General features: G+C 30.4%; 52 protein-coding genes, 2 riboswitches and 1 other annotated feature (2 of these 55 running past the window's edge). Of the genes, 35 read left to right on the top strand and 17 right to left on the bottom strand.

The features are described 5' to 3' along the window. A protein-coding gene (locus B5S50_RS04630; RefSeq protein ID WP_217303236.1) for an SEC-C metal-binding domain-containing protein crosses the window boundary here: on the top strand, nt 1-112 show its 3' end. Its footprint begins 1,100 nt before the window's first position; the window shows 112 of its 1,212 coding nt (coding positions 1,101-1,212); the start codon falls outside the window, past its left edge; it ends in the stop codon at nt 110-112. 52 nt (nt 113-164) lie between these two features. Here B5S50_RS04630 and B5S50_RS04625 read toward each other — a convergent pair whose 3' ends face one another. Then, entirely contained in the window at nt 165-803 is a 639-nt protein-coding gene (locus tag B5S50_RS04625) for a TetR/AcrR family transcriptional regulator (protein WP_217303235.1), read from the bottom strand. 166 nt (nt 804-969) lie between these two features. On the opposite strand from B5S50_RS04625, the gene B5S50_RS04620 reads away from it, so the two are divergent. Further along, a complete protein-coding gene (locus tag B5S50_RS04620) occupies nt 970-2,418 on the top strand; it encodes an MFS transporter (protein ID WP_217303234.1) in 1,449 nt (482 codons plus the stop codon). 74 nt (nt 2,419-2,492) lie between these two features. On the opposite strand, the gene ablB is transcribed toward B5S50_RS04620, so the two are convergent. Both ablB and ablA read right to left on the bottom strand, forming a co-directional pair. Continuing rightward, a complete protein-coding gene (gene ablB, locus B5S50_RS04615; protein WP_217303233.1) occupies nt 2,493-3,347 on the bottom strand; it encodes a putative beta-lysine N-acetyltransferase in 855 nt (284 codons plus the stop codon). After that, nucleotides 3,334-4,605, bottom strand: a complete 1,272-nt coding sequence (gene ablA / locus B5S50_RS04610) for a lysine 2,3-aminomutase (protein ID WP_217303232.1) — start codon at nt 4,603-4,605, stop codon at nt 3,334-3,336. Before ablA ends, ablB begins: the two co-directional genes overlap by 14 nt. A gap of 149 nt (nt 4,606-4,754) precedes the next feature. After that, nucleotides 4,755-4,886: riboswitch (cyclic di-AMP (ydaO/yuaA leader) on the bottom strand. A gap of 244 nt (nt 4,887-5,130) precedes the next feature. On the opposite strand from ablA, the gene B5S50_RS04605 reads away from it, so the two are divergent. Further along, a complete protein-coding gene (locus B5S50_RS04605; RefSeq protein ID WP_217303231.1) occupies nt 5,131-5,751 on the top strand; it encodes a GGDEF domain-containing protein in 621 nt (206 codons plus the stop codon). Between the two features lie 145 nt (nt 5,752-5,896). Here B5S50_RS04605 and B5S50_RS04600 read toward each other — a convergent pair whose 3' ends face one another. Continuing rightward, a complete protein-coding gene (locus B5S50_RS04600) occupies nt 5,897-6,589 on the bottom strand; it encodes an aspartate/glutamate racemase family protein (protein ID WP_217303230.1) in 693 nt (230 codons plus the stop codon). Nucleotides 6,590-6,603: 14 nt separating this feature from the next. Continuing rightward, nucleotides 6,604-8,058, bottom strand: a complete 1,455-nt coding sequence (locus B5S50_RS04595; RefSeq protein ID WP_217303229.1) for a PLP-dependent aminotransferase family protein — start codon at nt 8,056-8,058, stop codon at nt 6,604-6,606. A gap of 169 nt (nt 8,059-8,227) precedes the next feature. On the opposite strand from B5S50_RS04595, the gene B5S50_RS04590 reads away from it, so the two are divergent. Together B5S50_RS04590 and B5S50_RS04585 are read left to right on the top strand one after the other, a co-directional pair. After that, on the top strand, nt 8,228-8,851 hold the full coding sequence (locus B5S50_RS04590; protein WP_217303228.1) for a TetR/AcrR family transcriptional regulator: 624 nt from the start codon (nt 8,228-8,230) through the stop codon (nt 8,849-8,851). A gap of 52 nt (nt 8,852-8,903) precedes the next feature. Continuing rightward, nucleotides 8,904-9,722 (top strand): nitroreductase family protein, encoded by an 819-nt coding sequence (locus B5S50_RS04585; RefSeq protein WP_217303227.1) that lies wholly within the window; start codon nt 8,904-8,906, stop codon nt 9,720-9,722. Between the two features lie 51 nt (nt 9,723-9,773). Here the strand turns inward: B5S50_RS04585 and B5S50_RS04580 are convergent, their stop codons facing one another. Continuing rightward, nucleotides 9,774-10,955, bottom strand: a complete 1,182-nt coding sequence (locus B5S50_RS04580) for a pyridoxal phosphate-dependent aminotransferase (protein WP_217303226.1) — start codon at nt 10,953-10,955, stop codon at nt 9,774-9,776. 182 nt (nt 10,956-11,137) lie between these two features. Here B5S50_RS04580 and B5S50_RS04575 point away from each other — a divergent pair, with 182 nt between their 5' ends. Both B5S50_RS04575 and B5S50_RS04570 read left to right on the top strand, forming a co-directional pair. Beyond that, complete coding sequence (locus tag B5S50_RS04575) at nt 11,138-11,923, top strand: IclR family transcriptional regulator (RefSeq protein WP_217303225.1); 786 nt, start codon at nt 11,138-11,140, stop codon at nt 11,921-11,923. Between the two features lie 18 nt (nt 11,924-11,941). Then, nucleotides 11,942-12,691 carry an AAA family ATPase gene (locus B5S50_RS04570; protein WP_217303224.1) on the top strand — a complete coding sequence of 250 codons (750 nt, stop codon included), beginning with the start codon at nt 11,942-11,944 and terminating at the stop codon, nt 12,689-12,691. Nucleotides 12,692-12,785: 94 nt separating this feature from the next. Here the strand turns inward: B5S50_RS04570 and B5S50_RS04565 are convergent, their stop codons facing one another. Next, entirely contained in the window at nt 12,786-14,564 is a 1,779-nt protein-coding gene (locus B5S50_RS04565; protein WP_217303223.1) for a glycosyl hydrolase family 28 protein, read from the bottom strand. Nucleotides 14,565-14,794: 230 nt separating this feature from the next. Between B5S50_RS04565 and B5S50_RS04560 the strand changes: the two genes are divergently transcribed. After that, entirely contained in the window at nt 14,795-14,932 is a 138-nt protein-coding gene (locus B5S50_RS04560; protein ID WP_254306751.1) for a DUF3787 domain-containing protein, read from the top strand. 239 nt (nt 14,933-15,171) lie between these two features. Here B5S50_RS04560 and nifJ read toward each other — a convergent pair whose 3' ends face one another. Continuing rightward, nucleotides 15,172-18,696 (bottom strand): pyruvate:ferredoxin (flavodoxin) oxidoreductase, encoded by a 3,525-nt coding sequence (gene nifJ, locus B5S50_RS04555; RefSeq protein ID WP_217303221.1) that lies wholly within the window; start codon nt 18,694-18,696, stop codon nt 15,172-15,174. An 865-nt stretch (nt 18,697-19,561) separates the two neighbouring features. On the opposite strand from nifJ, the gene B5S50_RS04550 reads away from it, so the two are divergent. Beyond that, nucleotides 19,562-20,353: an AraC family transcriptional regulator gene (locus tag B5S50_RS04550; RefSeq protein ID WP_217303220.1), complete on the top strand. Its 792-nt coding sequence runs from the start codon at nt 19,562-19,564 to the stop codon at nt 20,351-20,353. A 45-nt stretch (nt 20,354-20,398) separates the two neighbouring features. On the opposite strand, the gene B5S50_RS04545 is transcribed toward B5S50_RS04550, so the two are convergent. Next, nucleotides 20,399-20,821 carry a DUF2000 domain-containing protein gene (locus B5S50_RS04545; RefSeq protein ID WP_217303219.1) on the bottom strand — a complete coding sequence of 141 codons (423 nt, stop codon included), beginning with the start codon at nt 20,819-20,821 and terminating at the stop codon, nt 20,399-20,401. A gap of 136 nt (nt 20,822-20,957) precedes the next feature. On the opposite strand from B5S50_RS04545, the gene B5S50_RS04540 reads away from it, so the two are divergent. From B5S50_RS04540 to B5S50_RS04530, 3 genes are all read left to right on the top strand, one after another. Beyond that, nucleotides 20,958-22,286 carry a nucleotide disphospho-sugar-binding domain-containing protein gene (locus tag B5S50_RS04540; protein ID WP_217303218.1) on the top strand — a complete coding sequence of 443 codons (1,329 nt, stop codon included), beginning with the start codon at nt 20,958-20,960 and terminating at the stop codon, nt 22,284-22,286. Nucleotides 22,287-22,390: 104 nt separating this feature from the next. Then, a complete protein-coding gene (locus B5S50_RS04535; protein ID WP_217303217.1) occupies nt 22,391-23,191 on the top strand; it encodes a hypothetical protein in 801 nt (266 codons plus the stop codon). An 81-nt stretch (nt 23,192-23,272) separates the two neighbouring features. Then, nucleotides 23,273-23,800, top strand: a complete 528-nt coding sequence (locus B5S50_RS04530; RefSeq protein WP_065079586.1) for a 2'-5' RNA ligase family protein — start codon at nt 23,273-23,275, stop codon at nt 23,798-23,800. Between the two features lie 214 nt (nt 23,801-24,014). Here the strand turns inward: B5S50_RS04530 and B5S50_RS04525 are convergent, their stop codons facing one another. The 4 genes from B5S50_RS04525 to B5S50_RS04510 form a co-directional block, all read right to left on the bottom strand. Beyond that, on the bottom strand, nt 24,015-25,058 hold the full coding sequence (locus B5S50_RS04525; RefSeq protein ID WP_217303216.1) for a PocR ligand-binding domain-containing protein: 1,044 nt from the start codon (nt 25,056-25,058) through the stop codon (nt 24,015-24,017). Between the two features lie 191 nt (nt 25,059-25,249). Continuing rightward, a complete protein-coding gene (locus tag B5S50_RS04520) occupies nt 25,250-26,308 on the bottom strand; it encodes an HD-GYP domain-containing protein (protein ID WP_217303215.1) in 1,059 nt (352 codons plus the stop codon). A gap of 172 nt (nt 26,309-26,480) precedes the next feature. Beyond that, a complete protein-coding gene (locus B5S50_RS04515; protein WP_217303214.1) occupies nt 26,481-27,839 on the bottom strand; it encodes a PFL family protein in 1,359 nt (452 codons plus the stop codon). An 18-nt stretch (nt 27,840-27,857) separates the two neighbouring features. Beyond that, nucleotides 27,858-28,127 carry an ACT domain-containing protein gene (locus B5S50_RS04510; protein WP_063600686.1) on the bottom strand — a complete coding sequence of 90 codons (270 nt, stop codon included), beginning with the start codon at nt 28,125-28,127 and terminating at the stop codon, nt 27,858-27,860. Between the two features lie 271 nt (nt 28,128-28,398). Next, nucleotides 28,399-28,488, bottom strand: a riboswitch (glycine riboswitch). Nucleotides 28,489-28,724: 236 nt separating this feature from the next. Here B5S50_RS04510 and B5S50_RS04505 point away from each other — a divergent pair. The 3 genes from B5S50_RS04505 (at nt 28,725) to B5S50_RS04495 (ending at nt 32,550) form a co-directional block, all read left to right on the top strand. Continuing rightward, a complete protein-coding gene (locus tag B5S50_RS04505) occupies nt 28,725-30,791 on the top strand; it encodes a methyl-accepting chemotaxis protein (protein WP_217303213.1) in 2,067 nt (688 codons plus the stop codon). 50 nt (nt 30,792-30,841) lie between these two features. Beyond that, nucleotides 30,842-31,585: an SDR family oxidoreductase gene (locus tag B5S50_RS04500; protein ID WP_217303212.1), complete on the top strand. Its 744-nt coding sequence runs from the start codon at nt 30,842-30,844 to the stop codon at nt 31,583-31,585. Between the two features lie 125 nt (nt 31,586-31,710). Beyond that, nucleotides 31,711-32,550: a response regulator transcription factor gene (locus B5S50_RS04495; RefSeq protein WP_065079580.1), complete on the top strand. Its 840-nt coding sequence runs from the start codon at nt 31,711-31,713 to the stop codon at nt 32,548-32,550. A 256-nt stretch (nt 32,551-32,806) separates the two neighbouring features. On the opposite strand, the gene B5S50_RS04490 is transcribed toward B5S50_RS04495, so the two are convergent. After that, the gene (locus B5S50_RS04490) at nt 32,807-34,081 is read right to left on the bottom strand and encodes an SH3 domain-containing protein (protein WP_217303211.1); all 1,275 of its coding nucleotides are present in this window, start codon (nt 34,079-34,081) and stop codon (nt 32,807-32,809) included. A 609-nt stretch (nt 34,082-34,690) separates the two neighbouring features. Here B5S50_RS04490 and aroF point away from each other — a divergent pair. The 14 genes from aroF (at nt 34,691) to B5S50_RS04420 (ending at nt 51,477) form a co-directional block, all read left to right on the top strand. Further along, a complete protein-coding gene (aroF, locus tag B5S50_RS04485; protein WP_065079578.1) occupies nt 34,691-35,725 on the top strand; it encodes a 3-deoxy-7-phosphoheptulonate synthase in 1,035 nt (344 codons plus the stop codon). 26 nt (nt 35,726-35,751) lie between these two features. Next, a complete protein-coding gene (locus B5S50_RS04480) occupies nt 35,752-36,618 on the top strand; it encodes a prephenate dehydrogenase (protein ID WP_065079577.1) in 867 nt (288 codons plus the stop codon). Nucleotides 36,619-36,632: 14 nt separating this feature from the next. Further along, entirely contained in the window at nt 36,633-37,724 is a 1,092-nt protein-coding gene (aroB, locus tag B5S50_RS04475; protein ID WP_065079576.1) for a 3-dehydroquinate synthase, read from the top strand. A gap of 18 nt (nt 37,725-37,742) precedes the next feature. Continuing rightward, entirely contained in the window at nt 37,743-39,023 is a 1,281-nt protein-coding gene (gene aroA, locus B5S50_RS04470; protein WP_217303210.1) for a 3-phosphoshikimate 1-carboxyvinyltransferase, read from the top strand. Further along, nucleotides 39,001-40,083, top strand: a complete 1,083-nt coding sequence (gene aroC, locus B5S50_RS04465) for a chorismate synthase (protein WP_065079574.1) — start codon at nt 39,001-39,003, stop codon at nt 40,081-40,083. The genes aroA and aroC overlap by 23 nt, the downstream gene beginning before the upstream one ends. Nucleotides 40,084-40,104: 21 nt before the next feature. Beyond that, a complete protein-coding gene (pheA, locus tag B5S50_RS04460) occupies nt 40,105-41,241 on the top strand; it encodes a prephenate dehydratase (protein WP_217303209.1) in 1,137 nt (378 codons plus the stop codon). Between the two features lie 27 nt (nt 41,242-41,268). After that, nucleotides 41,269-42,084: a shikimate dehydrogenase gene (gene aroE / locus B5S50_RS04455; protein WP_217303208.1), complete on the top strand. Its 816-nt coding sequence runs from the start codon at nt 41,269-41,271 to the stop codon at nt 42,082-42,084. Between the two features lie 14 nt (nt 42,085-42,098). Continuing rightward, nucleotides 42,099-42,608 carry a shikimate kinase gene (locus B5S50_RS04450; RefSeq protein ID WP_065079571.1) on the top strand — a complete coding sequence of 170 codons (510 nt, stop codon included), beginning with the start codon at nt 42,099-42,101 and terminating at the stop codon, nt 42,606-42,608. Nucleotides 42,609-42,790: 182 nt separating this feature from the next. Then, nucleotides 42,791-43,240: a hypothetical protein gene (locus B5S50_RS04445; protein WP_065079570.1), complete on the top strand. Its 450-nt coding sequence runs from the start codon at nt 42,791-42,793 to the stop codon at nt 43,238-43,240. A gap of 50 nt (nt 43,241-43,290) precedes the next feature. Then, on the top strand, nt 43,291-43,953 hold the full coding sequence (locus tag B5S50_RS04440; RefSeq protein WP_217303207.1) for a murein L,D-transpeptidase family protein: 663 nt from the start codon (nt 43,291-43,293) through the stop codon (nt 43,951-43,953). A 94-nt stretch (nt 43,954-44,047) separates the two neighbouring features. Continuing rightward, complete coding sequence (locus B5S50_RS04435; protein ID WP_065079569.1) at nt 44,048-44,806, top strand: YncE family protein; 759 nt, start codon at nt 44,048-44,050, stop codon at nt 44,804-44,806. Between the two features lie 211 nt (nt 44,807-45,017). After that, complete coding sequence (locus tag B5S50_RS04430; RefSeq protein ID WP_217303206.1) at nt 45,018-47,189, top strand: heavy metal translocating P-type ATPase; 2,172 nt, start codon at nt 45,018-45,020, stop codon at nt 47,187-47,189. Between the two features lie 613 nt (nt 47,190-47,802). Beyond that, nucleotides 47,803-49,317, top strand: a complete 1,515-nt coding sequence (locus B5S50_RS04425; protein ID WP_065079567.1) for a phosphoglucomutase — start codon at nt 47,803-47,805, stop codon at nt 49,315-49,317. A gap of 159 nt (nt 49,318-49,476) precedes the next feature. Beyond that, the gene (locus B5S50_RS04420) at nt 49,477-51,477 is read left to right on the top strand and encodes a fructose-bisphosphatase class III (RefSeq protein WP_065079566.1); all 2,001 of its coding nucleotides are present in this window, start codon (nt 49,477-49,479) and stop codon (nt 51,475-51,477) included. Nucleotides 51,478-51,558: 81 nt separating this feature from the next. Here B5S50_RS04420 and cls read toward each other — a convergent pair whose 3' ends face one another. Beyond that, nucleotides 51,559-52,989 (bottom strand): cardiolipin synthase, encoded by a 1,431-nt coding sequence (gene cls / locus B5S50_RS04415; protein ID WP_065079565.1) that lies wholly within the window; start codon nt 52,987-52,989, stop codon nt 51,559-51,561. Between the two features lie 208 nt (nt 52,990-53,197). Here cls and B5S50_RS04410 point away from each other — a divergent pair, with 208 nt between their 5' ends. From B5S50_RS04410 to B5S50_RS04395, 4 genes are all read left to right on the top strand, one after another. Then, nucleotides 53,198-53,593, top strand: a complete 396-nt coding sequence (locus B5S50_RS04410; RefSeq protein WP_063554014.1) for an HNH endonuclease — start codon at nt 53,198-53,200, stop codon at nt 53,591-53,593. Nucleotides 53,594-53,815: 222 nt separating this feature from the next. Further along, a complete protein-coding gene (locus tag B5S50_RS04405; RefSeq protein WP_013239540.1) occupies nt 53,816-53,995 on the top strand; it encodes a hypothetical protein in 180 nt (59 codons plus the stop codon). Nucleotides 53,996-54,131: 136 nt separating this feature from the next. Continuing rightward, nucleotides 54,132-54,566 (top strand): CBS domain-containing protein, encoded by a 435-nt coding sequence (locus B5S50_RS04400; protein ID WP_065079564.1) that lies wholly within the window; start codon nt 54,132-54,134, stop codon nt 54,564-54,566. 68 nt (nt 54,567-54,634) lie between these two features. After that, nucleotides 54,635-54,877, top strand: a binding site (T-box leader). A gap of 197 nt (nt 54,878-55,074) precedes the next feature. Continuing rightward, a complete protein-coding gene (locus tag B5S50_RS04395; RefSeq protein WP_065079563.1) occupies nt 55,075-55,590 on the top strand; it encodes a tryptophan transporter in 516 nt (171 codons plus the stop codon). 167 nt (nt 55,591-55,757) lie between these two features. Here B5S50_RS04395 and B5S50_RS04390 read toward each other — a convergent pair whose 3' ends face one another. Both B5S50_RS04390 and B5S50_RS04385 read right to left on the bottom strand, forming a co-directional pair. Continuing rightward, nucleotides 55,758-56,186: a ferritin family protein gene (locus B5S50_RS04390; protein ID WP_217303205.1), complete on the bottom strand. Its 429-nt coding sequence runs from the start codon at nt 56,184-56,186 to the stop codon at nt 55,758-55,760. A 27-nt stretch (nt 56,187-56,213) separates the two neighbouring features. After that, on the bottom strand, nt 56,214-56,654 hold the full coding sequence (locus B5S50_RS04385) for a hypothetical protein (RefSeq protein ID WP_065079561.1): 441 nt from the start codon (nt 56,652-56,654) through the stop codon (nt 56,214-56,216). A 165-nt stretch (nt 56,655-56,819) separates the two neighbouring features. Between B5S50_RS04385 and B5S50_RS04380 the strand changes: the two genes are divergently transcribed. Next, nucleotides 56,820-57,416: an A24 family peptidase gene (locus B5S50_RS04380; protein ID WP_207644835.1), complete on the top strand. Its 597-nt coding sequence runs from the start codon at nt 56,820-56,822 to the stop codon at nt 57,414-57,416. A gap of 43 nt (nt 57,417-57,459) precedes the next feature. After that, nucleotides 57,460-57,671: the beginning of a sensor histidine kinase gene (locus B5S50_RS04375; RefSeq protein WP_207644834.1), read on the top strand. The gene runs 970 nt beyond the window's last position; only the first 212 of its 1,182 coding nucleotides appear in the window; it begins with the start codon at nt 57,460-57,462; its stop codon lies off the right edge, out of view.

Below are 57,671 nucleotides of genomic sequence, written 5' to 3'. Positions count from 1 at the left end.
TCCAGCGGAACTTAGTTCCTCTACTGTAGTTAATAAAAAAAAGATAGGAAGAAATGATCCTTGTCCTTGTGGAAGTGGAAAGAAGTATAAAAAATGTTGTGGTAGAGGATAAAATCTTCAAATAAGAGGATCTATACCTGCTATTTTAGCTATAATGGCAGGTATTAGTACTTATTTAAGTGATTTATTGGTTTCATTTTTAAATATCTACATAAAGCTTTAACAGTTTCATCTAAAATACGATTCCTGTCAATTGAGCTTTTATAAAGAGAAACATCGTCTACTACAGAATTTATAATAAGTGATGTAACTATGGCGGCAGCTTCATAGTCATCTATATCAATGTATTCCTTATATAATTTTATAGAATAGAGTGCGGCATCTTGTACCTTTTTTCTTTGTTCATCTGAAAGTGCTGCAACTTCTGGATCATAATAGTAAAGTGTTTTTACTTCTCTTTGAAAATCCACAGACTTATCATGAATATCTATAAGTATTAACATGAATTCACGGAAACATTCTTCTGGTGATTTAAAAATCATCATTTTATTCATAAATTCATCTCGAAGTTTATCAAATTGTGCCTGATATTTTTTAAGAATATCTAAAAAAATAGTATGCTTATCTTTAAAGTAAGAATAAAGACATCCTATTGAAACACCAGCCTCAGCTGCTATTTCTGAGGTTGTTGTCTTGTAATATCCATTTTTACAAATTAGTTTATAGCCGGCCTTAAGTATTTTATCTTTTTTTTCTATACTTCTTTTTTGCTGGGGTTCTCTTACTTTACGTTCATTTATCATGTTATCACATCCCTTATATCAACATTTTAAAGAAATAATAATAGGTTGTCAATAAAAAATATGAATAAAAGTTCTTATTTATATATTGACTTATGGATAAACTTGGCGTAATATAATGAGCATAAACAAGAATAAATATTCACATTCTGATTTGGAGGCTATAAATATGAATTCAGTGAAGAGTAAAACAGGAATAAGTACAGTAATTATAATTATGCTTGGTACATTTATATCTAGTTTTGATATAAATGTTGTAAATACCGCTCTGCCAATTATGCAGTCGTATTTTCATACCAGCATGTCATCTATACAATGGATAATAGTAGGCTATTTAATGGTGCTTGGTGCAACACAACTTACATTTGGAAGACTTTCTGATATGTTTGGTCATAAGAAAATTTATGTAGCTGGTTTAATGTTATTTACAATAAGTTCTCTTTTTTGTGCACTATCAACGTCTATTGTCATGTTGATTGTTTTTAGAATTACTCAAGCAATTGGAGCCTCTATGATTTCTTCCAGTGGAAGTCCAATTATAATTGATGCAGTAGACCCTAAAAATAGGGGAAAATCCTTAGGAATGATAGCTATTTCTGTAGCTGTAGCTGTTTGTACAGGCCCGGCATTAGGAGGACTTATGGCTTCTAGGGCAGGCTGGAGCAGTATATTTTTTATAAATGTTCCAATTGGTATAGTTGTTTCTATATTAGCTATTAAAGTTATTAAAAATGATGATACAAGAAGAAATGAGGTTCAGTTTGATTTTGCAGGGAGTATATTAATTATTGCTGCCATCTTCTTAATGTTACTTCCATTAAACCTTTTGAGTAAGTCTTATTTTAATATTGGAAGTATTGTTTCTCTTTTAGGAGGTATTTTTGTACTCATATTATTTATTGCATTTGAGAAGAAATCTAAGCATCCAATACTTAATATGGAGCTTTTTGAAAATAAAGTTTTTACAAGAAGTACTTTTGCAGCTATGTTTTTTTACATGGGAGAATTTATTTTAGTTTTTCTAGCTCCTTACTATTTGCAAAAGATGAGAATGCTTACTCCTTTTATGTCTGGAGTAATGATGTTACCTATGTCAATAGCTATGATTATAGCAGCTCCTTTAAGTGGTGCAATCTCAGATAATTTTGATAGTCGATATATAGGATGTATTGGACTTGCAGTAATGTCATTAGCTACCTTATTCATTGGAGGATTTAATGCTTCAACGCCAATTTGGATGTTAACTGTAGTTTTCTTTATATATGGTTTTGGGGGAGGACTTTTTCAAACTCCCAATACTAGTGCAGTAATGGGAAGTGTAACTGCAGATAGAAGGGGAGTTGCATCGGCAGCTCTTGGTACAATGAGAACTTTTGGAATGATGTCAGGGGAGGCAATTTCCGCAGCACTTATTGCTTTTAGCATGAATAAGTCAGCATCTGCATTTATATCAAAGGGGTTGAAAAGTACATTGCTGTGGCAGGCAGAATTTAGATTTGCAGCTAAGGTTACATGTATTGTGGCAGCAATATGTGTTATAGCAGCAATAGTATTGTCATTTGTGCGTGGAAAGTCTGCAGCACCATGTGAAGATGCTGCAGTTAATGTAGTAAAATAGGGCTGTTATACTAAAAAATTTGTATACAACATATTGCAGAATTTATTTTTAGTACGACAACCCCAGTTGTATAACTATTTAAGTACTTTAACCCAAATATTCATGTTTTCAAATCCCCCGCATATATTGCAGTTATTTATTAGTTTACCTCTAAAGTTATAGTTGTGTTTGCTTAATACAAAATTGATGCTGGGATTTATTGCTCTAGAAAGGCTATATAGACTAATAAATCCCATTTTCTTAAGATCTAATTCTAAAAAATAAATTATATTTGATAATATGCCTTTACCTCTGTAATCAGGATAAGTAGCACAATCAGTCATTTCTGCATTTAAGTTTTTTTTATCTAAATCTGCCGATGCTGCTCCGACTATTTTTCCATTGTCCACAGCGACCTTGTATAAAACTTTTTTATTCATAGTTTGTTTTAAATATTCTTTGTCACATACAGGTGATGGGTACGTAATGAATATGCTAGAAAATAAAGCTATTAATTCATCTATATCATTTTCTGTAGCATTTCTTATATTGTATTTAAAGATATTTTCTTTAAATACAAAGTTATTTTTAACATTTAAACTTTGTAGTAAAAATAGATTCTCTTTCTCTTCATTTTTATAGTTTTTTCTGTTATCTGTTATGAAATATGACATACAAAAGGCGTCTTTACCTTTAAAGAAAGCGTCAATTTTACCTTCTAGTTGGAATCCAGAATTAAAAAGAGTTTTGTAGGAATTAATATCACAATTGCAAATAATTTTGCTTAAATGGTGATTTGAAGCAAAATGTATTATCTGTTTTACGCTTTGCAGTGATATATTATTAAAATTAATTATTTTTACACGATTATTAGTATGATCAACATATATATCATTTTCATCTATTTTGGTATGGTAATCATAATCAGATTTAGGTCTATTTATGAGCACTATTTATTTCCCTCCTTCTCATTCTAAAATTATCTTTTGGAATTAAGCAAGTTTTTTCATTTCTAAAAAGTTTTTCCAGCCCTTTAGACTCATAATTTTTAAATTTATCACATATTCCGCAATGTTTACATTTATGGGATTTATCAGAAGGCTCCGTGTAGGTGCACAATACTCCTTCATAGTTTCTAAGAATTAGTTTGTCAGGTGATTGAGAAACTACATATTGAGGATTAATAGGTATTTTACCGCCTCCTCCAGGGGCATCAATTACAAAAGTGGGAACTGCAAATCCAGAAGTATGTCCACGTAATAATTCCATAATTTCGATACCAGCGGATACAGGTGTTCTAAAATGTTCTATTCCTTCAGATAAATCGCATTGATATATATAATAAGGTCTTATTCTATTAGCTACTAATTTTTGTACAAGGCTTTTCATAATGTATGGGCAGTCATTTATATTTTTTAGAAGTACAGATTGATTTCCAAGAGGAATTCCAGCGTCAGCAAGCATATTACAAGCTAATATTGAGTCCTTGGTTATTTCATTTGGATGATTAAATTGTGTATTAATCCAAACTGGATGATATTTTTTTATAATATTGCATAGTTTAGAAGTTATCCTTTGAGGCATAACAACAGGAACTCTTGTACCAATTCTTATCACTTCAATGTGATCTATTTTACTTAATTCTTTTAATATAAATTCTAATTTTTCATCTGAAACACATAGTGCGTCTCCACCAGATATTAATACATCACGTACTTCTTTATGAGCTTTTATATATTTGAAAGCTCTTATCAAATTACTGGTTGACAAAGTTTTATCAGTATGTCCTGCAAAACGTCTTCTTGTACAATGTCTGCAGTACATAGAACATTGTTGGGTAATAAGTAGAAGGACTCTGTCTGGATATCTATGTGTCAATCCTGGAACTGGTGAATCAAGAGTTTCATGTAATGGATCATTGCTGTCACATTTAGAAATTTCTGTCTCATAAATTGTCGGAATTGCCTGTCTTCTAATTGGACAATTATAGTCATTAGGGTCAATTAATGTAGCATAATAGGGTGTTATTGCCATTCGTAATTTCTTCAGACTTGCTTGTACACCATCTTTCTCTTGATTAGTAAGATTTACAACTTGTTCTAATTCTTCTAATGTCGTAATTCTATTAGAAATTTGCCATTCCCAACTGTTCCATTCGTCTGGGGAAGTATTTCTCCATAATGGTATGTCTTTATAGTTTCTTTGCAAGTTAAAAAACTCCTTTCAAAAGTTCGTGATTTGTAAGATGATGCTTAATCACTGCAAAAAATAATAAGTTGCAGAGAAGTAAAATGCAACTTATTAAATCTACTAATTATATTTATAGTAAAAAAAGTACAAAATATATATTATATATTGAAACTTCCCTTCAATGATTACGAGATTAGCTGACGGATTCGGATCGAAGAAATTAACCCTACCTATCACGTGGATAAGATTCACCCCAAAAATTGGTTCTCCCGCTCAAAGTGATTAAGCATTATCAATATTTTAAATTATGTATATAAGTATATCATAGTAACATATATATGTCAATGTATATATGTTACTATACTAAATTCAAATATATACTAAATTAAATATATTTTTTACTGGAATAGTTTTAGATTTGAAATTATAATTATAGATGGAATTATAGTATTATATATTTGAAAAATTAATTTTAATCATAAAATACTAATACTGAAGTGTAATAAATAAATTAATTAAAGATCATATATGGAGGTTGTTTTGATGAATAGGGAGCTTGTTTCTAAAGAGTATATTGTATCTAGAATGGAGGAGTTGATATCAAAAAATGAAGGCCCTTTTAGTATTGTAATTGCAGATATTGACAATTTTAAAAATATAAATAATTTATATGGAAATGATATTGCAGATAAAGTAATAGAAAAGCTTATATTAATTTTAAATAATAATTTGTTACCTGAAGATAGTATTTATAGACATGGTGATGAATTTAATATATTACTTGCAAAACAAGGTGCTGAAAGGGGATTTATGCAATTAGAGGAAATAAGGAGGTATTTATCAGATAATACATTTGACATAAGTGATAATATGAAAACAGAAGATATTTATTTTACTTTAAGCTTTGGAATTGCAAGTTATCCAAGAGATGCTAAGAATGTAGTTGAACTTTTTAGAGTAGCAGATAGTGCTTTGTTTAGGGCTAAAGAACTGGGCAAAAATAGAATATGTCTTTCTGAAGCAGAAAGTATGGTTTTAAAGTCTAACTATTTTACAAAAACACAACTTGATAGACTTTCTAGACTTTCTAAGTCAACAGATAGAACTGAAGCATTTCTTTTAAGAGAGGCTCTTGATGATTTGTTTAAAAAATATAGTAAATAATGTTTGTTATAAAAATAAAAGGCGTTTTATTTTATAATAGGATGGCATAGGTATTAAAATTAATATAAGAACAGCAGTTAATTACTTTTGCTGCTGTCCTTATATTAGAATATCAGTTATAGTATAAAGTATTTCTTTAGTTTATTTACTTTAAAGCAAACTTAACAGCAGAAACAGCATGGATTGTTGTTGTATCAAATATTGGAATATCTACGTCTTTTTGTTGTATCAAAAGAGGTATTTCGGTACAGCCAAGAACTATTCCTTCAGCACCATTTAAATGCAGCTTGTTTATTATTTGCTTATACTTTTCTTTTGATGAATTTTTTATTACACCTTTACATAATTCATTGTATATGATTTGGTGAATAACTTCTCTATCATCTTCATCTGGAATACTTACGTTTATATTGAATTTATCTTTCAAAACTTTTTTATAAAAATCCTCTTCCATAGTAAATTTTGTTCCAAGGAGTCCTACAGTTTTTATATGTTTTTCAATTATTTTTTTACCTGTAGCTTCTGCTATATGTAAAACCTTGATTCCAGCTTTGCTTTCTATATCAGGAGCTAGTTTATGCATTGTATTAGTACATATTATGATAAAATCAGCACCGCCTTTTTTAAGACTTTGAGCAGCATTAACCATTATATTTGATAATTCCTTCCACTTATTTTGATGTTGAAGAATTTCTATTTCATTAAAGTCTACTGAATATAATATACATTCAGCTGAATGAAGTCCTCCTAAAGTCTTCTTAACAGTTTCATTTATAATTCTGTAATATTCCAAAGTGGATTCAAAACTCATACCGCCTATTAAACCAATTTTTTTCAATTTAAACATCTCCTTTAAATTATTTCAGATATACTAAGTTGCAATAACTTTATACCTTTTATGATTTCTTCATTTTTAGGATAAGTAAAATTTAACCTTATAAAATTACCTTTTTCATCTTTTTTAGTGTAGAAGGAGTTTCCAGTGACATAATTTACTCCATTTTTTAAAGATTTTTTTAAAAGTGACTTTAAGCAAATATTATCTGGAAGCTTACACCAAATGTAAAAGCCACCTTCAGGTTTAAAAAACTTTATACTTTTAATATTGATTGTAAGTTCTTCAGACATCAAATCTCTTTTTAGAGAATAGCTTTTTCTTATTTTTTTAACATGCTTTTTATAATAGCCCTGTCTTAAAAATTCACATATAATATGCTGGCTTAAGGTATTTACATGTAAATCAGTAAGCTGCTTAAACAAACTCAGTTTATTTATTACTCTTTCTGGAGCAGCGATCCAGCCCACTCTTAAACCAAGAGAAATTACTTTTGAGAAGGTGCTTAAATATATTACATAACCACTTTTATCTAATGCTTTTAAAGGTGGCAGATAATTACCTTCGTATCTGAGTTCACCATAGGGATCGTCTTCAATTATGGGAATTCCATATTTTTCTGAAATTTTAATGAGATCATATCTTCTTTCAAGACTCATAGTGATTCCTGTTGGATTTTGAAAATTTGGTATGGTATAAATAAATTTTGGGTTAAATTCCTTAATTAAATATTCTAGTACATCAACTCTCATGCCGTATTTATCCATAGGAATACTTATGATTCTAGCACCTAGTGTCTGAAGAAGTTGGATAGCTCCAAAAAACGTTGGGTTTTCCACTAATATTACATCATTATAATTTACAAAAGTTCTTACAACTAAATCCAATCCCTGCTGAGAACCAGAAGTAACAATTATGTCGCTTGTAGATATTCTAACTTCTCTATTTAACATAAGTTTTTTGATTTCATTTTTTAAATCTTTGTTTCCAGATACGGGACTTTGAAAAAACATGTTCTTTGCTTCATTTTTTAATAAATCAATTTGTATTTTCTGAAATTCCAATTGAGGAAATAGATCTGGTGATGGCATACCGCCGCCAAAGGAAATCATTTTGCTATTGATATCAGTATTCATAATTTTACTTATTGTATTATCAAAATTATTATTTGAACTTTTGCTGTATATTTCATCCCAAAACAAGCACTTTTTATGATCATTTTCTTCATGGCTGTCATAAAAGCTAATATAAGTGCCTCTTCTAGCATTTGAATCAATGAGACCTTTTTCTTTAAGCTTGCCATAGGCCTTAATTACTGTACTTCTATTAACTTTTAATGTATTTGCAAGTTGTCTTTCAGATGGTAATGTGTAGTTTTCAGGAAGTATTTTGGAATAAATCATATTTTTTATTTGATTTTCAATTTGAACGTATAAAGCAATTTTACTTTTTCTATTTATTTTAATTTCCATATAATCACTCACTTAGCTAAGGTTGTTCTTAAGCTTATTATATCAACTTGGGCGTATTTCAAAAACATCCAGTTTAAATATTTATAATACCATCCAGACTTCGTTGACAAATAAACTATCATATTATAAAATGAATTATATATTCAGTTTTACATTGGCGGAGGATAAAATGGCTCAAATAAAAAAAGACAAAATTAGGCAGGCAATTGAAGGTTCAGCGATAGATATATTTCTGGAAAAAGGGTATCTGAATACAAAAATGAAGGACATCTCTGAAAAGGCGAATATATCAGTAGGAAATATTTATATTTATTTTAAAAACAAAGAAAATTTATTTTATACTGTTTTACCACAATCTTTTGTAGATGCTTTTAGAAATTATAATTCTAATATATTTCCAATATTAACAAAAGCCTTTTTTAATAATGAACAAGATTTAGAAAAGTATATTCCAAATCATAAACAGGTAGAGGATTTAATAGCGAATCGTAAAAGATTATTGATATTGTTAAGGTGCAGTAAGGGTACAAAATATGAAAATTTGAAAGAAGAGATATTAGAAAATGTAATACAGCGGGAATGTAGTTATCTGCAAAAATATAATTTTGCAGATAACTGTAGGACAACTCAAAATTATAAAGTAATAAGAATGGTGTTTTACAATATGCTTAATATGCTGCTGGATTCCCTAGAAGGTGATATGAATGGGGATGAACGAAGAAATGTGGTAAGATTTGCGTTTAAATACAATTATGATGGATTTAAAAGATTACTTACAGAATACACTAAGTAAAATTGTGAATGGGAAAAGTGTAGAATTACATTGAAAAAGGAGTAAAAACTTTATGATGAATGTAAATAGTGAAAAGTGTATAGGATGCGGACAATGTGTTAAAGATTGTTTTGCAAGAGACATAGAGATAATAAATGGTAAAGCTAAAATTAATAATATTACTTGCATAAAGTGCGGGCACTGTATTGCAGTGTGTCCTAAAAATGCAGTATCAACAGACGAATATAACATGGAAGATGTAAAACAATATAATAAAGAAGACTTTTCCATAGATGCTGATACTTTATTAAATTTCATCAAGTTCAGGAGAACTATAAGGCAGTTTAAAGACAAAGAAGTAGAAGAGGAAAAACTGCTTAAAATTATAGAAGCTGGAAGGTTTACGCAAACAGCAAGTAATATGCAGGATGTATCTTACATAGTTGTAAGAGATGGAATACAGGATTTAAGAAAATTAATAATTGAAAGTTTAAATCAAAGTGGAGAAAAAATACTTAAAGATACAAATGAGAAAAATATACTTTATCAAAGATATGCTAAAATATGGATTGATATGTATAAGGAATATAAAGAAAACCCTAAAAATGATAGATTGTTTTTTAATGCTCCAGTAGTAATAGTTGTTACGGCAAGACAGGAAGTAAATGGAGCTTTAGCGTCTTCAAATATGGAGCTTATGATTAATTCTTTAGGACTTGGAACGTTGTTTAGCGGTTTTTCTGCTGTGGCTGCCCAAATGGATGAAAAAATAAGTAAGTTTCTTGGAGTTAAGAAAGGAAGAAAGGTTGTAACTTTCATGATAGTTGGATATCCTAATGTGAAATATTTAAGAACTGTACCAAGGAGAAAAGCAGATATGCGATGGAAGTAAATATTACAAATTACAAAGTGGTATATTGTAGGGCTTCAAAGAAGCCCTCTGTTACAAAGCAGATACCATGCATTTATTAAAAATGTTCATTTTTTCTATACGATTAAATGCTTCATTCATTTTTTCGGTATTTACTGTCATGGCAAGTCGTATGTATCCTTCACCACATTTACCGAAAGCATTGCCAGGAAGTACGAGAACATGAGCCTCATTTAGCATTTTATCTGCTACTTCTTTTGAACTAAGCCCTGTAGCTTTTATATTGACAAAAAGGTAAATACTACCCCGTGGTTTTAAAACCGACATATTTGGAATTGAACAAATCCTATCATATGCGTAAAAAATCCTCTTTTTATATTCGCAAGCAATCTGAGGTTGTATTTTATCTCTGTTTTTAAGTGCATGAATTGCAGCACGTTGGGATATTGAAGGTGAGGCAAATACATTATTTTCATTTATATTTTTAGCAGTTTGAATGATAAATGAAGGTGCAATAAGGTAGCCTATTCTCCATCCTGTCATGGCATAGTTTTTGGAGAAACTGCCAATTGTAATTGTACGCTCACGCATTTTTTCAAGAGTAGTAATTGGAATAAATGGTTCTTCGTAGCTAAATAGTGTGTAAATATCATCCGCAATTATGATTAAATCATATTTAATAGCAATTTCTGCAATTGCTTTAAGTGTTTCCTTTTTAAAACATGTTCCTGAAGGGTTGTTTGGTGTATTTATTATTATTGCTTTTGTTCTATTAGTAATTAAGTTTTCTAATCTTTTGGAATTTACTTGAAATCCTTCTTCTTCAAAGGTTTCAAGATGTACAGGAATACCTCTAGCTAGTTTTATTTGCTGTGGATATGGAGTAAAATAAGGATCATGTATTATGACTTCATCTCCATCATCGAGAATGGCCTCTAGAGCCAGCCACATTGCATGACATCCACTTGTGGTGATCATGCATTCATCACTTTTAACGTTATAATCATATTTATCTAAGTAAAATTTGCGTATTTCTTTACGAAGTTCTGGATCACCTAAAGAGTCTGTATAGTGTGTATGACCATTCATGGCATCTTCAAATGCTTTTTTTATTATAATTTCGCTAGTTGTAATATCAGGATCTCCGAGACTGAAATCAATAATATCATCAAATTTTTTTAAAAGATCATTACTTTCACCCATTGGAGTGGATATACTATTCCAATACCTTTTAGATAAAAATTTATTTTTCATGCTAAATTATCTCCTTATAATGAAAATTGCTTCTGAAACGGTGTTTCAAAAACTATTATAGCATGTCTCAAAATATTTTCAATAAATATTCAACAATGTTTATAAATATTCAATAATAAATTGACGTAACTTATAGATAATATTATTATATTAACATAGTGTAATAGAGGAGGGAGTCCCTTTTGACTAATAATTCACAAAATTATGATAGTATTTCTATGGTTGATAGAGCAATTCAAATTATAAATGAAATATATAAATCGGAGGTTCCTATTGGTGTTTCTGAAATATCTTCTAATCTTGACTTACCCAAAGCAACAGTATATAGAATTTTAAATACCCTTTTTCAAAATTCTATTATAGAAAAAGATAAAAATGGAAAATATGGTTTAGGATTAATCTTTATTCAGTATAGTGAAAAAGTGAAATCCAAAGTTGACTTGAATTTGATTGCAAAACCTTTTATGGTAGATCTCTCTGCAAAAACTGGAGAATCTACAAATTTGGGAATATTAGATGAGGATAATGTAGTGACAATTTCCAGTGTAAATGGAGAAAGCTCAGTACTTGTTTCAAGATTAATACCTGTATCTCCTCTGCATTGTTCATCTATGGGAAAGATATTTCTTAGTTATCAGAATGACGAAATGATTAAAGCTTATTTTAAAAGGCATAATCAAAAAAGAACAATAAACACTATATCAAATTATGAGGATTTTTTGTTAGAAAGAAAGAAGATAATAGCAGAGCAAGTTTCTTACGATATAGAAGAGTATGAGTATGGTTTAGGATGTATTTCTGCACCCATATATAATAGTAAAGGAAAGATTGCAGCAGGAATAAGTGTTTCAGGACCTATCAGCCGCATGAGGTTTAAAGGTATAAAGTGTATTGAAAATGAGTTAAAAAATATAGCAAATAGGATCAGTGAAAAAGTGAAAGTACTAGGAATTAATATTACATATTAGGGTGGTTGTGAAGTAGTTATGGAAAAAGCGGATATTAATCAGTATTTAAGAAGTATAGAGCTTAGGAGAGATAAGGTAAAATCTTTTTCAACATACCCATTTTGTTTACCAGTTATAAAAAGTTTATCCAGTTTAAAGTTTCATCCTAAGGTTACGTTTATTGTAGGAGAAAATGGAACTGGTAAATCTACAATTCTTGAGGCAATTGCTGTTTTATTTGGATTTAATGCTGAAGGGGGAACTAAAAATTTTAATTTTGCAACCTGTGACACTCATTCGGAATTATATAATTATATTAGATTGATTAAGGGTATTAGGGTTCCGAAGGATGGATTTTTTTTAAGGGCAGAAAGTTTTTATAATCTTGCAACAAATATTGATGATCTTGAAAAACAAACTCCGGGACTCTTACCCTATTATGGTGGACGTTCATTACATAGACAGTCTCATGGAGAGTCTTTTTTTTCAGTATTTATAAATAGATTTAGTGGAAAGGGATTGTACATATTAGATGAACCGGAAGCAGCACTATCTCCATCCAGGCAGATGGCTATGATTTCAAAGATGCATGAACTTATAGAGAAAGATTCACAGTTTATCATAGCAACTCATTCTCCAATTATAATGGCATACCCTGACGCAGTTATATATGAGATAAAGGACTCTATTAGAAAAGTTGGATATCAAGAAACAGAACATTATCAAGTGATGAAGAGTTTTTTAAATAATACGGATAAGATGATGGACATACTTATAAATGACAAGTGAGGTAAAGTGACTATAATAAAAATCACTTGGGCAGTAGAATAAAAAGTTCTTATTGACTCAAGTGATTTATTTTTAAATAGAAAATAAGGTACAGCTACTTTTCAAAAACAAGATTTTTAGAGTTACTTGTAATCCAAGGATTTTTTATATTAGTATCGAATGTTATATTTTTAAATGTGCTGTTACTAAGATAATTTATATTAGCAGGCTTTGTATTTTTAAATGATATGTTTGTAAAATTTATTTTGTCATCATAGGAATCTTTTAGTCCGGATACAAATATAGCATTACCTTTTGAGCCGTCTATGCTACAATTGATAACGGAAATATCTTTAAATTGTGGTAGATTTAAAGCTGGTTTAAAGTCTTGAGCTTTATTTGAATCAGAATAATTTGAGGTGAAAGTAAAAGGTTCACCTTCGCCGTCAGTAATGTTTTTGAGCGCAGAATCACGAAAAGTGATATTTTTTGCACCACCACCTGTTTGAGGTGTTGTTTTACATCTGAGCCCTGCACCTGTGCCATTTAACACGTTGTCCTCGGCAAGAACATTTTCTATCCAAGCGGATGTATTACTTCCGGCTACTATAGCACCATGACCGTGGACAAAGTAATTATCAAATATCCATACGTTGTCTACTGGTTTGCGTGTTTTTTCATCTTCTGTACCTTTTCCAGCTGTAAAATTTATATCGTCGTCACCAGTATCAAATACACTATTTAATACGATTAAACCATTTGAATCAAAATCGATACCATCTGCGTTATTACAATCAAAAGTTTTAACAAGAGCACCGTTTAAAACTGTGTTATTGCATTGGCTTGTTACAATAGTGTGCTGTGAAGGATTTTCAAAAGAAAGACCGTCACCTAAATATACATTATCTATATGGCTAATTGAAACGAGATTTGATCTCGTAGAATAGGCCTTAGTATCAGAAAGTCCATTATTTTTTGCTAACTTAAATTGATTGGCTGCAAGGATACCATTTTCTGAAACTGTTTTTAAGCTGCTTTTTAAAGAATTTGGGAATCCAGTGAGAGCATCAGCGTTACCCTGTTTCCATCCGTTTCCGTCGATTGTGCCGCTTCCAATTATTTTTAAATCTTTGCTGCTATTAGTGCCAATAGCATTGATAAGAGCATTATTTTTATTGGTATCTTTCGATGTAGCGTCAGTTTTTATATAATCCTCCGGGTTATCTGAACCGATAAGAGTTCCATCCACTTTGAAAATAATACCAGGTTTCAACCAAAGTGCACCTGACTTAAAAGTCTTTCCTGATGGAAGAAGCACTTCTGAACCACTAGTAGAAGCATCAATAGCAGCTTGAATAGATTTTGTATCAAGGACTTGTCCATCACCAATAGCTCCATATTTAGTTATATCAAATATTTTTGGTACTTCGGTTGTAGTTTTAGTAATGGTATTGCTGTCCTTTGATTCAGTTCCCTTAGTATTAACAGATCTAACAGTAAATTTATAAGTGGTATTTGGTTTAAGTCCTGTAACGGTATAAGTATGCTGACTTATTTTTACTGCTGAATTATTACTAGGATCTTTATAAAAATTATCAATCAATGATTTGGACTTGGATGATGTATTATTTGTATTACCTATGTATTTTCCGTTCAAATAAATGTTATAGTTAGTAATGTCTTTGTAATTGTCTGGCTTGTGCCAGGCTAAAGTAATGCTATTATCATTATAAGCTAAAGCTGGTACTATTAAATTTTTAGGTACTGATGAATCTTTAATAGTTTCATTACTTATATTTTTAGAATTTACACTGTTGCATCCTATAAATAACGAACCGACAACTATTAATCCTGATAATAAGCTTAGTAATCTAATATTTGTAGTTTTATTCATTAGATCATCTCCTTGTAGCTTAATAGTATTTTATATATTATTTTAATAGCTAATTATTAAAATAATATATAAGAGTTATTATATTTTAATGAATAAAGCTGTAATGCTGTGAAAATTTTAGTAAGTATAATTTAATTAATTCATATTTTTTCATACATTTTTTAAAATTGAAGATAATATGTATGAGAGGAGGAATTATTGTGGAAGGAGATAGAACTAAAGATAGTTTCATGGAACTACCAGTTGAAAAACATGATACTGCAGCATGGGCAAATATTCATAAGGAAAAATCAGTTTCAAAAGTACCAGTGCCAAGTGAATTTGATGTTAAAAATGCTAAAGAATATGTAGATTCTAATGAGAAATAATTTGTATTATAAAAGGCCTAACCAAATGGTTAGGCCTTTTATCTGATGGCTGCCTACTGTAACACTTCTTCGCACTCTGTGAAAGCGATTATCAAAGTGGGAGATAACAGTAGCTACGCCCCTAGATAATTCATCTAGACTTAGTGGGAGAAACAAAACTCTAAAGAGAAAGCGATTATCACCAAATCAAAGATTTGGGATATCTGCTTTTCCCACTAAGTAAGATTCATTGATTGTAATCAATATTTTATTGATGATAATTTCTTGTAAATATCATATCTTTCACGGGCATTGTTTTCAGATTCTTTAAATGCTTTTTCCACTGCGTCGGGGAAGATAGTTTTTAATGAAGAATAACGGAGTTCTCCATTAATAAAGTCTATATATGATTTTGTAGGTTCTTTGGAGTCTAATATAAATGGATTTTTGCCTTCCTGTTTTAATAGAGGGTTATATCTGTATAGGTGCCAGTAACCGGATTCAACGGCCTTTTTCTCTTCTGCCATACTAGTACCCATTCCAGTTTTAATACCATGGTTTATACAAGGTGCATAGGCTATGATTAGAGAAGGACCTTTATAAGCTTCTGCTTCTGTAATTGCTTTAATGGTATGGTTCATATTTGCACCCATGGCTATTTGAGTTACATATACGTATCCATAAGTCATGGCCATCAACCCAAGATCTTTTTTTCTTATTTTTTTACCACTGGCAGCAAGTTTTGCAACTGCTCCCGTAGGAGTCGATTTTGATGATTGACCACCAGTATTTGAGTAGACTTCTGTGTCCATAACAAATATATTTACATCATCGCCTAAGGCAAGTACTTGATCTACACCGCCAAATCCAATGTCATAGGCCCATCCATCACCGCCGATTAGCCAATGAGATTTTTTGATTAAATAATCTTTTTTCATAAATATCTCATTCAAAACAATATTATCTTTAAAGTTCTCATTGTTCATGATTCTTAGTATTTTTGCAGAAGCTCTTTTTGAAGTATCTGCATCATTGAATCCGGCAAGCCATTCTTTAAAGGCTTCTTTCAGTTCAGAATTAATGTCCATTGTCATGGCTGTTTCCATCAAATCAGCTAATCGTTCTCTCATTTGTTTTACACCAAGAAACATTCCATATCCGTATTCTGCGTTATCTTCAAATAATGAATTACCCCAAGAAGGACCTTTGCCAAAATTGTTTGTAGTGTAGGCTATTGCAGGTGCACTTGCTCCCCAGATTGATGAACAGCCTGTTGCATTTGCTATCATCATTCTATCTCCATAAAGCTGAGTTAAAAGTTTAATATAAGGGGTTTCCCCACAACCAGGACAAGCACCGTTAAATTCTAGAAGTGGTCTTGCAAATTGGCTTCCTTTTACTGTATGCAAATCCATTAATACTTCTTTAGGAATGATTTTCAAAGCATATTCAAAGTTATCAGACTGTTCTTCTATTTCTTCTTGTGCAGGTTTCATTATTAAAGCCTTTCCTGGAGCAGGGCATATATCCGCACAATTTCCACATCCGGTACAATCAAGTGGACTTATTTGAATACGATAATGTAAGTTTTCAAGACCTTTGCCAACAGGTTTTTTAGTTAAAAAACTTTCAGGAGCATTTTCTTTTTCTTTATCATCTAATAAGCAGGCCCTTATAACGCTGTGAGGACAAACATAGGAGCATTGATTGCACTGAATACATTTATCAATTTGCCATTCAGGTACGAAAACTGCAATGCCGCGCTTTTCATAGGCCGTTACACCAAGTGGGTAAGAACCATCTTCCATTCCATTAAAAGCACTGACTGGAAGTTCATCTCCTTCATGTCTTGCCATAGGTTTTTCAATTCTATTTATAAAATCAGGAAATTCTTTTTTTGGCACATCTGGATCTTTAGCATTTTTCCAGGATTCTGGTACAGTAACTTTATGGGCAGCATTTGCTCCTGCATCTATTGCTGCTTTGTTTGCATTAACTATAGTTTCGCCTTTTTTACCATAGGCATATTCCACAGAGTCTTTTAAGTACTGGATTGCCTGATCTACAGGAATTACATTGGCTAATTTAAAGAAAACAGCTTGCATTACCATATTTATTCTAGAACCTAATCCAACTTTTTGTGCTATTGAAATTGCGTCTACTATATAGAATTGTATGTTATTTTCAGCAATATACCGTCTCATTGAAGCTGGTAGATGTTCATCTAATTCGTTTTCACTCCAAGGGCAGTTTAAAACAAATGTGCCATTTTCCTTCAATCCTTTTAATACATTTATATTGTAAATAAAGGACTTATTGTGACAAGCAGTATAATCTGATTCATAAACTAGATAAGGTGATTTTATTGGTTTATTGCCAAATCTCAAATGAGAAACTGTACTTCCACCTGATTTTTTACTGTCGTAGGAGAAATAAGCCTGACAATATAAATTTGTTTTATCGCCTATGATCTTAACTGCTGTTTTATTTGCACCTACAGTACCATCTGATCCCAAACCATAGAATTTACATCTTATAGTTCCTTCTGGTGTTGTATCTATTATTTCTTCCTCAGCCAGAGATGTATTTGTAACATCATCAACTATTCCAATTGTAAATCTATTTTTTGAATTAGGATTTTTAAGGTTTTTAAATACAGCTAAAATTTGAGAAGGTGTTGTATCTTTTGAACCCAATCCATATCTTCCACCAACAATTACAGGTTTATCTGCATTATTATAAAATAGATTTACTACATCTAAATAAAGAGGTTCCCCTGTAGAACCAGGTTCTTTTGTTCTATCTAAAACAGCAATTTTTTTAACTGTTTTAGGCAAATATTTAAAGAAGTAAGAAGAAGAAAATGGTCTGTATAAGTGTACTTTTATGAGTCCTACTTTTTCATTATTTTGTCTTAAATAATCTACAGTTTCTTCTACAGTATCACAAACTGATCCCATGGCAACAATTATAAATTCCGCATTTGGATCTCCAAAGTAATCAAATGGATGATATACTCTTCCAGTAAGTTTTTCTATTTCTCTCATATAGCTTTCAACAATATCTGGAACAGCATCAAAGAACTTATTTGAAGATTCTCTTTGCTGAAAATAAATATCGGGATTTTGAGCAGTTCCTCTAACTGAAGGATGTTCAGGATTTAAAGATTTGTCTCTAAATCTTTGGATTGCATTATAATCAACTAATTTTGCCACATCATCATGGTCAATTACTTCAATTTTTTGATATTCATGAGATGTTCTGAAACCATCGAAAAAATGTAAAAAAGGAACACTGGCTTTAATTGCAGAAAGGTGGGCAATATTTGCTAAATCCATAACTTCTTGAACACTTGATGATGCTAAAAGTGCAAATCCAGTTTGCCTTGTTGCCATAACATCCTGATGATCACCAAAAATTGATAGTGCATGAGTTGCAATTGCACGGGCAGTTACATGAAATACTCCAGGAAGTAGTTCACCTGCAATCTTATACATATTAGGTATCATAAGAAGTAGTCCCTGTGAAGCAGTGTATGTAGTTGTCAGTGCACCAGCAGCCAATGATCCGTGGACAGCTCCAGCAGCACCGGCTTCGGATTGCATTTCAACAAGTTTAACTGGTTGACCGAATATATTTTTTTTACCATGGGAGGATAGATCGTCTACAAGTTCAGCCATCGGAGTAGATGGTGTTATGGGATAAACAGCTGCAACATCTGTAAAAGCATAGGAAGCTTCAGCAGCAGCTTGATTCCCATCCATGGTTTTTAAATTCTTTGTCATATTGTGCTTCCTCCTCTATAAATAATTTTTAACATATTTAGTATTTACAAAGTATGCCTATTGAATTCATGAATTTAGGTTAAATCCTTAATTATTAATTCTTAACTCTTAATTTTTAATTATATTTTATCCCATTTACGCTGAAAGCAGGTTTCATGAATGGAATTTTAGGGAGCATGAATATATGCACATTTTCTTCTAAAATTAAACTACTCAATATATAAATTTTAATTCCACAGTATTCATATTCATCATAAATTTCTTTTTTACTAAAATACTTTAAAACCTCAACACTGAGATTTGTGACTTTCGTCATCTCACCTGTTCAGCAGCTTATGCAGTTAGAACGAGTCCTAATTAGAAAACAGCCTTGAATTTTTTTGGCGTATTTAAGGGCTTTTTCTTGAATAGTTATCATAGATCTCTCACCTCCATAAATTTTGTCAATGAGTTTTAATGTATATCTCATTGAAATCTTAAAAAAAGTAACCTATACTATAAAATATACTAGTAGTTAATTAAAGGCAACTATTTATTAATATTCTTATAAATAATATGTGACTTAGCTTTCATAGTTTAAAAAAATTATGAAGCAAAGCTTCGCAAGTTAAGAATTAATAATGAAAAATTAATAGTGAAGGATGATTTTTAGCTCTCGCAAAAAATCTTTAAATTTATATAAATCAGTAATGTTTCGCTTTAGCGAAACAAGTGGTGAAAAGCTTAATCAAAGATTTTTTGTAGTATAACGGAAAAAAATCCACATTAACTATTAATTAGAAATATTGTTTCACAAAGTTTTTATATTAAGTCAAAATTTTATATATGCAAAAGTTGAGTATATATAAAATAGTGTGGAGGAAAAATGCAGGGAATAAGATATTATTTCAGTGATTATAATGGAAATGTAGAAATAAAAAAATGTGAAAACTCAATACATTCATGTAAAGAACATTTTCATGATGAAATCTCTATTGGATTAGTTGAAAAGGGAAGCTGCAGTACAAAAATGCAAAGTGGAAAATATGAAATCTCGGAAAATACAATTTTGATAATTCCACAAAATACAGTTCATAAATGTACTCCTTATAGCTATAAAAATTGGAATTTTAGAATGATTTATATAAATAAAGATTGGTTTAAAACTGTATTTAATAGAGATAACTTAGGTATAAAATTTTCATATATAAAATTAAATAAAATTGCATTTAAAAATGCTTACAAATTATTTGCAGACATTGAAAATAACATAATGAATATTGAAAATGAGACTAAACTTATAAATTATATTTCCTTTTTAGAATATGACAGGGACAAAAATTGGAATAAGCAAGCCGTTAAAGTTCCCAATCTAGCTGAATTAGAAAAAATTAAAAAATACATAGATAAAAATTATCTAAATAATCTAACTCTGAAAGATTTAGCTGAAATGTCACATATGAGTAAATACTGTGTAGTTAGACAATTTGAGAATTGTTATGGAATATCACCACACAAGTATATAACTAATCTAAGGATAAATTATGCCAAAAGGCTCATAAGAAAAAATAGAAGTTTTACGGATGCAGCGCTGGAATCTGGATTTTATGATCAAAGTCATTTTATAAAATATTTTAAAGATTATACAGGAGTTACACCAGGTATGTATAAACAATAACTGCAGCCTATAAGTGGTGCAGTTATTATTTTTAATGAAATTTTTTTATTTTAATGTCGGCAAACTTCCGGTTAAGCTTGTAATTGTTTTTTTACTGCCATATAAACAAATTCCAAGATAGTTTAATTCTGATGAATCAGTGCAAGATAATTTTTGTATGTAATCATCATATATTTTGCATTTTTGAGCTACGTCATTAAAGTCAATTATGGTTATTTCTTTGCTGTATTTTTCTTTTACTCTATTATAGAAATCCCTTATTTTATTCTTGGTTGATGATAGTATTGGTATTGGTATTTTTACAATTCCCTTATGTGGAAAGTTGTCTATATCAGAAACATCTTCGCCAACAATACTTCCTATAGATTTACCTAAGGTACAACCTAAGATAGCTGAAGTATTGGCAATTAATCCTAAAGGCAGTTCTTTATCAATTATAATAACGCATTTTTTATCAGTACAGTTCATATATAAATCCTCCTAAGTTTTTCTATAGTATAATATAATGATTTATTTATATATAGTAAAAAATTGCACATGTAAATTTTAAATTTTACAAGTGGTATATTTAGTAAGAAATTATATTGAAAGGAGATATATAAGCATGAAAAAACACTTAAATATTGCTTTCTCAGTTATACTTTCAGATGCTGGAGAAGCAACGCGTGCTCTGGAGATAGCAGATGGAATTAGAAAATTTTGTCCTGAGAACTATGAAGTAGACATAGTTTTTTTATCTACAGGGAGTAGGTTTGAAGAAAAAGTAATTTCTAATGGATTTAAAATTTATAAGTGTAATCCTAAACTTCCTGGAATAGGATTTCATCAGGATTTTAAACCTACTAGTTTTAATTTAATTGGTGATAAAAAACTTGCTTTTGAATTGATTAAGGGAGAAATTGATGCACTTAATGAATTAAAGCCTGATGTAGTTATACATGGCTTTTACCCAATAGCAGGTATTGCACGTAGAATGATTAATAAACCGGTGCCTGGTATTTGCTATCTTCCCATACCTTTACATGAAGACACTCTTAATAAATTGATGAAAGATATTCCAGACATGGTTAAGCCTCTAACCTATCTGCCATTAAAGCTTCGTAAAAAAATAATAAGGTCTATACCTAAATCTTTAATGCTAAAAAATCCATCATTTATACAGACTAATATTATAGAAGCTTTTAGAAAATTTAATTACGAAGGACAACCTATAAATAATTTATTTGATATGCTGAGAGCTGACTTTACAATTGTAAATGACTTTGAGGAATTTTATAAAGGTATCATGCTACCAGATACTTTTAAAATTGTAGGACCATTGTATGCATCTTCTTTAAATGATAGAGTAGTAGATGAAAATATTTTAAAAGTTTTTAACTCTGATAACAAGAATTTAAAAATTTTTTGTACTCTTGGAAGTTCAGGAAAAAAGGAGTACCTGTTTGAGGCTATAAAGGCGTTAACTCAAGGTATAGGCAAAAAATGGAGTGCAGTAATTTTAGCTCCTAAGGCAGTATGTCCAATTGATGAAGCAATTGCCTGTGCAAAAGATAGCTCAAATATTTATATAACAGATGCATTTGTACCAGCGCCCCTAGTTAATTCGCTTGCAGATGTAGTTATATCTCATGGTGGACAGGGTACAATACAAACTGCCATTGCAAGTGGAACACCCATTGTTGGATTTGCCATACAGCCAGAGCAGCAGATAAATCTTGATAATGTAGAAGCTAGAGGTGGAGCAATAAGAATTCCCATACACAAATGGAATGCAAATAACATACAATCTGCAGTAAAAACTGTAGAGAAAAATCCTTCTTATAAAGAAAGTATAAAGGAGTTGAAAAAAGTTTTGGATAGGGTAGATGGCAAGAAAAATTCTGCTCTCGCAATATGGAAATATATATTGAAGAACGTATCTTATAGTGTTTAAAAAAGCAGTAAATTAAAAGGAAGAAGATTGTTATAAATATATGTTTAATAGACCTTTAAGTTTATGAAATAATATAGAAAGTAGTGTTATTAAAGGAGATAAATATGGAATTTTTAATACAAATGTTAATTAGGACCTGTATAGAAACAGTGTATTTGACAGGCATGATAATACTAGTTGGAATGTTACTTGGAATTATGAGAAACTACACTATAAAAAATTTTGCTAGAAGTTTTGGCATGAAATCCATAATGATAACGGGCTTTATAGGGGTTCCAGTACATGAAATGAGTCATGCAATATTTGCAGTTATTTTTGGACACAAAATAACTGCTATAAAGCTTCTGCAAAGACCTGATGAAAATGGGGTAATGGGATATGTAGAGCACAGTTATAATCAAAATAGTATTTATCAGCAGGTAGGAAACTTTTTTATAGGAACTGCACCTATATTTGGAGGTATCTTGTCTGTAGTTGCTCTAATGCGTTTTATGATACCTAGAGCTTATGATGAATTTATAAGTATTTTAAAGGTAAATTCCCATGTAACTGTTATAAATAAAGTTGTGGCTGTACACATATTCAGTATGTATAAAGTCTTAGTAAAAACTATATTTTCTACTGCCAATTTTCATAATCCCTACTTTTACATATTTTTATTTATAGCAATCTGCATATGTTCCCATATATCATTGAGTTATGCAGATATTAGGGGAGCTTCAGGAGGATTAATTACTATATTTTTAGTATTGTTAATGCTTAATGTTGTTGGATGGACAAAATATTTATCCATTGAAAACATAGTTAAATATAATGTTCTCATAACGGTTTTTCTAATTTTGGCTGTACTGCTTTCTGCAATAACATTTTTAATAAGTTTAGTTTTAACTGTAATAAAACATTGACAAAAAAATAAAATTAGGTATTTCAATTTTAAATATGGTGAAAATATATACGGAATATTTGCATTGAAAGGAGATATCAAGTTGGAACGTTATGTTCTTGTATGTACTATAGGTGGTAATGCACTAAAATTTCATGAAAAGTTGAGAAATGATGTATGCTATAAATTTAAAAAGAGGAAAGCTAAATTACCGGCTCATTTTACAATAAAGGCACCTTTTGAAACGGATAAAATTGAAGATATGTTGAAGGTTTTAGAAAAGTTTCAAAAAAGCAATCATAAGACTCAAATAAAAATCCAGGGATATGGTAAGTTTAGAGAAGATGTAATTTATATGGATGTGAAGGTGTCACCTGAGGCAAAGAAAACACATGATGCACTTATAGATGAACTTAGTAAAATTCCATGGATAAATTTCAAATCCAATGAGGGTAAAAATAAAGTATTTCATTGTACTATAGTGTCAAAGAGGATACAGGACAAATTTAAAGAAATATGGGATTATGTGAACAAATATCCCTGTGATTTTGATGAGTATTTTGATAATATATCCCTTTACATATGGGATAAAAATACGTGGATGTTATTAAAAAAATATGATTTAAAATAAAAATCCAGTAAAATTTATTGACAGAGTTTTTAAAAGTTTAAAGAACAAATATCAAAGTCCAAATAATGATGATTTCCTTCATACCTCAGGGAATCTATAATTTTAATATTTTCTTACGTTAGAAAGAAAATTGTCATCATTTGTTATTTATTCTTTGCTATTTGTTCTTTAGTAAATTATATTAGACATTAGAGCTGAATTTTTTACTTAGAAATTAGTTCTTATTTGCCATGTTACTTAAGGTATCTGCTACTACGGAAACTTCCTGGACATTAGCAGATACTTCTTCTATTGCAGATGTCTGTTGTTCTGTAGTTTCAAAAGTGGAGCTGGAAGTTTCTAGTGCCTTATCTACAGATTCTTGTATTTTTTTAGTAAGATCTGTTATTTTAGAAGCAGTTTCTTTAGAATCCTGAGATAGTTTTCTTATTTCTGCAGCTACTACACTGAATCCTTTTCCAGCTTCTCCAGCTCTAGCTGCTTCTATAGAAGCATTTAAACCAAGCATTTTTGTTTGATCTGCAATACTTTTTATGGAATTTAATATAGAATTTATATCCATAGATATATTTTTAACTCTGCTTATTTCCTCATTTAAAAGATGTTGATTGTTACTTACATTTACAGCTGAAGCAGCTAATTCTTCCATAGTTGCTGAAATTTGACCAAAATTTTCAGATAAATTTTTAGTAGATACACCAAGTAAAAGTGCTTCATAACCTATTTTAGAAAGTGAATTTGCCACGATAAATAAAACTTCAGCAGCTGCTCTTACGCTTTTTTCACTTACTGTATAGACTTTGTTTGATGCATCTACGTATTTATCAGCATTGATACCTATTTCTGCGGCATTTTTTCGAACAACTGATTCATCTACTTTAGAATAAGCAACTTGTCCACCAAGTATTGTTCCTATTGATTTACCTTCTATTATTATAGGAGCGGCAAAATCAATCAAACCCGCATGGCAAGTATAAATATACGGTTTGCCAGTCCTTGTTGCTTCTGCACCTCCTCTACTATGTGACTCTGCACAGCGGGAAGTTCCTTTGGAAGTTGACTGGGTGAGATTTAAACAAAAGTCAGTATAAGAGCTTGGTCTTGTTATAGGTTGTCCGTTTTTGTCAACTGTAACACTTGCAATATTCATACTATCAGCAAAGTTATCCTGAAATTTTTGAAGTGTACTAATATCTAAAACATCTTGTATTTCTAATACGTCTAAGTCAATTTTATCATTATCGGTAAATCTTATCATAAATAATATCCTCCTATGTTATATAATGTAATAGTGGTTTGTTAAAAAGTGATTAAACCATAGTCTATAATACTATATCGTATATTAAAAGCAAGGATTTAGTGATTATTATATGGAACTGACGCTAATTATTAGTAAATGTATACAACTGTAAAACAAAATGTTATAAAAAGTGAACAAAAAGCTGGTTATTAAATAACCAGCTTTTTAACATATAAATCTTTTTCTTTTTTTAAGTCAAGGAATCCATTGTCATCAAGTAAAAGAGGATTTCTCAAATCATTCATGTCAACTTGGATAACTTTACAACATTGTTCATTATTTAAAAGTACATTTTCACCCATATAGTAGTTTACTATGTGATTTAAAAACATAGTACAATATTGGCAATCCAGTTTTCCAAGGCTTTGCTGTTGAATAATTTCTAAAGCTTCAAAAGGGCCGCTTAGTTCTTTACAATATCTGTTGGAACTCAAATCATCAAACAAATCTGCAATAGCTATTACTCTAGCAAATTTATGAATTTTATCTTCTTTAATACCTAATGGATACCCAGATCCATCCATTCTCTCATGATGCATTAATACACCATAACTTACGGAAGAATCTAAATAAGGAATTTCTTTTACAAAATTATAACCTATGGCAGGGTGAGTTTTGAAAATTTTGCACTCTTCTGGGGTGAGATTTCCCTCCTTATTTATAATATCCTTACTTATCTTGATTTTTCCAAAATCATGTAATACTGCTGAGTAAGTTAATAAGTTTATATCCCTTTTGCTAAACCCCAACCATTTTCCAAGTATAAAACTTACGGCTGCTACGTTTACGCTGTGTCTGTAAATGGTATCATTGCCACTTCCATGGAATACTATATTTTTAATAACTAGTCCTGTAGAATTAAACTCTTCCTGTATTTTTTCTGAAAAAGTTCTTACTTCCTTTATTTCAGGAGCTTTTAAATTAGATATAGTATCAAATATATTTTCCAAATTGTAAGAAAATTCATTAAAAGTATTCTCAAGTTCTTCTACAGTTTCGATTTTAGCGGTTAAAGGATCTTCGGAAGTATCTTCTACGTAAATTTCTACTTCATCTACAATAATATTTTGTTTTAGCTTTTCTATAGCCGATTCCGTAATGGCAATATCTTTAGCTAACAGCATTTTATTTTCAAAGGTTATATCACTTGCTGATATCATTCCTGGTTCTAATTCGCTTATTCGAACTAATTTCTTTTTTGACAACATACTATCTCACCTCATATAAATCATTAGAATAGCAATATATAGTAACTATGTATATGTTATCGTAATATTATTGTATTTCTAAACATGTTTACAATAAAATTAAATTTTATTTATACCTATATTTAAACTTATATTCAACATGAAGAATATATGGGGTTTCTAAGTGTAAAATCTAATTCTTAAAGCTATGAATTGGAGCAGGAATTCTTCCACCTCTAGCTATGAAACTTTCACTTGAAAATTTACTTACAGGCATTATAGGTGCTTTTCCAAGAAGTCCTCCAAAATTTGCTTCATCTCCAACATTTTTGCCATAGACAGGAATTACCCTTACGGCAGTTGTTTTATTATTAATCATTCCAATAGCAGATTCATCTGCTATTATGGCAGATATAGTGGATTCAGGAGTATCACCAGGTATACCTATCATGTCAAGACCTACAGAACATACACAAGTCATTGCTTCCAATTTTTCAAGGTTAAGGGACCCTGAGTTTACTGCACTTATCATACCTTCATCCTCACTTACAGGTATAAATGCACCACTCAATCCTCCAACTTGAGATGCTGCCATTATGCCTCCTTTTTTAACTGCATCATTTAATAATGCTAGAGCAGCAGTAGTACCTGGGCATCCACAGCTTTCAAGGCCCATTTCTTCAAGAACTCTTGCAACACTGTCTCCTACAGCAGGTGTAGGTGCAAGGGATAAATCTACTATACCAAAAGGAACATTTAATCTTTTTGAAGCCTCTCCAGCAACTAATTGACCCATTCTTGTTATTTTAAAAGCTGTCTTTTTTATTGTTTCTGCAACTACATTGAAATTTTGTCCCTTAACTTCTTCTAGAGCACATTTTACAACGCCAGGACCACTAACACCTACGTTTATTATGGAATCAGCTTCTCCAACTCCATGAAATGCTCCTGCCATGAAAGGATTATCTTCTACCGCGTTTGAAAATATTACTAACTTTGCACAACCTATACTCTCATTTTCTCTAGTGAGATAGGCAGTTTCCTTTACTATTCTTCCCATATCTTTTACTGCATCCATGTTTATTCCTGCTTTTGTAGTTCCTACATTTACAGAAGAGCAGACTTTTTCAGTAACAGCTAGAGATTCTGGAATGGACTCTATAAGTATTTTGTCACCTTTAGTATAACCTTTATGTACAAGTGCTGAAAAACCTCCAATAAAGTCAATACCTAAAGTTTGGGTAGCTTTATCTAAAATTTTGGCATATTCTACATAACTTTTATCAGAGCTTGCCTGGGCTATGAGTGAAATAGGTGTAACGGATACTCTTTTATGTATTATGGGTATACCATATTCTGTTTCAATCCCCTTGGCAGTTTTTACTAGGTTTTCAGCATGTTTAGTTATTTTATCGTAAATTTTAGTTCTTGCTTTTTTTCCATCACTATCTATACAATCTAAAAGAGAGATACCCATAGTTATGGTTCTTATGTCTAGATTTTCTTTGTCAATCATGTTTATGGTTTCCATAATGTCTTTAGTATTTATCATTTAACTCAACTCCTTAGTTTAAATTTGGTGCATAGAAGTGAATATGTCTTCTCGTTGAAGCTTAATGACAACTCCTATTTCTTTAGCTTTATTTTCAAGATCATTCTTTAGTTCTACAAAATCTGTTTTCATTTTTGATAAATCCACTAGCATTACCATTGTAAAATAGCCTTCTATGAGAGTTTGGTTTATGTCTAAAATATTTATGTTATTTTCAAATAGTACAGAAGTTACCTTGTAAATAATACCAGTTTTATCTTCTCCAAGTACAGTTATAAATGACTTCATTTTATAATCCATCTCCTTTAAATAGTTTGTATTGATTAATTCTATTATTAGCAATTATAAACAGAGTTCTTGGCATGAGGTGGAGTTTTAACTCCACATGATGCTTAGAAATCACTATCCAGGGACGTAGCTGCTCTTTACTTCTACTTGGAGAAGTGGAAGTATTAGAGCAGGTAGTCATCGGATAAAAAAAAAGACCAAATTAAATTAGTCTCTGGAAAATAAGATTTTAAACAATAACTATTAATTGAGTCAATAATTATCATTTTGTATAAAATCCTCTGTCCCTTGTACCTGAGAGTTTCACCCAACTTTGGCTTTCCCCTTCGGTGCTCATAAGAGTCTCTCCAGAGGTTCGTCTAATAACGGTTTAAAAATTTAATCCCACTATTTTCATCCGACCCTTTTAAATTATCACAATTATATCATATTAAAAAAGCCAATTCAAATATATTATTGTAAATTTTATTGGAATATACATGTTGGTTATCATAGGTTAAATTTACGTTAAAAAAAGTTCTATTTAACAACAGCTTAAAAATACTACATTAAAATAAAAAATATGATTAATGTAAATTTATATACTGGAGGAATTTTATGTTAAAAAAATTATTTTTAAGCGTCTCAGAGTTATTTTTTGGTAAGAAGAAAAAGTTTAATCTATCTTTTTTAAACAGTGTGGGAGTGAAGATAGTTTGTGAGATTGGAATACTTATAATATTGATATGCAGTATATTAGGAATGACATCTTATTACAGTGCTTATAGAGCTATGGAAGATAGTATAAAATCTTCGCTTGAAAGTAGAGCAATAGAATCTTCTAAACTCATAGATGCAACTTTAAAACAGGATGTTAAAGCAATTGAAGAGTTAGCATCAAATGATATTATAAAATCCATGAATACTTCAATACAGATACCTCTTCTTAAGATGAGAGCAAAACAATTAGGATATGTGAACTTAAATGTGATGGATTCAAAGAGTATGATTTATATGCAAACTGGTGAAAAGACTAAAGCTAATTTAGAGGATACCAAGAATTACTACCTTAAAAATGCGTTAAGTGGAAAAATATCTATTTCAGATCCAGTGATGAATACGGATGGGCAGCAAATAATGGCGGTGGCAGTTCCAATAAAAGATTCTTATGAGAAAGTTGTAGGAGTATTATTTTCAAATATAAGTATGGAAAGTTTAAATAAATTAGTTCAAAATGAAAAGCTGGGTAAAAGTGGATACTGCTTTATAATAAATAAGGAAGGGGTTAAGGTAGCACATAAGGATTTGAAACTGGTGTTAAATAAAGATAATACTATAGAAGATGAAAAAAAAGATCATTCTTTAAATGAACTGGCAACTTTAGAAAAAAATATGATAATAGGTAAAAGTGGTTCGGGATACTATAAAAAAGATAATGAAGATATGTTTATGGCCTATACACCAATAGCTGACTTAAATTGGTCGTTAGGGCTTACTATAGATAAGAGTGAAATATTTAGTGAAGTAAATATGTTAAAATACAAAATAATTATGATAACTGTTCTATTTATTTTGATAGGATTCTTTATAGGGTTATTTATAGCCGGAACTATAAAAAAACCACTACATAAAATAAGAAAGTATGCTCTGGAATTATCAAAGTTTAATTTAAACTACAGAATACAAATTGACAAAAGAGATGAATTTGGAGATACGGCTTCAGCATTAAACTATGCAATGAATGAAATAGAGTATATTATAGAACAAGTAAAACTAAAAAGCGGAGAAGCTTTGGAAGCTGCGGATAATGTAAATAAAATGTTTGAAAAATCGCATTCGGAAATAAAATTGGTTTCAGATGAATCTTCACAAATATGTTCTAATATGCAGGAGAACTTATCTTCTATAGAAGAAGTGAACCAAAAGATATCAAATGTAAAGCATGAAATAAAAAACTTAGCAAAAGAGGCAAATCAAGGCTTGGCTCTTGCAAAAAACATAAGGGAAAGGGCTTTAAATATTAAAAAAGATACGGAAAGCTCAAAGCATGACTTTGAAAATTATTATACACAGTATAGTGATGAATTAAGACATGCACTGGAAAATGTGAAAGTAGTAAAAAATATTTCTATAATGGCTGAGGAAATAAAAACTATATCAGATAGAACAAATATATTAGCATTAAATGCCAATATAGAAGCCGCAAGGGCTGGCGAATATGGCAGGGGATTTATGGTGGTGGCAGAAGAGGTAAGAAAATTAGCTATGCAATCTTCTGATATGGTAAGCAATATACAATTAAATGTAAAAAGTGCTTTAAAATCGGTAGAAAAACTCTCAAAATCAGCTGAAAGTGTATTGAAAATTTTAGAGGAAAATATTTTGTCGGATTACAGAAAAATGGTAGACATAAGCAAAGATTATGAAAAAGACGGAATGAGATTTGAATCTGTATTAAAAAAGGTTTGTGGGCTTATGGAAAATGTAGATGAGTCTTTTTTAGTAATAACTAAAATAATGTGTATTATAGTGGGTTCTTCAAATGATGGAACTAAAGCATCCGTAGATATATCAGATAATATAGATGAAATAGCAAATGAAAATAGGGCCATATCTTTGTATACTATGAGAAATGCAAGTGGGTCTGAGGAGCTTCTTCACATTTTAAGTAAATTTAATGTATAATATTAATTGAAAAGTAAATTTTATGTTAATGTAGGAAGGATAAAATCATTATGGAAAATTTAGGCGGAAAAGTAGCAATAGTAACAGGAGCTTCCAGAGGAATAGGAAGAAGTATTGCTATAAATTTAGCAAAATGCGGTGCAAATGTAGTAATAAATTATAAAAAAGATGAAAAAGGGGCTTATCAAACTCTAGATATGGTAAAACAAGTTGGTTCCGTAGGAATGGTAGTACAAGGAGATGTTAGTTTATATAGTAATGCTGAAAGAATGGTGCAATATGCATTAAGTAAAATGGGAAAAGTAGATATACTTGTTAATAATGCAGGAATTTCTAAAATAGGACTTTTTATAGATATGAGAGAAGATGAATGGAATTCTATTATAGATGTGAATTTAAAGGGGGTACTTAATTGTACTCACTCTGTATTAAAACATATGATTTCTAAAAAAGCAGGATCTATAATAAATATTTCTTCTATGTGGGGAAATGTAGGTGCTGCTTGTGAATCCATTTATTCTGCATCTAAAGGGGGAATAAATCTTTTTACAAAATCTATTGCGAAGGAAATGGCACCTTCGAATATAAGGGTAAATGCAGTTGCACCAGGGGTAATTGATACGGAAATGAACTCCTGGTTAAAAGAGGATGAGAAGAAAAACTTAATGGAAGATATACCTATGGGCAAATTTGGACAATGTGAAGACATAGCAAAAACTGTATGCTTTTTGGCAGGTGAGTCATCTGAATACATAACAGGACAGATAATAACCGTAGATGGCGGAATGATATGAGAAATGAACCTTTAGTGTAATATACATATAAAATAATAGCAGTAGTGGACGATAAATAGAATATGGAAAAAATTAATTTTAATAAAAGGGATGGTTAAAATATTGATGTTATAGGATGAATAATTATGAACAAAGTTATAATATTAGATGATATGATATATGTAAGATATAGGGTGAGACGCGTATTGGAAGATGCGGGGATTGGGGTATATGAATGTGGAAATTCCTTTGAGTTCTTTAATAGATTATATGATAAAAAAGAAGAAATAAATTTGATAATACTTGAAGTGGGATTAAGCACTGAAGATGGATTTGAAGTACTTAAAAAGATAAAGGCTAAAAAATTAAACATTCCTGTAATGATACTTACAAAATTAAATTCTAGAGAAGCATTTATAAAAGGTATAAAAGAAGGTACTTCAGAGTATATATTAAAACCTTTCAATAGTAAAAATTTAGTTAAAAGAATAACGAAACTCATAAAATCTAGTAGAAATTCAGATAGACCAGAAGAAATAGTATACTTGAATTTTCAAGAGTATATTGCCAGACAAATTGTGAAATGTGGGGCACAAAATAAAAAGCTTTCAATTACCATGGTAAGCTTAGTAAAAAAATACTATACAGAACAAGATGAGAAAATAGAAGTAAAAGACAGTTATCTTATTTTACTTGATTTAGTTTATGAAAAATTGAGAAGTCTTTTTAAGGTACCAGATTTATTTGAAAAATATGGATTATCTACTTTTATAAGTGTAGTTCCAGACTGTAATTATAGAAAAATTGTTTCAATTGTTCATCAGATGGAATGTGCTTACAATAAAATAAAAATTATGAATGAAAAGTATAGTGAATACGATCTTAAATGCAGCTATGTTATTTTTCCTGATGATGGAACAGATAAAGATTATTTAATGGATAAATTAAATATTAAAATGAAAATGAAGATAAATAAAGAAAGGTAATGTTTCTTTTGACAATAAAAAAATAATATTGTGTAGAACCATCTACACAATATTATTTTTTTATTTTATCCGATCGCTACCATTGCTAATACTCCCATCTTCTATCAAAGTGGGGGATAAGCACTGCTACGCGCCTGGATAAGTTCTTCCCCTAAAGGATAACGTATTCTAAGTGCTAAAGACACTAAGAATACTGTTAATAAGGTTCAGCTGGAGAAAGTAATCCTTATAATCAAACTCCATCTGAACCTAAGAATTACTTGATGTAATCTGAATGAACATATCCTGTTAAGGAACCAATTGTCACTTTATACCAACGTCCATCTGTGCCTGTTATGGTTACTTTGGTTCCAGAAGATAGAGTGGATACAATACGGCCAGTCCAAGGGTTACTTCGTAAGTTTAATACTGAAGATTTACTACTTAATGTTACAGTACCAGTTTTTAAAGTTGTAGACTGAACTTTTGCAGCAGTTGCTACTATGGACTGTGAATTACTTATGTAGCTAGAAGAAACATATCCTGACTTCCCGTTTGCAGTTACTTTATACCAACTTCCACTAGTACCTAATATATTTACAGCAGTACCATTAGCAAGCGATCCTATTACAGAACCTCCTGGAGATGTTCTTAAGTTTAAAGATGATCCACTGTCACTAAGCTTAACATAACCTGATTTAGCAGAAGCTGGAGATAAATATTGCGCTCCCGAATTAGAAGAAGGCTGACTACTAGGACTAGCTTGGAAACTCGTATTTATAAAAGAAGAGCTCACATATCCGTAAGAAGAATTATATTTAATTTTGTACCAACTTCCAACTGATCCTACTATAGAAACGGATTGGCCTTTCTTTAAACCACCTACAACTCCAAAGGATGTAGCTGCTCCGCTTCTTACATTCAATGTGGAACTACTATTTGAAATGTTAACAATTCCTGTTTTAGAAACACTAGTAACAGGAGTTGAATTTGAATTACTGTTACTGCTAGGTGAAGGATTACTAGTTGGAATAGATTTCCTGCCACCGCCTACATATATGTATCCTTTAAGATATAAATTTCCTCTATTTTTTATAGCTTCTTTTGAAAGCGTTTTTTCACTTCCATCATAGTTACCTCTTATATTAAAGTTACCTTCGTTAAAATATACAGTATCTCCACTTACTTCTTCTACAAAACCAACGTGACCGTATCCATGTGGACCGCCACCCCATACAATTATGGAATTTGGTTTAGGTTCCGATCCGTAAGTGTATACGTTTGAACTGGCATTTGCATACCACCAGTCCACTGCATTACCGTAAAATTGTGATGGCAGTGCAATTCCTAATTTTTCAAGTACTCTTCCATAAGTAAACCAGGTACATTGCCCGGTGTATCCTGATTTTGCAAATATATTTCCAACAGCAGTATAAGCGCTACTGCTCATATTTGGTACATCAGCAGCATATACAGTACTTACCAAGCCCTTACTATTCATAAGAGATGCTGATATAAAAAAAGCAAAGATCAGTTTTTTGGACGTGTTCATGCTCTTTCCTCCTGAAATTATAGTATATTTAAAAATAACATTTTATATTCACATAAATTTTATATAATATACTTATTTTTAATATTATTAAAAAAATGTTTAATTTAATTATACTATGGTTTAAAATAATTTTCCATTAGTTTTAGTAAAGTTTTCATATTTTATACTATAAAAATAAATAAAACTGGAAACTTACTGTTGACATAAAGAATAAACATGTTATAATTGAGAACAAATAGATTAAGAATTAATTTATAAAATTATTGGCATTATTTGCAATGGAGGGTAAATTCAATGAAAAATATCATTAGAAAGGAAATAGAAGCAATAAGTGAAAAATATTATTTTAACTTTACTTTTAGCTGGGGCTATTTTTATTTTAGCGCTAGTTACTTTTGCTTCCCAAAAAAATTGAATCCTTTTCTAATGAGTAATATAATTGTAGATACATGATTGAATAATTTTACGTACACAAAATGTATTTGATTAATTTAGGCAGAGCTCATTAGGAGCCCTGCCTTTTTTATATTATTAATTAAAATTTCAAGGTAAATAACTTCTATAGCTAGCATAGAAGTTAAAATATAAAATTTTAGGAGGTACTAGAAATTGATAGTTATTATGAGACCACAAACCACACAGGAAGAGATAAACATGCTTAAACAAAAAATTGAAAGTGAGAATGACGTAACAGTGAATGTAATAAATGGAAAAGAATGTTCTATATTAGGACTTGTTGGAGATACTACAAAAGTGGATGCAGATAAAATAAGGGCTAATGAATTTGTAGAAAATGTTGAGAAGGTACAGCAGCCTTACAAATTGTCTAATAGGTTATTTCATCCGGATGACACTGTAATAAAAGTAAAAAATGCTTCTATAGGTGGGGATGAGCTGGCTGTTATAGCAGGACCGTGTTCTGTTGAAAGTGAAGAGCAAATTGTAAAAATTGCACAAGATGTAAAAAAAAGTGGCGCCAAATTTTTAAGAGGTGGGGCATTTAAACCAAGAACATCACCTTACAGCTTCCAAGGTCTCAGAGCTAGAGGATTAGATCTTTTAAAAATAGCAAGGCAGGAAACAGGGCTGCCTATAGTAACTGAAATTATGTCCGCGGATATGATAGACAAATTTGTAGAGGATGTAGATGTGATACAGGTAGGAGCAAGAAATATGCAAAATTTCGAACTCCTAAAACAGCTAGGTAAAACAAATAAGCCAATTCTTTTAAAGAGAGGACTTTCTGCTACTATTCAGGAGCTTTTGATGTCTGCAGAATATATAATGTCTGAAGGAAATGAAAATGTAATACTTTGTGAGAGAGGAATAAGAACTTTTGAAACTTATACAAGAAATACTTTAGACTTGAGTGCTATTCCTGCCATAAAAAGATTGAGTCATCTTCCCGTAATAGTGGATCCAAGTCATGCTGCAGGACTTTGGTGGATGGTAGAACCATTAGCTAAGGCAGCAGTGGCAGTAGGGGCTGACGGACTTATGATAGAAGTACACAATGATCCTGCTAATGCAAAATGTGATGGACAGCAATCCATAAAACCAAAGGTATTCGAACAGCTTATGAACGATATAAGCAAAATTCCAGGAAAAACAATTCATAAAGCATGTGATACTGTAAATGTGTAAAAATTCTAGGACAGGGGGAATATGGATTGGACGATTCTGATTTTAAACTTAAGGTAGCAATTGTGGGAATGGGACTTATTGGCGGTTCTTATGCCATGGCCCTAAGGCCTTTAAACACTGAACAGGTTATTGGAATAGATAATGATAAAAATACACTTGAAAGTGCTTTAAATATGGGGATTATAGATAGGGGCTACGAAAGAGGTGGAAGCTTTTTAAAGGAAATTGATCTTATAATAATTGCTCTTTATCCTAAGGATACAGTTAAATTTGTAGAAGATAATTTTAAGTATTTAAAAAGTGGTGCTATTATAACGGATACATCAGGTATAAAAAAGTGTGTGGTAAGTGAAATAAATTCATTTTTACCAGAGTGCTTGGAATTTGTACCAGGGCATCCTATGGCAGGTAATGAATTTAAAGGTATAGCTGGAGCTTCCAAAGATATTTTTAAAGGTGCAAATTATATAATAACACCTACTTCTAGAAATACCTCAAGGGGAATTGATTTAATCCATGAATTGGCTAGAAAAATAGGATGCAGTAATGTAACTTGTATAAGTCCAGAAAAACATGATAGAATAATTACTTTTACAAGTCAACTTCCCCATGTAATAGCTGTATCTCTTATGAATTCACAGGATCAGAATGAAGAAAACATAAAGTCATTTACAGGTGGAAGCTTTAGGGATGCAACTAGAGTAGCCCAAATTAACACTTCACTGTGGACTGAACTATTTACTATGAATTCGGATATATTAGTGGAAGAAATAGAAAAGTTTGAAGAAAGTATTAATTTATTAAAAAAAGCTATAATATCTAAAGATGTAGATTCCATAAAAAATATTTTTGAAAAAGCATCCTCAAGTAGAAGAGAATTAGTTAAAAGATAAGGATAGTGATTTTGATGAATACAATTTCTATAAATATAAATCTTAAAAAGAAACAATATAAAATTTATATGGAAAGGGGGATTTTAACTTCTATAGGAAAAAAATTACGGCAAGCTTATGAGGGGAGAACTTTAGTTGTAATTACAGATAAAAATGTTGAACGATTATATATGAAAGAATTGAAAGAATCTTTTTTGGATAACGGATTTAAAGTAAATGTCATATCTATAGAACCGGGAGAAAAAAGCAAAAGTTTAGATATGCTAAAGAAAATATATGAAAATTTGTGTGAATTGAAGATAAAGAGAAAGGATGTAATAGTTTCTCTTGGAGGAGGGGTAGTTGGAGATTTATCAGGCTTTGCAGCAGCTACTTATTTGAGAGGAATAAGTTATGTTCAAATACCAACATCACTTTTGGCACAAGTAGACAGCAGTATAGGTGGAAAGGTAGCTGTGGACCTTCCTTGGGGAAAAAATCTAGTGGGGAATTTTTATCACCCGGATGCTGTATTTATAGATCCGGAGGTACTTAAAACTTTAAGTGATAGATTTTTTAGTGATGGAATGGCTGAAGTTATAAAGTATGGTTTTATAAAAGATAAAACTATTTTAGAAGATCTAAATTCCTATAAAAGTAAAGAGGAAGCTTTGAACAATATAGAAAATATAATATATAAATGCTGTAGTATAAAAAAGAAATTGGTAGAAGAAGATGAAAAAGATTTAGGAAATAGGATGCTGTTGAATTTTGGACACACTTTGGGGCATGCTGTTGAAAGATATTATAATTATAGTAAATATAGCCATGGAGAAGCAGTTTCCATTGGTATGGCATATATAACAGGAAGAACGGAAGAGCTTTCTATTACTAAAGAGGGTACTTATTCTTATATGGTAAATATTTTAAAAAAGTATGGGCTTCCAGTTTATATACAGGGTGTGGATAAAAATGTTTTAGTAGACACCATAGCACTGGATAAAAAATCTTCAGATAAAAATGAAATTAATTTAATTATGATTGAAGAAGCAGGAAAGAGCAAGATAAGAAACACTAAATTGTCTGAAGCAGCTAATTTTCTGTTTCCTGAAAATCTGATCAAATAAATGGAAAGGGAGCAGTTTATGAAATATGTATCCATAAAACCTACCAAACTTAAAGGCCAAGTACAAGTTCCGCCTTCTAAAAGTGTATGTCATAGGGCACTTATATGTGCTGCCTTAGCCCAAGGGGAAAGCAGCATAAAAAATGTAGATTTTTCAGAAGATATAGAAGCTACTTGTAGTGCTTTGGAAGCTTTGGGAGTAGATATTAAAAGAGATGAACATACTTTAAATGTAACAGGCAGCTCTGTTATTAGAATGAAAAATTCAAATATACACTGCTTTAAATCTGGTTCTACTATTAGATTTTTAATACCTATAGCTGCTACTTTAGGAGAAAAGGTAACTTTTACGGGAGAAGATAAATTAATAGAAAGGCCTCTAGATGTTTACTATGATATATTTGACAGGCAAAAAATTTTTTACAGAAATTTTGAAGGTAAGTTACCTTTAACTGTAAATGGAAAGTTAAAGCCTGGGGAATACAGAGTAAAGGGAAATATAAGTTCTCAATTTATAAGTGGCCTTTTGTTTGCTCTACCCCTTTTAGATGGAAATTCAAAAATAGTAGTTACAACAGAACTTGAATCTAAATCTTATGTAGATATTACGCTGGATATGCTAGAAAAGTTTGGAGTTTATGTGGACAAAAAAGACTATAAAGAATTTTTAATTAAGGGAAATCAGACTTATAAAAGAAATAACTGTAGTATAGAAGGAGACTTTTCTCAGGCAGCTTTCTGGATGACTGCAGGAGCCCTTGGAGATGGAATTATATGCTCTGAGCTCAATATGAATTCTCTCCAGGGAGATAAGGCCGTAATAAGGATATTAAAAGATATGGGAGTTGAAATTGAAGAAAAAGGTGATACTTTAAAAGTTAATCCTTCTAAAACTCATGGAACGTACATAGATGCCTCCCAGTGTCCTGACTTAGTACCAGTACTTGCGGCACTGGCGTCTGTAAGCAGTGGTACCACTGAAATTACAAATGCAGCTAGACTTAGAATTAAAGAATCAGATAGACTCAAGGCTATATCTACGGAATTAAATAAACTTGGAGCAGATGTAAAAGAAAGAGAAGATGGACTTATTATAAATGGTAAGGAAAGACTCAAGGGAGGAAAAGTTAAAAGTTGGAGAGATCATAGAATAGCAATGGCACTAGCTGTTATATCTTCAAAATGTGTAAATCCTATAATAATGGAAGAAGCTGAATATGTTAAAAAATCATATCCTGCTTTCTGGCAAGATTTTAGACAATTGGGGGGTAATATAGATGAGTGGAATGTGGGGAAATAAGATAAAGTTATCCATTTTTGGAGAATCTCACGGAAAAGCCATAGGCATTGTAATAGATGGACTAAAGGCTGGAACTGAAATTGATTTAGAGTACATAAGAAAGCAGATGAAAAGGAGAGCACCAGGCTTTAGTAAACTTTCCACTCCTAGAAAAGAGCAGGATGAATTTGAAATTTTAAGCGGATATTTTAATGGAAGAGCTACGGGAACTCCTCTTTGTGCAGTGATACAAAACAGCAATACTCATTCTAAGGACTATGAAAAAACAGCTTCTCTTTTAAGACCTGGCCATGCTGATTTTACGGGAAAAATAAAATATAGAGGATTTAATGATTATAGAGGCGGTGGACACTTTTCAGGCAGACTTACAGCACCTATAGTTTTTGCAGGAGCTTTATGTAGAAAAATATTAGAGAAAAAAGGTATATTTATAGGCAGCCATATAAAGAGTATAGGCATAATTGAAGACCCAAAATCCTTTAAATTTACATCTATAGAAAAAGGTAGTTTAGAAAAACTTTCTGAAAGTAAGTTTCCAGTTTTAGATGAAAACTGCGGCGAAAAAATGCAGCAGTATATTTTAAAGGTAAAAGAAGAAGGGGACTCATTAGGAGGAATTGTAGAAACTGGAGTTATAAATTTGCCGCCAGGCATAGGAGATCCTTTCTTTGATTCCGTAGAAAGTACTATATCGGGGCTTCTATTTTCTATACCTGCAGTAAAAGGGGTAGAATTTGGAGAAGGTTTTGATATATCAAAAATGAAGGGCTCTGAAGCAAATGATCAATATTTTATATCAGACAATAATGCTATAAAAACCTACACTAATAATAATGGAGGAATTTTAGGAGGAATTACAGATGGAATGCCGCTTATATTTAGAACTTGTATAAAACCTACTCCATCTATATCAAAAGCTCAAAAAACTGTAGATATTGAAAAAAGAAAAGATGCACTTTTAGAGATAAAAGGAAGACATGATCCCTGCATTGTACCTAGGGCAGTTCCAGTAATAGAAGCAGCTGCAGCACTTTCGCTGTTCAATTTAATGGAAGATTAAATTACTTGTGGAGGTAATATTTTGGAAGATTTAGAGTATTTAAGAAATGAAATAAATAAAATAGATAAAGAAATGATTGAACTTTTTGAAAAGAGGGCAAAAGTATCTCGCAAAGTAGCAGAATATAAAATAGAAAATTCTATGGATATACTTGATAAATCAAGAGAAGAAGAGGTAATAAAGGGTAACTTAAAAAATCTTAAAGATAAATCCATAAAAGATGAAACTAAAACCTTTTTGAAGAATGTTATGGAAATAAGCAGGAACATACAAAAAAGAGAATTCAAACAATCTTCTAAAAGTAGTGAAATTAAGCCTAAAGAGCAAAATAGTGATGTATTTAAAATTGGATTTCAAGGAGTACCAGCATCTTTCAGTCATGAAGCACTGTTAGAGTATTTTGGAAATGAATCAGAAGCATTAAACTTTGAAAGCTTTAAAGATGTATTTGAAGCTCTAAAAAATGGAATTATAAAATACGGCGTTCTTCCTATTGAAAATTCCTCTACAGGTGGCATTCCACAGGTTTATGATCTTATAGGGGAATATGACTTTTACATAGTAGGAGAAAAATGTATTGAAGTAAATCACAATTTATTAGGAGTAAAGGGAGCGTCTATTTCCGATATAAAAGAAGTTTATTCTCATAGTCAAGCATTTATGCAGAGCAGTAGATTTCTGGAAAAACATAAGAATTGGAAGCTAAATCCTTATTTTAATACGGCTAGAAGTGCCAAATATATAAGTGAGCAAAATGTTAAGAGTAAAGCTGCTATAGCAAGTAAAAATGCAGCAAAACTTTATGGACTTGATATAATAGAAAAAAATATAAATTATAACAGCAATAATTACACTAGATTTATAATAATAGGAAAAAATATAGAAAGTGATAAACAACGTGACAAGATAAGTATATTGATTACTCTGCCGCATGAACCGGGAACTCTTTATAATGTTTTGAAGTATTTTCATGAAAATAATTTGAATATGACTAAAATAGAGTCAAGACCTATAATAAATAAATCCTGGCAGTACTTCTTTTATATTGATTTTAATGGAAATATTATGGATAAAGATACTAGGTATGCTTTAAAGGGCATACAAGAAGAGAGCGTATATTTTAAACTTTTGGGGAATTACAAAGGAGATTGTTTTTAGATAGTAAATAAAAAGGAGGCGATTCATATGAGCAACTTGCAGGGACTTATAGGGGAAAAGTTATCACACAGTTATTCAGCTGTAATACACAAATTGGTTTTAGAAGAACTAGGTATAAATGGAGAATATAATTTATTCGAAATAGAACCTCAGAACTTAGGTAAAAGTATGGAGGCTTTTAAAGTTTTAGGATGCAAGGGAATAAATGTAACCATACCTTACAAAATTGCCGTTATGGGTTATATGGATGATATATCAGAAGAAGCAAAGAATATAGGTGCTATAAATACTATAGAATTTGATGGAAACAGACTAAAAGGATATAATACAGATTACTATGGTTTTGGTCTTACTTTAAAAAAGAATCACATAGATGTATTAAATAAAAATGCAGTGATACTTGGTACAGGAGGAGCATCTAAAGCTGTTGTCAGGTACATTTTAGATGAAGGTGCCTCAAATATTACTTATGTAAGCAGGCATCCTGAAAAAATTAAGCAAAGTGATTTTGAAGTTATTTCTTATGAAAAACTCAGAGAAATAAAAAGTGGAGATATAATAGTGAACTGTACTCCCTGTGGTATGTACCCTAATTTAAATAATTGTCCTATAAATAAAAATGTATTGTCTAAATTTAATACAGCTGTGGATTTAATATATAATCCTGAGTATACACTTTTCCTAAAGATGGGGAAAGAAATGGGACTTAAAATTGCAAATGGATTATATATGCTTGTAGCACAAGCTGTGGCAGCAGAAGAAATTTGGCACAAAAAGAATATATCGATAGAAACTATAAATGAAATATATGATGAATTAGTTAAAATAGAGTACAACAAATAGGGAGGGATATAATTATGGATACAGAGACTAAAAACATAGTTCTTATAGGTATGCCTGGATCAGGGAAAACTACTTTAGGTAATCTTTTAGCCTCTAGATTAAATAGAAAATGTATAGATTTAGATGATTATATAGAATTAGAAAACGGATGCAGTATTCCAGATATATTTAAAAATGGAGAAGAGTATTTTAGAAAATTAGAATCAAAAGCAGTAGAGAAAGTAAGTGTAGAAAAAAATATTATAATAGCTACAGGAGGTGGGGTGATAAAAAAGAAGTGTAATATACAAAATTTGAAAAAAAACGGAATTGTAGTTTTTATAGATAGACCTTTAGAGAATATAATTTCTGATGTTGACATATCAGGGAGACCTCTTTTAAAAAAAGGAATTAAAGAAATAGAAAAAATTTATAATGAAAGATATGATATCTACAAAGCGTATTGTGATTTTTCAGTTCACAATATACTAAATCTTGAAACAATAGTTGATGATATAGTTAAATCTTGTAATGAATACATTTAATAAATACTAAAACAAGTATTTAGTATTTATCTATATATGATTTTGTAGTAAAAAGCTGAAGGCAAAGAGATTTTGTCGTCAGCTTTTTAGCATATTCTTCGCCTTGCCAATAATATTATAATATGTACGGTGTATTATATACTTAATAGTATTTTTCTATTTTAAGGTAGGAGAGGATAGCTGTGGAAAGACTAAAATCAAAGTTAAAATCTATTTTGCTTGAAATTTCTATCATAATTATAATACTTTTAGTTGTTTGCATAGCAGCATTTGTAGATATAAGGTCTAGCAGGGAGTATTCAGCCAGTAATAGTACAACTAAAGAAATGTATTTAAGTATTCAGCAAAGTCAAAATGAAGTTCAAAATTTAAAAAATAACCTCCAAAAAGAGCAAAATGGTTTAGAAAAATTGAAGAGTCAGGTAGATTCTACAAAGTCTCAAGGAGAAACCAGTAAGTGGAATAATGCAGTTATAGCATATAATACTCAACTTGAACAATATAATACAGACATGAAAAATTATAACGATAAGTTTAAAGTATATAATCAAAGAGTGGAGCAGTATAAAAAAGTGGACAAGAAAAATAAAAATATAATAGAATGGATTAAGAGTATAATTGGCATAGATTGATAAATTAATGTAAAATATAATAAAAATACTACAAAAGGTAAGTGATGATTATGAAAAAGAAGCACATAATTTTCCCATTGTTATTTCTGGTTTTTGGCACAGTTGTAATAGCAACTATTTCTGGGTTATCTATAAAAAGATATATTAAGCAAAATGAATTTAAAAATATTTCAGCTAAGAATAGCACAGCCCAAAAAGACATACAGGCGGAGAAAGGAAAGTTGTTTTTTCAAGCTCCAAAGCAAAAACCAGAAAAAACTTCAATAAAAATTTATAAGGGAAAAAGGACAATGGAGCTTTATGGAGATAATGAATTGATTGGAAGGTTTAAAGTTGGACTTGGAAGAGTTCCCTCAGGTAAAAAGGAAAAAGAAGGAGATTTAAAAACCCCAGAAGGAATCTATTACATATGTTATACAAATCCTAAAAGTAAATATGATTATTTTTTTGGAATAAGTTATCCAAATATAGATGATGCTAAAGAAGCTTTAGATAAGAAAGTCATAGGTAAAATTAATTATGACAGAATAGAATGGGCTATAAATAATAAAGAACAGCCGCCTTGGCATACTTCACTTGGAGGGGAAATAGGAATACATGGTGGTGGCTCTAAATACGACTGGACTTATGGGTGTATTGCTCTATCTAATAAAGATATGGATATACTAAAAGAATATGTTGGACTTAAAACTACAGTAGAAATATATAAATAAATATATTAAAAATTGAAAATTTGTTATAAATAAGAATATATATGGTAAAAAAGGTGCAAAATAAAATAAAGAAAACATATATGAGGTGGTACCTATGACTCATCAGAAATGGTTTAAAGTTTTTTTTATTTTGTTTTTAGTAGTACTTTTTTTAAGCAGTGGATTTATAATAATGCAGTATAAGTCAAATTCTATGGCTAAAGATTTGGAGGAATATAGATCCTATTATTTTGTAATCACAGGCGATAAAACCATATGTAAGATTGACACGGTTACAAATCAAATTATAAGTAAAATTAATGTGGAGGGTAAACCAGAGGACATTCAAATTTCACCAGATGGTAAAATCCTAGTAGTAGTTGTCTCTAGTTCTAAAGATGAGGATGATACAGGATTTTTGTTATTTTATCAGATTAAGGATGATAAGCTTTTAAAAAAGTTAGAGGTAGGCAAACATCCTTCAAAAATTTCATTTACTCCAGACAAAAAATATGCACTTGTAGCAAATAAAGAAAGCAATGATATGTCTTTAATAGATTTTCAAAATTACACCGTACTTCAATCTATAGCTGTAGGAAGGAAACCTAAGAACTTTTGTATATCTTATGATGGAAGATATTGTTATGTTGCAAATACAGGAGAAGATACTTTAAGTGTAGTGGATATGAGAAATTTTAAAAGTGTAAAAAAAATAAGAGTAGGTAGATATCCTACTGATGTTACTATAGATAAAGCTAATGGGAATGTTATGGTAACTTTAAGCAGAGAAAAAGCTGTGGCTCTTGTGAATCCAAATACAGAAAATATCGAAAAAATAGATTTGGATGATAAACCTACCAAAATATATAATTGAATTTGTATTTAAAAGTTTTGGGCATATGAAAAGATAACTAGTTTATTTTTTCATATGCCTTATTTGCATTGATTATTAAGTTAAGCGGGAGTCTACTTTAGGTAGGCATCAAATAAATTTTGTTGACAAGAAAAGCAAATTAAATTATACTTAAAGCATAAACATATGAACACATGAACATATGTTATTAGATACCGGGAGGTGGATTAGAATGAACAATACTATGGAAGTAAAATTACAAGATAATAGAAAATTAAAAAATAATTATATTAAAAAAGAATTTATTCTCGAAGGACTTGATTGTGCACACTGTGCTGCAAAAATAGAAAACAAAATTAATGAAATGCCTGAAATAAAGAATGCTTCTGTGGATTTTTTGTCTAAAAAGCTTAAATTCGAGTTGTACGATGGAAAAAAATTTAATAACGTTGTGGAAAATATAAAATCTATAGTTAAAAGGTTAGAACCAGATGTAAAAGTTATATATGAAGTTAATGAAAAATCAAGAAAAATTCAGGATTTACCTAAGGAAAAAAATAGGAAAGTGGGATATATAATTGCAGTAATTGGAGTTTTTATTTATGCTGCTGCTGTAATATTTAAATTTGCATTTGAAATTGAATTTACACTTTTTCTTTTAAGTTATATTGCGATTGGAAAGGATGTACTCTGGAAAGCAGTTAAAAATATTTTCCGGGGACAGGTATTTGATGAAAATTTTTTAATGTGTATTGCAAGTATAGGCGCTTTTATAATTGGACAGTTTCCTGAGGCTGTCGCAGTTATGCTTTTTTATAAAATAGGTGAATATTTTCAAGATAGGGCAATAAATAATTCAAGAAAATCTATAGCTGCCCTTATGGATATAAAACCTGAATTTGCAAATGTAAAGACTGAATCAGGATTAAAAAAGATGAATCCTGAAGATGTAAATATAGGTGAGTTTATTTTAGTAAAACCAGGTGAAAAAATACCTTTGGATGGAGAAATTATAGAAGGCAAATCTATGATAGATACCTCTGCATTAACGGGAGAATCTCTTCCAAAAGAAGTAGGATACAAGGATATAGTGCTTGGTGGATATATAAATAAAAATGGAGTTTTAACTTTGAAGGTAACTAAAAGTTTTAAAGAATCTACTGTGGCTAAAATATTGGATTTAGTTGAAAATGCCAGCAGTAAAAAAGCGCCTACGGAAAATTTTATTACAAAGTTTGCTAGATACTATACGCCTGCAGTTGTGGCATTTGCAATAGGACTAGCTTTGTTGCCACCACTTTTAATGGAAGGGGAAAGTTTTTCTAAATGGATTTATAGGGCTCTTGTATTTTTAGTAGTTTCTTGCCCTTGTGCACTAGTTATTTCAGTACCCCTTGGATTCTTTGGAGGAATAGGAGCTGCTTCTAAAAATGGGATTCTTGTAAAAGGTGGAAATTACCTTGAAGCTTTAAATAGCATAGATACAGTAGTCTTTGATAAGACAGGAACACTTACTAAAGGAATATTTAAAGTTACTCAGGTAAAAGCTTTTAATGATTTTACAGATGAAGATGTTTTAAAGTATGCAGCTTTTGTAGAATCTTATTCTAATCATCCTATAGCTTTGTCTATAGTGAAACAGTACAATCAAAATATAGATAGAAATTTAATAAAGGATTATGCTGAGATTTCAGGCGAGGGTATTAAAGCAGCGGTAGATGGAAGAGAAATTATTGCAGGAAATTCCAGACTTATGGAAAAAGAAAAAATAAATTATGATATGTCAGAAGTTGTTGGAACTGTAATTCATGTTGCGCTCGATAAAATTTACATGGGTTATATAGTAATATCTGATGAAGTAAAAGAAGATTCTAAAGATGCAATTAAAATGTTAAAAGACATGGGAATAAGGAAAACAGTTATGCTTACGGGAGATAATAAAAAAATTGGAGAAGCAATAGGATATAAATTAGGATTGGATGAGGTTCATGCACAGCTTCTTCCAGATGAAAAAGTAGAAAAATTAAATGATATAATTGCCGAAAAGTCTTCTAATAGAAAAATGATTTTTGTAGGAGACGGAATAAATGATGCTCCTGTGCTTGCAAGAGCAGATGTTGGAATTGCTATGGGCGGTATTGGTTCAGATGCTGCTATTGAAGCTGCAGACGTAGTTATTATGACAGATGAACCTTCAAAAATAGTAACTGCCATTAAAATAGCTAAGAGAACTAAAAAAATAGTATCCCAAAATATAGTATTTGCCCTTGGAGTAAAACTGGTGATTTTAGTTCTAGGAGCTGTGGGAATAGCTAATATGTGGGAAGCAGTTTTTGGAGATGTAGGGGTAGCTCTTATAGCAGTATTAAATTCTATGAGGGCAATGAAAGTAGAAAAAGCTTAAGGATTAAAATAAACATGAGTAATAGAGTTTCTAAACAAAAAATAAACTTATGCTACCGGATATAATGCCAAATCTCATCACTATAAAAACTTTTTATAAGTCTAAAGCTCAGTATTTTGAAAATCTAAAGAAGTTCATATAAACTCGTACCTCAAACATATATAAACTTCTAAGATTTTCTAAAATACTGAGCTAAGACTTAATAAAAAGTTTTAAAATGTGATTTCAATTTTGGCAGCATATCCTCAAGTATAAGTTTATTTTTTTGTTAGAGAAACTATTTATTCGATGGCTACCAGCCGTAATACCCCATCTTCTTATAAAGTGTGGGATAAACGGCTGCTACGCCCCTGGATAACGATTTCTAAGTTTCAGATGGAGAAAAAACTCCACCTGAAACCAAGAACTCTGTTTATGTTTGAGCTTTAATTATGAAATGAATATAAATTGTACCTATAGGAAAACATTTATTATATAATTAATATGGAGATTCTAAGTTGAAACATACTTCAGTATATTTATGAGGATAATCTCAAATTTTACTTAGGATACATATGTGATATTTTTATTTAGGGATTTTACATATAAACTTTAGAAAAATAGGGGGAAGAACATGATAGAAGAATTACATAAATTACAAAATGGTACTGATATAAGGGGAATTGCAATTGAAAATCCTGAAAAGAAAGTTAATTTGACTACTGTAGAAGTAAAGGCCATAGCAGGTGGGTTTGTAAAATGGCTTAAAGACAAAAAAAATATAAAAAAAGAAAAAATAAAAATTGCAGTAGGCATGGATTCCAGACTGTCAGGACCTGAAATTAAAGAAGTTATTTTAAATGAACTTGTAAATTTGGGATGCAGTGTATATGACTGCGGACTTTGCACTACCCCAGCTATGTTTATGACTACTGTACTGGAAGATTATAAATGCGATGGATCTATTATGATAACTGCAAGCCATTTGCCTTATTATCACAATGGATTAAAATTTTTCACTGAAAATGGTGGATGTGAAAAAGAGAATATAAAATACATATTAGATAGTGCAGTGGAGAAAGACTTTAAATATCCTTCGTATAAAGGAGAAATTTCTAAAGTTGACTTCATTGACACATATTCAAGTTTATTAGTTGAAAAAATTAGGAAAGGTATAAATTCAAATGAAAATTACGAAATGCCTCTTTCTAAGTTTAAGATTATTGTAGATGCAGGTAATGGAGCAGGGGGCTTTTTTGCAAGTAAAGTTCTAAAAAAATTAGGCGCAGAAGTTGAAGGAAGTCAGTTTATTAATCCAGATGGAAGATTTCCAAATCATATTCCTAATCCTGAAGCAAAAGAAGCTATGGATTCCATTAGAAAGGCAGTACTTGAAAATAAAGCAGATCTTGGTATAGTATTTGATGCAGATGTAGATAGGGCAGCTATTGTAGATGCTGGAGGTATGGAGATAAATAGAAATTCCCTAATAGCTTTAATATCTTCTATAATTTTAGAGGAACATCCAGGCAGCACTATAGTAACTGATTCTGTAACTTCAAATGGATTAAGTGAATTTATTGAAAATTTAGGTGGAAAACATCATAGATTCAAAAGAGGTTATAGAAATGTAATAAATGAAGGAATAAGACTAAATGAGCAGGGAGAAAAATGCTACTTGGCTATTGAAACTTCAGGACATGCAGCACTTAAAGAAAATTACTTTTTAGATGATGGAGCTTATTTGATATCTAAAATACTAGTAAAAATGGCCAAACTTCATAAACAAGGTAAAAGTATAGAGGACTTAATAAAAAGTCTAAAAATTTCACCTGAAAGTTTAGAGTTTAGATTTAATATTTTAAACAGTAATTTTAAAGATTATGGATATAAAATATTGGATGATTTAAAGAACTATGTAGAAAAAATCAATGGATGGAATGAAGCACCTAATAATTATGAAGGAGTTAGGGTAAATTGTAATAAACTTAATGGAGATGGATGGTTCCTTCTTAGGATTTCCCTTCATGAACCAGTATTGTGTTTGAATATAGAGTCGGATTCCAAAGATGGAATAAAAGTGATTATGGATAATTTAAAGAACTTTTTAATAAACTATAATGAGCTTAATATTAGTAGTTTTAAATAGGGAAATGTGTTATTATATGCTATACTAAATATACAATTTGTACTATACATGTTAATAATGATATACTATAATATATTATATAGTATATCATTATTGCTTTCATAAATTAAATAAATTGTATAAATTAAAATTGTATATATTAAAAAGGAGAAAATGACCATGATTTTCTATGATGAGAATAATTTAGATATAATAGAAAAAGATTTAAGATATCTTCAATTATTATCTAGAGAATATCCCACAATATCTAGCGCCAGTACGGAAATTATAAATCTTCAGTCTATATTGAATTTACCAAAAGCTACAGAACACTTTATAAGTGACATTCATGGAGAATATGAATCTTTTACCCATATGCTTAGAAATGCATCTGGTGTAATAAAGAGGAAAATTGATGATGTGTTTGGAAATTCATTGAGAGAAGAACAGAAGGCATCACTGGCAACCCTTGTATATTACCCTGAGAGAAAAATAGAATTAATTAAGGAAAAAGAACACAATTTGGAAGAATGGTATAGGATAACTTTATATCAATTAATTGAATTGTGTAAGAATGTATCTTCAAAATATACTCGATCTAAAGTGAGGAAAGCACTTCCATCGGATTTTTCATATATAATAGAAGAACTGCTTCACGATCAGGATGATAAGGTAGATAAACAAGCGTATTATAACGGTATAATAAAAACTATAATAGATATAAATCGTGCACCTGAATTTATTATAGCTATATCAAATGTAATACAGAGGTTAGTTGTAGACAGGCTTCATATAATAGGAGATATATATGACAGGGGACCAGGAGCTGAAATTATAATGGATGCTCTTATGAAACATCATTCTGTGGATATTCAATGGGGAAATCATGATATGCTCTGGATGGGGGCGGCAGCTGGATGTGAAGCTTGTATAGCTAATGTGCTTAGAATATCACTTAGATATGCTAATTTGCATACTATTGAAGATGGATATGGAATAAACTTACTTCCTCTTGCTACTTTTGCCCTTGAATTTTATAGTGATGATCCTTGTAAGAATTTTATTCCTAAGACTTTAAACAAGGATATAAGTAAAAATGAACTTAATTTACTGGCAAAAATGCACAAGTCCATAGCTATAATGCAATTTAAATTAGAGGCTGAAATAATAAAAAGGCATCCTGAATTTAAGATGGATGATAGACTTTTACTTGATAAAATAGATACAGAAAAATGGGAAATAGATATATATGGTCATAATTATAAGTTAAATGATAGCAAGTTTCCTACTATAGATTGGAATGACCCATATAAACTTACAGATAGGGAACAAGAATTAATTGAAAAGTTGACTAGTTCTTTTGTAAACAGTGAGAAACTTCAAAGACATATTAAATTCTTATATGGTAAAGGGAGTATATACCTGGTATATAATTCAAATCTTTTATATCACGGGTGTATTCCGTTGAATAAAGATGGTAGTTTTAGAGAAGTGAAAATAGGAAAAATAAGCTACAGCGGTAGAGAACTTTTAGATAGGTACGACCGTCTAGCGAGAGATGCTTTTTTCTTTAAAAGTAATACTAATAATAAAAAATATGGTATGGATATGATGTGGTATATGTGGTGTGGAGAGGATTCACCTGTATTTGGAAAAGTTCGAATGACAACTTTTGAAAGATATTTTATTGATGATAAGCTAGCACACTATGAAAAGAAAAATTATTATTACCAATATAGGGATGATGAGAATGTGTGCAAGAATATACTGGCAGAATTTAATTTGCCACCCGAAAGCTCTCATATTATAAATGGCCATATTCCAGTAAAAACTAAGGAAGGCGAAAGTCCTATAAAGGCAAATGGGAAACTCCTTGTGATAGATGGGGGATTTTGTAAGGCATATCAGCCTGAAACTGGAATTGCAGGCTATACTTTAATATATAATTCTTATGGACTATTGCTGACTTCTCATGAACCGTTTGGTGCTATAAAAAATGCTATAGAAGAGGACAAAGATATTTTATCTTCTACGGTGATTTTGGAACATGTAACTAAGAGAAAAAGGGTAGAAGATACAGACATAGGAAAAGAGCTAAAAAAACAGATAGCTGATTTGGAAAAGCTCTTAATAGCATATAGAAAGGGATTAATTAAAGAAGATAGCAATCAAATTGAATGAAATTATCAATAGGGGCTTTGTTGCGCTAATTAATTAGTGTGTAAGCCCTTTTGATGTGTATATATGTTTTTAAATTTTAGGCTATAATAATGAAGAAAATATTTTGCAAAAAGCTTCAAAAAATTTAGTAAAAAGAGATAAATTATCAAAGTATTTGGCACTAGCTATCTTGCTGTTTTTAAGATCATGGAAAAATAAATCTTCAAGTTCAACGGTGGTATCCTCATCATATATCATTGCATTTATTTCATAATTTAATTGATAGCTTCTTATGTCCATATTAGCAGTACCTATAGTACATATTTTACCATCTATAGATGTGGTTTTAGAGTGAATAAAACAATTTTTGTTATAGAAATAAACATTAACACCACTTTTAGTTAAATCTGCTAGATAGGTTCTTGAGGCATAGTACACCAATATATGATCATATCTCCCCGGAAATAGTATACGTACATCTATACCGCTTAAAGAGGCGATTTTAAGTGCATTTAATATACTTTCAGTAGGTATGAAGTAAGGAGTTGTAATGTAAATATGATCCTTTGCCATACCAATCATCTTTAAAACGGCTTGTTCAATAGCTGGAAATTCAGAATCTGGACCACTCTTTACCAGCTGCATTATTTTATTGCAGTTTCTGTATGATGGAATTTCAGGGAATATTTCTTTAAAGTTTCCATCATAAAAGAAATATTCTTTATTGGCAGATTTTATTGTGACAAAGTCATCTATGAAGACTGCCTGAAGTCCTAAGACAAAATCACCTTTTACCATTATATGAGTATCTCTCCAGTATCCATATTTACTCTTTCCTATATATTCATTCCCTATATTTATGCCGCCTACAAAACCTACTTTACCATCAATAACTACTATTTTTCTGTGATTTCTATAGTTTATCTGAGTATTTATGTACTTCAAAATTGGTGCTAGGAAGTAAGAATATTGGACCACGTTAACTCCAGCACTTTTTAAATCATTTATATACTTTTTATCAAGTCCTATACAGCCTACCCTATCCAATATGAGACGTACGTCCACACCGCTTAAACATTTTTTTATCAATATATCTTTTATTTCATTTCCAATTTCATCACTTTTTATTATGTAATATTCCATATGAATATGATGTTTTGCATTTAGCAATTCTTTTTTAAGATATTTGAATTTTTCAGCTCCGTTTTTGAATATCTTTATGGAGTTGTTTGTAAACAATGGTGATTCACTGTTTTTAGAAAGAAGTTCAATTAAAGGGGTATAAGTCGTATCTTTTACATTTTTAATAGCTTCAGATATTAATTCTTTTATATTTACATTTGTTTCATTGTTAAGTTTATGTTTTTTCCAATTTCGCCCTAAAAATATGTAAGCTATTAAACCAAAAGGGGGCATAACTATAAAAATTAACAACCATGCAATTGTTTTTTCAGGATTTTTCCTTTCTAACATTATAACGGCTATGGACAATATGGCATTTATTACAAAAATTGAGTAAAAAATATTTCGCATAAAAAAATGCCTCCCATTAAAGTTTATGTTAATTGGTAGATTATCTATAATAATAGTTTGATTTTTATAGGTAGATAATATACGCTTTTTATATGAAAATTATAACATTTTTATAATTTTTTATAAGTGTAATACGATAAAACCTGTGCTATAATAATAGTATAAAATATAATAAAAATCCACTATAATATAATTAGGAGGGAATAAATTGTTAAAGTGCCAAATATGTGGTAAACCAGCGGATAAGCATCATATAGTTTATAGATCTCAGGGAGGAGTGGATTTCCCTTTGAACTTTAAATATCTTTGTTCAGAACATCATAGAGGAAAGAGCGGACCTCACAAGAATAGAAAATTGGACTTGTTGTATAAAGTGGAAATGCAGCAAAAGCTTGAAAAATTGCTTTACAAAGAGTTTTATACGTTGGATGAATTAGTTAATCTCCTACAAATAAATAAAGGAATGTTAAAAAAACTTCTAAAGGAATATAAATTATATAAAGAAGGATACAGAAGTTTTGATGTTATATATAGATTAATGGGAAAAAAGAAATACACAGAATACATGCTTGAAGAATATTATGATTTTATAGGAAACTTTTAACAACACAGCCTTTTGAAATGAATGTTTCATGCTGTTAAATATCTAGAGATAAGTGAGCAAGTATAAAAACTTATCATTTATTATAAATATAGATTTTTTTAATAAAAATTATCTCTCGATAAACGCTTTATATTAACTTAAATTTTACGAGATATATTAAAAGGGATAATGGATGTAAGTCGCTTTCTAAAAAAGATTAAGTTAGATAAGGGGGTTATTAACATGAAAGAGAATATACTTATGCTGTTAACGTTGGAGGAAATAAGTAATATAACTAAGGGGCTAAAACTTACTATAGAAGCTGTAAAGAACGATAATGTTGAAATTGACGAAAAATTAGAAGATGATATAGAGGAAGTACTTAAAAAGTTACTTCAAGTAGAGGCCGAATGTTCAAGATAGTATTGTGAAGGTCAATTATTATTTCTTCTTAAGATTAATAATTGACCTTGTAATTAAGTTATTTGATTCTAAGATTGCGTAATTTCAAATTTAAATAGTATATTTAAAATAAAAGTATTAAGGAGTAGAAAGACATATGAATATAGCATTTTTTCTAACACCTAAAGAGGAAGTTGTTTGTGAAACTCCGAATTCAACTATGAGACAGGCACTGGAAAGAATGGAAAGACATAGATATACAGCAATTCCACTAATTGATAGCTGCGGTAAGTACGTGGGAACCCTTACAGAAGGTGATTTGTTGTGGAAACTAAAAAATACTCCAGATTTGAATTTTAAAAATACCAGCAAAGTATTGTTGAAACAAATTTCTAGGCGTATGCATAATAAACCAGTGAAAATTAATTCTAACATGGAAGACTTGGTATCACTTGCGGTAAATCAAAATTTTGTACCTGTAATAGATGATAAGGATATATTTATAGGTATTATAAAAAGAAGTGACATAATAAACTATTGTTACAGACAAATATTTAATGAAAATGCTAACTCAGCTTATGGTGTTAAATAGTATAAATAAAAGTGAAAATACTTATTGACATGAAGAAGAATAAGTGATAACATATACTTAATTTAAAAATAAATCCTTTGACGAGGAATAGTAGCAACATTATTAAAGTTACAGAGAGTTGAGAATGGTGGGATCTCAATACTATTGTATGTTGTGAATGGACCTAAGAGGAGTAAATTGAAATTCGCAGAGCGAAGAGTAGTGGTTAACGTATTCCATACGTTATAATGGATAGGACATGTTAGTGTCTGAAAAAGAGATACTTTTTAAAGTATAATTTAGGTGGTACCGCGGATATCTCCGTCCTAGTTTTTAGGATGGAGTTTTTTTATTTTATTAAAAAATAAAGTTGGTTAGAAAGAAGTATAGGTGGTGTATGCTATGTTGTGAAAGAGAAATAAGGAAAATTTATTTATAGATAGTTGTGATAATATCAATTGTATTTTTAATTTAAAGAATATTCAAATTAGATGGAATATTCGAATTTAATTTTAAGGAGAGTGTAAATATGAACTTAAAAAAGATGATTATAAATTCTATACTACTTGCTATAGGTGCAGTGCTGCATCAGATTACACCACCGCTTATACTTGGAATGAAACCAGATCTTTCTCTTGCAATGCTTTTTATAATACTCGTGTTTAACAGGGAATATAAAACTTGTCTCTGCGCAGGTATTGTAGCAGGTATTCTGGCAGCCGCAACTACTGCTTTCCCTGGTGGACAATTTGCAAATGTAATAGACAAATTTGTAACTATAAACATAATGTTTGTACTTATAAAACCTCTTAGAGATAGGATAAACAACCAAATAACTATTCTATTAGTTACTGCTGTAGGTACAATTATAAGTGGTTCTACATTCTTAATGGTAGTATTGCTTACAGTAGGATTAAAGACAAGTTTTACAGCATTGTTCTTATCTGTAGTTTTACCTGCTGCAGTTATAAATACTATAGCAGGAGCAATTTTATTTAACATAATAAATGTAGCTTTAAAAAGAGGAGCTATAAGACAAGTATAAAATAATTAAGAATTAATAATTAAAAATGAATAGTTAATGAAAAATCTAAAATGCAGCACTTATTGAAGCAAAGCTTCAATAAGTGCTGCATTTTAGATTTTCTTTAGGTTAGCTAAAGAAAATCATCCATAACTATTAATTATTAATTCTTAACTATTAATTTAATATTATTTGTTATATTTTTTTAATATTCCTTCCAGTATTCGGGCATGTCGTCCTTCATCTTTGGAAGCTGAATTGAAAAATTCTTTTGCTGCATCTATTTTTTGTTCTTCTGCTTTTAGAGCATCTTCACGTTTTGAATTGTTTGCAAAAATTTCTCCTTCTAGCATTTGTTTTATATCCTGGAAACAATCATCTGTTATCATATTGTTCAATTCTGCACAAGTTGCAGCGTGCTCTACTTCTTCTTTTGCAAGGACTTTTAGTATTTCGGCAATATCCCCATATCCCTGTCTTTGAGCCTGACGTGCTATGGCAGTATATAATCCTGCTTCCTTGGTTTCACCATTAAAAGTTTGCTTTACAGATCTTTCCAAATTAGTTCCTTTAGTATCTCCTAAAGTTGTTTCATAAGATAATTTTACATATTCCATATTAATACCCTTCCTTTTTTTAAATAATTAATTTTTATGTGATAAATAAGATTCCTGTATTTTGTCTGCTATTTTTGAATTGTCCAATTTTATATCATTCAAGTATAAGAGCACACTACCGTTATAATCTTTTGGATTCCCAAATAAAATTACTTCGCAGGCGCTTCTTAAAATATTTATTATACAATCTTCATCGTGATACGCATTACAATTTTTACATTGATTTAGTATAAAGCCAACAGTATCTATTACAGAGGATTCATCAAAAACTTTTGTGTCAAATAAAGGAATGTTTTCTATTTCATTTTCTAGAAATTGTTCGTTAGATTTAAGACAAGCAAGTAGATCTTTTTTACAATATCCTATAATGCAATTGGAAGTATCGCACTTACCTCCGCAGTTTTCCTTTCCTAAACAACAGGTTTCTACAGATGTTATTAGGGAATTGAAATCTATATCAGTTTCCATATCATATCATCTCCTCTTTATAATAATAATTATATAATATTTATTATTAATTGTAAAGGGATTATCTTAAATTTTCCAAAAAACTCAAGTTAAAATATAACTTATAATAATATTTCCTCCAATGCAAATAATAAAGAAAATAATAATTTTATTTAAGAGGGAAGTATGTACATATTAATTTTTGCTATAGGTTTCATTATAGGAATATTACTAAATATTGTAATAGAAAGTATCTCATATAATATTATTGAAAATAATAAAAAAATCGGGAGTATTTTTATACCTATTATTTGTAGTCTATCCTTTGAAGTTTTATTTTTACGATTAGGGTTTACTATTGTACTTGCTAAGGCAATAGTTATGACATCAATTTTAGTTATAATTTCTTTTATTGATCTGAAGTATAGGATTATACCTGATTTTATGGTCATTATAGGTTTGATTATGGGAATAATGCTTTCTTTTTTCATTAAGAGTTCATTTACAGATACAATACTTGGAATGATATTTGGAGGAGGAACAATGTTTTTATTATCCCTTGTTCCTAATGTTATGGGTGGTGGAGATATAAAGCTTATGTTTGCTATTGGATCCTTTTTAGGATTAAAGAAAACCTTGTGGGCAATTTTTTTAGCTTTTGCACTGTCTTCGATAGTTGGAATTATTTTAATATTATTTAAAGTAAAAGGAACTAAAGATTATATTCCCTTTGGTCCATTTTTATCACTAGGAAGTTTTATTTCACTATTAGTTTTCATGTAAATTTAATTTGGTTTGGTTGTACTTTAAATGAAGGGAGAATATGATGAATAATATAAACTTGGATGTTAATGCTATTAATAAAATAATCAAAAATGTAATAGATGAGATAAGTTCAAGTAGAGGGCAGGTACTCAGTATTGTTGATTATATAAGAAAAGATCACGAAGATTTAAAGCTTAAACTAGATGAAATTAAAAAGGATATTGCTAATGTTATAGATGAAGTTGATAAACTGGAAGAACAGGATAAGGCTGC

Source organism: Clostridium sp. 001, assembly GCF_019056555.1.
GTDB lineage: Bacteria > Bacillota > Clostridia > Clostridiales > Clostridiaceae > Clostridium_B > Clostridium_B ragsdalei.
This window is presented reverse-complemented; position numbering and strand designations above follow the sequence as displayed.

Coding starts and splice junctions, on each gene's coding strand:
- B5S50_RS04625 (WP_217303235.1), bottom strand. CDS start 803: ATGATAAATGAACGTAAAGTAAGAGAACCCCAGCAAAAAAGAAGTATA.
- B5S50_RS04620 (WP_217303234.1), top strand. CDS start 970: ATGAATTCAGTGAAGAGTAAAACAGGAATAAGTACAGTAATTATAATT.
- B5S50_RS04605 (WP_217303231.1), top strand. CDS start 5,131: ATGAATAGGGAGCTTGTTTCTAAAGAGTATATTGTATCTAGAATGGAG.
- B5S50_RS04595 (WP_217303229.1), bottom strand. CDS start 8,058: ATGGAAATTAAAATAAATAGAAAAAGTAAAATTGCTTTATACGTTCAA.
- B5S50_RS04590 (WP_217303228.1), top strand. CDS start 8,228: ATGGCTCAAATAAAAAAAGACAAAATTAGGCAGGCAATTGAAGGTTCA.
- B5S50_RS04585 (WP_217303227.1), top strand. CDS start 8,904: ATGATGAATGTAAATAGTGAAAAGTGTATAGGATGCGGACAATGTGTT.
- B5S50_RS04580 (WP_217303226.1), bottom strand. CDS start 10,955: ATGAAAAATAAATTTTTATCTAAAAGGTATTGGAATAGTATATCCACT.
- B5S50_RS04570 (WP_217303224.1), top strand. CDS start 11,942: ATGGAAAAAGCGGATATTAATCAGTATTTAAGAAGTATAGAGCTTAGG.
- B5S50_RS04565 (WP_217303223.1), bottom strand. CDS start 14,564: ATGAATAAAACTACAAATATTAGATTACTAAGCTTATTATCAGGATTA.
- B5S50_RS04560 (WP_254306751.1), top strand. CDS start 14,795: ATGGAACTACCAGTTGAAAAACATGATACTGCAGCATGGGCAAATATT.
- nifJ (WP_217303221.1), bottom strand. CDS start 18,696: ATGACAAAGAATTTAAAAACCATGGATGGGAATCAAGCTGCTGCTGAA.
- B5S50_RS04550 (WP_217303220.1), top strand. CDS start 19,562: ATGCAGGGAATAAGATATTATTTCAGTGATTATAATGGAAATGTAGAA.
- B5S50_RS04545 (WP_217303219.1), bottom strand. CDS start 20,821: ATGAACTGTACTGATAAAAAATGCGTTATTATAATTGATAAAGAACTG.
- B5S50_RS04540 (WP_217303218.1), top strand. CDS start 20,958: ATGAAAAAACACTTAAATATTGCTTTCTCAGTTATACTTTCAGATGCT.
- B5S50_RS04535 (WP_217303217.1), top strand. CDS start 22,391: ATGGAATTTTTAATACAAATGTTAATTAGGACCTGTATAGAAACAGTG.
- B5S50_RS04525 (WP_217303216.1), bottom strand. CDS start 25,058: ATGATAAGATTTACCGATAATGATAAAATTGACTTAGACGTATTAGAA.
- B5S50_RS04520 (WP_217303215.1), bottom strand. CDS start 26,308: ATGTTGTCAAAAAAGAAATTAGTTCGAATAAGCGAATTAGAACCAGGA.
- B5S50_RS04515 (WP_217303214.1), bottom strand. CDS start 27,839: ATGATAAATACTAAAGACATTATGGAAACCATAAACATGATTGACAAA.
- B5S50_RS04510 (WP_063600686.1), bottom strand. CDS start 28,127: ATGAAGTCATTTATAACTGTACTTGGAGAAGATAAAACTGGTATTATT.
- B5S50_RS04505 (WP_217303213.1), top strand. CDS start 28,725: ATGTTAAAAAAATTATTTTTAAGCGTCTCAGAGTTATTTTTTGGTAAG.
- B5S50_RS04500 (WP_217303212.1), top strand. CDS start 30,842: ATGGAAAATTTAGGCGGAAAAGTAGCAATAGTAACAGGAGCTTCCAGA.
- B5S50_RS04495 (WP_065079580.1), top strand. CDS start 31,711: ATGAACAAAGTTATAATATTAGATGATATGATATATGTAAGATATAGG.
- B5S50_RS04490 (WP_217303211.1), bottom strand. CDS start 34,081: ATGAACACGTCCAAAAAACTGATCTTTGCTTTTTTTATATCAGCATCT.
- aroB (WP_065079576.1), top strand. CDS start 36,633: ATGAATACAATTTCTATAAATATAAATCTTAAAAAGAAACAATATAAA.
- aroA (WP_217303210.1), top strand. CDS start 37,743: ATGAAATATGTATCCATAAAACCTACCAAACTTAAAGGCCAAGTACAA.
- aroC (WP_065079574.1), top strand. CDS start 39,001: ATGAGTGGAATGTGGGGAAATAAGATAAAGTTATCCATTTTTGGAGAA.
- aroE (WP_217303208.1), top strand. CDS start 41,269: ATGAGCAACTTGCAGGGACTTATAGGGGAAAAGTTATCACACAGTTAT.
- B5S50_RS04450 (WP_065079571.1), top strand. CDS start 42,099: ATGGATACAGAGACTAAAAACATAGTTCTTATAGGTATGCCTGGATCA.
- B5S50_RS04440 (WP_217303207.1), top strand. CDS start 43,291: ATGAAAAAGAAGCACATAATTTTCCCATTGTTATTTCTGGTTTTTGGC.
- B5S50_RS04435 (WP_065079569.1), top strand. CDS start 44,048: ATGACTCATCAGAAATGGTTTAAAGTTTTTTTTATTTTGTTTTTAGTA.
- B5S50_RS04430 (WP_217303206.1), top strand. CDS start 45,018: ATGAACAATACTATGGAAGTAAAATTACAAGATAATAGAAAATTAAAA.
- B5S50_RS04425 (WP_065079567.1), top strand. CDS start 47,803: ATGATAGAAGAATTACATAAATTACAAAATGGTACTGATATAAGGGGA.
- B5S50_RS04420 (WP_065079566.1), top strand. CDS start 49,477: ATGATTTTCTATGATGAGAATAATTTAGATATAATAGAAAAAGATTTA.
- cls (WP_065079565.1), bottom strand. CDS start 52,989: ATGCGAAATATTTTTTACTCAATTTTTGTAATAAATGCCATATTGTCC.
- B5S50_RS04405 (WP_013239540.1), top strand. CDS start 53,816: ATGAAAGAGAATATACTTATGCTGTTAACGTTGGAGGAAATAAGTAAT.
- B5S50_RS04400 (WP_065079564.1), top strand. CDS start 54,132: ATGAATATAGCATTTTTTCTAACACCTAAAGAGGAAGTTGTTTGTGAA.
- B5S50_RS04395 (WP_065079563.1), top strand. CDS start 55,075: ATGAACTTAAAAAAGATGATTATAAATTCTATACTACTTGCTATAGGT.
- B5S50_RS04390 (WP_217303205.1), bottom strand. CDS start 56,186: ATGGAATATGTAAAATTATCTTATGAAACAACTTTAGGAGATACTAAA.
- B5S50_RS04385 (WP_065079561.1), bottom strand. CDS start 56,654: ATGGAAACTGATATAGATTTCAATTCCCTAATAACATCTGTAGAAACC.
- B5S50_RS04380 (WP_207644835.1), top strand. CDS start 56,820: ATGTACATATTAATTTTTGCTATAGGTTTCATTATAGGAATATTACTA.